At 62.3% G+C, this 54341-nt stretch carries 61 protein-coding genes, 1 tRNA gene and 2 pseudogenes (1 of these 64 only partly in view); 31 read left to right on the top strand and 33 right to left on the bottom strand.

The window, feature by feature from the left end; translation table 11 throughout:
* Positions 1–293: pseudogene (recG, locus tag X730_RS01000000164175) on the bottom strand (ATP-dependent DNA helicase RecG); it reaches 1823 nt to the left of the window's first position.
* Positions 294–607: 314 nt separating this feature from the next.
* Here recG and X730_RS159505 point away from each other — a divergent pair.
* The 3 genes from X730_RS159505 (at position 608) to X730_RS159515 (ending at position 5912) form a co-directional block, all read left to right on the top strand.
* Entirely contained in the window at positions 608–895 is a 288-nt protein-coding gene (locus tag X730_RS159505; protein WP_023681561.1) for a succinate dehydrogenase assembly factor 2, read from the top strand.
* A 10-nt stretch (positions 896–905) separates the two neighbouring features.
* Entirely contained in the window at positions 906–4403 is a 3498-nt protein-coding gene (gene mfd / locus X730_RS159510; RefSeq protein WP_023825644.1) for a transcription-repair coupling factor, read from the top strand.
* 135 nt (positions 4404–4538) lie between these two features.
* Positions 4539–5912, top strand: a complete 1374-nt coding sequence (locus X730_RS159515; protein WP_023825643.1) for a 3-deoxy-7-phosphoheptulonate synthase class II — start codon at positions 4539–4541, stop codon at positions 5910–5912.
* A gap of 60 nt (positions 5913–5972) precedes the next feature.
* Here X730_RS159515 and X730_RS159520 read toward each other — a convergent pair whose 3' ends face one another.
* From X730_RS159520 to X730_RS159530, 3 genes are all read right to left on the bottom strand, one after another.
* Positions 5973–6743: an RES family NAD+ phosphorylase gene (locus X730_RS159520; protein ID WP_023825642.1), complete on the bottom strand. Its 771-nt coding sequence runs from the start codon at positions 6741–6743 to the stop codon at positions 5973–5975.
* Entirely contained in the window at positions 6703–7101 is a 399-nt protein-coding gene (locus X730_RS159525; RefSeq protein WP_023681556.1) for an MbcA/ParS/Xre antitoxin family protein, read from the bottom strand. Before X730_RS159525 ends, X730_RS159520 begins: the two co-directional genes overlap by 41 nt.
* Positions 7102–7206: 105 nt before the next feature.
* Positions 7207–8277 carry a GGDEF domain-containing protein gene (locus tag X730_RS159530; protein WP_023681555.1) on the bottom strand — a complete coding sequence of 357 codons (1071 nt, stop codon included), beginning with the start codon at positions 8275–8277 and terminating at the stop codon, positions 7207–7209.
* A 338-nt stretch (positions 8278–8615) separates the two neighbouring features.
* On the opposite strand from X730_RS159530, the gene X730_RS159535 reads away from it, so the two are divergent.
* The 3 genes from X730_RS159535 (at position 8616) to X730_RS159545 (ending at position 10101) form a co-directional block, all read left to right on the top strand.
* Complete coding sequence (locus X730_RS159535) at positions 8616–9035, top strand: GFA family protein (RefSeq protein ID WP_023825641.1); 420 nt, start codon at positions 8616–8618, stop codon at positions 9033–9035.
* 75 nt (positions 9036–9110) lie between these two features.
* Positions 9111–9470 carry a diacylglycerol kinase gene (locus X730_RS159540; RefSeq protein ID WP_023667554.1) on the top strand — a complete coding sequence of 120 codons (360 nt, stop codon included), beginning with the start codon at positions 9111–9113 and terminating at the stop codon, positions 9468–9470.
* Between the two features lie 43 nt (positions 9471–9513).
* A complete protein-coding gene (locus X730_RS159545; protein WP_023825640.1) occupies positions 9514–10101 on the top strand; it encodes a hemerythrin domain-containing protein in 588 nt (195 codons plus the stop codon).
* A gap of 3 nt (positions 10102–10104) precedes the next feature.
* Here X730_RS159545 and X730_RS159550 read toward each other — a convergent pair whose 3' ends face one another.
* Together X730_RS159550 and X730_RS159555 are read right to left on the bottom strand one after the other, a co-directional pair.
* Positions 10105–10713, bottom strand: coding sequence for a DedA family protein (locus X730_RS159550; protein WP_023695416.1), 609 nt, complete (start codon positions 10711–10713; stop codon positions 10105–10107).
* Entirely contained in the window at positions 10710–11273 is a 564-nt protein-coding gene (locus tag X730_RS159555) for a DUF1003 domain-containing protein (RefSeq protein WP_023667551.1), read from the bottom strand. Before X730_RS159555 ends, X730_RS159550 begins: the two co-directional genes overlap by 4 nt.
* Positions 11274–11364: 91 nt before the next feature.
* On the opposite strand from X730_RS159555, the gene X730_RS159560 reads away from it, so the two are divergent.
* From X730_RS159560 to X730_RS159585, 6 genes are all read left to right on the top strand, one after another.
* A complete protein-coding gene (locus X730_RS159560) occupies positions 11365–12081 on the top strand; it encodes a DNA-3-methyladenine glycosylase I (protein WP_023825639.1) in 717 nt (238 codons plus the stop codon).
* Positions 12082–12143: 62 nt separating this feature from the next.
* Positions 12144–13859, top strand: a complete 1716-nt coding sequence (locus X730_RS159565) for an NAD+ synthase (protein WP_023825638.1) — start codon at positions 12144–12146, stop codon at positions 13857–13859.
* A gap of 34 nt (positions 13860–13893) precedes the next feature.
* Positions 13894–14778 carry an SPFH domain-containing protein gene (locus tag X730_RS159570; protein WP_023825637.1) on the top strand — a complete coding sequence of 295 codons (885 nt, stop codon included), beginning with the start codon at positions 13894–13896 and terminating at the stop codon, positions 14776–14778.
* Positions 14779–14791: 13 nt separating this feature from the next.
* Positions 14792–15742, top strand: coding sequence for a hypothetical protein (locus X730_RS159575; protein ID WP_027050400.1), 951 nt, complete (start codon positions 14792–14794; stop codon positions 15740–15742).
* Positions 15743–15810: 68 nt separating this feature from the next.
* The gene (locus X730_RS159580; protein ID WP_023825636.1) at positions 15811–16221 is read left to right on the top strand and encodes a GNAT family N-acetyltransferase; all 411 of its coding nucleotides are present in this window, start codon (positions 15811–15813) and stop codon (positions 16219–16221) included.
* A 388-nt stretch (positions 16222–16609) separates the two neighbouring features.
* A complete protein-coding gene (locus X730_RS159585) occupies positions 16610–18415 on the top strand; it encodes an ABC transporter ATP-binding protein (protein ID WP_023825635.1) in 1806 nt (601 codons plus the stop codon).
* A gap of 43 nt (positions 18416–18458) precedes the next feature.
* Here X730_RS159585 and X730_RS159590 read toward each other — a convergent pair whose 3' ends face one another.
* The 7 genes from X730_RS159590 to X730_RS159620 form a co-directional block, all read right to left on the bottom strand.
* Positions 18459–18872, bottom strand: coding sequence for a GFA family protein (locus X730_RS159590; protein WP_023725741.1), 414 nt, complete (start codon positions 18870–18872; stop codon positions 18459–18461).
* Positions 18873–18892: 20 nt separating this feature from the next.
* Entirely contained in the window at positions 18893–19357 is a 465-nt protein-coding gene (locus X730_RS159595) for an SRPBCC family protein (protein WP_023688339.1), read from the bottom strand.
* Positions 19354–19674, bottom strand: a complete 321-nt coding sequence (locus tag X730_RS159600) for a helix-turn-helix domain-containing protein (protein ID WP_023681541.1) — start codon at positions 19672–19674, stop codon at positions 19354–19356. The genes X730_RS159595 and X730_RS159600 overlap by 4 nt, the downstream gene beginning before the upstream one ends.
* Before the next feature lie 185 nt (positions 19675–19859).
* Entirely contained in the window at positions 19860–20357 is a 498-nt protein-coding gene (locus X730_RS159605; RefSeq protein ID WP_023667541.1) for an NUDIX hydrolase, read from the bottom strand.
* A 206-nt stretch (positions 20358–20563) separates the two neighbouring features.
* Complete coding sequence (gpt, locus tag X730_RS159610; RefSeq protein WP_023667540.1) at positions 20564–21064, bottom strand: xanthine phosphoribosyltransferase; 501 nt, start codon at positions 21062–21064, stop codon at positions 20564–20566.
* 86 nt (positions 21065–21150) lie between these two features.
* Entirely contained in the window at positions 21151–21984 is an 834-nt protein-coding gene (locus X730_RS159615) for a universal stress protein (RefSeq protein ID WP_023681540.1), read from the bottom strand.
* 98 nt (positions 21985–22082) lie between these two features.
* Positions 22083–22823 carry a competence/damage-inducible protein A gene (locus X730_RS159620; RefSeq protein WP_023825634.1) on the bottom strand — a complete coding sequence of 247 codons (741 nt, stop codon included), beginning with the start codon at positions 22821–22823 and terminating at the stop codon, positions 22083–22085.
* Positions 22824–22998: 175 nt separating this feature from the next.
* Here X730_RS159620 and X730_RS24485 point away from each other — a divergent pair, with 175 nt between their 5' ends.
* Together X730_RS24485 and X730_RS159625 are read left to right on the top strand one after the other, a co-directional pair.
* Complete coding sequence (locus X730_RS24485) at positions 22999–24060, top strand: alpha/beta hydrolase (protein WP_023825633.1); 1062 nt, start codon at positions 22999–23001, stop codon at positions 24058–24060.
* A 4-nt stretch (positions 24061–24064) separates the two neighbouring features.
* The gene (locus X730_RS159625; RefSeq protein ID WP_023825632.1) at positions 24065–24337 is read left to right on the top strand and encodes a hypothetical protein; all 273 of its coding nucleotides are present in this window, start codon (positions 24065–24067) and stop codon (positions 24335–24337) included.
* Positions 24338–24454: 117 nt separating this feature from the next.
* Here the strand turns inward: X730_RS159625 and X730_RS159630 are convergent, their stop codons facing one another.
* The 4 genes and pseudogenes from X730_RS159630 to X730_RS159640 all read right to left on the bottom strand — a co-directional run bounded on the left by X730_RS159630 (position 24455) and on the right by X730_RS159640 (position 26652).
* Positions 24455–24694, bottom strand: coding sequence for a DUF2188 domain-containing protein (locus X730_RS159630; protein ID WP_023667535.1), 240 nt, complete (start codon positions 24692–24694; stop codon positions 24455–24457).
* Positions 24695–24753: 59 nt separating this feature from the next.
* Positions 24754–25031 (bottom strand): annotated as a pseudogene (locus X730_RS01000000164170) (DUF982 domain-containing protein).
* Positions 25032–25124: 93 nt separating this feature from the next.
* Positions 25125–25430, bottom strand: coding sequence for an SH3 domain-containing protein (locus X730_RS159635; protein WP_023825631.1), 306 nt, complete (start codon positions 25428–25430; stop codon positions 25125–25127).
* Positions 25431–25554: 124 nt separating this feature from the next.
* Positions 25555–26652 (bottom strand): NADH:flavin oxidoreductase/NADH oxidase, encoded by a 1098-nt coding sequence (locus X730_RS159640; RefSeq protein WP_023701165.1) that lies wholly within the window; start codon positions 26650–26652, stop codon positions 25555–25557.
* A 143-nt stretch (positions 26653–26795) separates the two neighbouring features.
* Between X730_RS159640 and X730_RS159645 the strand changes: the two genes are divergently transcribed.
* Entirely contained in the window at positions 26796–27374 is a 579-nt protein-coding gene (locus X730_RS159645; protein WP_023753305.1) for an NUDIX domain-containing protein, read from the top strand.
* A gap of 88 nt (positions 27375–27462) precedes the next feature.
* Positions 27463–28434: an ATP-grasp fold amidoligase family protein gene (locus X730_RS159650; RefSeq protein ID WP_023753304.1), complete on the top strand. Its 972-nt coding sequence runs from the start codon at positions 27463–27465 to the stop codon at positions 28432–28434.
* Positions 28435–28804: 370 nt separating this feature from the next.
* Here X730_RS159650 and X730_RS159655 read toward each other — a convergent pair whose 3' ends face one another.
* Complete coding sequence (locus X730_RS159655; protein ID WP_023688348.1) at positions 28805–28993, bottom strand: hypothetical protein; 189 nt, start codon at positions 28991–28993, stop codon at positions 28805–28807.
* Between the two features lie 724 nt (positions 28994–29717).
* Positions 29718–29939, bottom strand: a complete 222-nt coding sequence (locus X730_RS159660) for a hypothetical protein (protein ID WP_023681532.1) — start codon at positions 29937–29939, stop codon at positions 29718–29720.
* Between the two features lie 86 nt (positions 29940–30025).
* Between X730_RS159660 and X730_RS159665 the strand changes: the two genes are divergently transcribed.
* A complete protein-coding gene (locus X730_RS159665; RefSeq protein ID WP_023667527.1) occupies positions 30026–30889 on the top strand; it encodes an ATP-dependent DNA ligase in 864 nt (287 codons plus the stop codon).
* On the opposite strand, the gene X730_RS159670 is transcribed toward X730_RS159665, so the two are convergent.
* From X730_RS159670 to X730_RS159690, 5 genes are all read right to left on the bottom strand, one after another.
* Positions 30886–31134 carry a hypothetical protein gene (locus X730_RS159670; protein WP_023695401.1) on the bottom strand — a complete coding sequence of 83 codons (249 nt, stop codon included), beginning with the start codon at positions 31132–31134 and terminating at the stop codon, positions 30886–30888. The two genes, X730_RS159665 and X730_RS159670, sit on opposite strands and share 4 nt — an antisense overlap.
* Before the next feature lie 898 nt (positions 31135–32032).
* On the bottom strand, positions 32033–32224 hold the full coding sequence (locus X730_RS159675; RefSeq protein ID WP_023667524.1) for a hypothetical protein: 192 nt from the start codon (positions 32222–32224) through the stop codon (positions 32033–32035).
* A gap of 1243 nt (positions 32225–33467) precedes the next feature.
* Positions 33468–33553 (bottom strand) — tRNA-Leu (locus tag X730_RS159680).
* A gap of 128 nt (positions 33554–33681) precedes the next feature.
* Positions 33682–34344, bottom strand: a complete 663-nt coding sequence (locus tag X730_RS159685) for an outer membrane protein (protein ID WP_023753303.1) — start codon at positions 34342–34344, stop codon at positions 33682–33684.
* A 129-nt stretch (positions 34345–34473) separates the two neighbouring features.
* On the bottom strand, positions 34474–35325 hold the full coding sequence (locus X730_RS159690; protein ID WP_023753302.1) for an alpha/beta hydrolase: 852 nt from the start codon (positions 35323–35325) through the stop codon (positions 34474–34476).
* A 261-nt stretch (positions 35326–35586) separates the two neighbouring features.
* Here X730_RS159690 and ade point away from each other — a divergent pair, with 261 nt between their 5' ends.
* Positions 35587–37398, top strand: coding sequence for an adenine deaminase (ade, locus tag X730_RS159695; RefSeq protein ID WP_023825630.1), 1812 nt, complete (start codon positions 35587–35589; stop codon positions 37396–37398).
* 22 nt (positions 37399–37420) lie between these two features.
* Here the strand turns inward: ade and X730_RS159700 are convergent, their stop codons facing one another.
* The 3 genes from X730_RS159700 to X730_RS159710 all read right to left on the bottom strand — a co-directional run bounded on the left by X730_RS159700 (position 37421) and on the right by X730_RS159710 (position 41295).
* The gene (locus X730_RS159700) at positions 37421–38584 is read right to left on the bottom strand and encodes an alpha/beta hydrolase (RefSeq protein ID WP_023744838.1); all 1164 of its coding nucleotides are present in this window, start codon (positions 38582–38584) and stop codon (positions 37421–37423) included.
* A 133-nt stretch (positions 38585–38717) separates the two neighbouring features.
* On the bottom strand, positions 38718–39791 hold the full coding sequence (locus tag X730_RS159705; RefSeq protein WP_023825629.1) for an alpha/beta hydrolase: 1074 nt from the start codon (positions 39789–39791) through the stop codon (positions 38718–38720).
* A gap of 100 nt (positions 39792–39891) precedes the next feature.
* Positions 39892–41295, bottom strand: coding sequence for an aminopeptidase P family N-terminal domain-containing protein (locus X730_RS159710; RefSeq protein WP_023825628.1), 1404 nt, complete (start codon positions 41293–41295; stop codon positions 39892–39894).
* Between the two features lie 123 nt (positions 41296–41418).
* On the opposite strand from X730_RS159710, the gene ilvA reads away from it, so the two are divergent.
* Genes ilvA through X730_RS159725 form a run of 3 tightly spaced genes read left to right on the top strand, consistent with a single transcriptional unit; the run spans position 41419 to position 43586 of the window.
* Positions 41419–42675 (top strand): threonine ammonia-lyase IlvA, encoded by a 1257-nt coding sequence (gene ilvA / locus X730_RS159715; protein ID WP_023825626.1) that lies wholly within the window; start codon positions 41419–41421, stop codon positions 42673–42675.
* Positions 42672–43250, top strand: a complete 579-nt coding sequence (locus X730_RS159720; protein WP_023825625.1) for a DUF1697 domain-containing protein — start codon at positions 42672–42674, stop codon at positions 43248–43250. The genes ilvA and X730_RS159720 overlap by 4 nt, the downstream gene beginning before the upstream one ends.
* A gap of 27 nt (positions 43251–43277) precedes the next feature.
* Positions 43278–43586: an outer membrane beta-barrel protein gene (locus tag X730_RS159725; RefSeq protein ID WP_081731510.1), complete on the top strand. Its 309-nt coding sequence runs from the start codon at positions 43278–43280 to the stop codon at positions 43584–43586.
* A 112-nt stretch (positions 43587–43698) separates the two neighbouring features.
* Here X730_RS159725 and X730_RS159730 read toward each other — a convergent pair whose 3' ends face one another.
* Entirely contained in the window at positions 43699–43992 is a 294-nt protein-coding gene (locus X730_RS159730) for a DUF2218 domain-containing protein (protein WP_023744840.1), read from the bottom strand.
* A 133-nt stretch (positions 43993–44125) separates the two neighbouring features.
* On the bottom strand, positions 44126–44566 hold the full coding sequence (locus X730_RS159735) for a VOC family protein (protein WP_023681520.1): 441 nt from the start codon (positions 44564–44566) through the stop codon (positions 44126–44128).
* A gap of 359 nt (positions 44567–44925) precedes the next feature.
* On the opposite strand from X730_RS159735, the gene X730_RS0133190 reads away from it, so the two are divergent.
* From X730_RS0133190 to X730_RS159760, 6 genes are all read left to right on the top strand, one after another.
* Entirely contained in the window at positions 44926–45522 is a 597-nt protein-coding gene (locus tag X730_RS0133190) for a cold-shock protein (protein ID WP_027050415.1), read from the top strand.
* A 113-nt stretch (positions 45523–45635) separates the two neighbouring features.
* Positions 45636–46208 carry a DUF192 domain-containing protein gene (locus X730_RS159740; RefSeq protein ID WP_023691205.1) on the top strand — a complete coding sequence of 191 codons (573 nt, stop codon included), beginning with the start codon at positions 45636–45638 and terminating at the stop codon, positions 46206–46208.
* A gap of 10 nt (positions 46209–46218) precedes the next feature.
* Positions 46219–46986, top strand: coding sequence for an alpha/beta hydrolase (locus tag X730_RS159745; RefSeq protein ID WP_023702484.1), 768 nt, complete (start codon positions 46219–46221; stop codon positions 46984–46986).
* Positions 46987–47043: 57 nt separating this feature from the next.
* Complete coding sequence (locus X730_RS159750; RefSeq protein WP_023751498.1) at positions 47044–47415, top strand: hypothetical protein; 372 nt, start codon at positions 47044–47046, stop codon at positions 47413–47415.
* Between the two features lie 70 nt (positions 47416–47485).
* Positions 47486–47800 carry a hypothetical protein gene (locus X730_RS159755; RefSeq protein ID WP_023667509.1) on the top strand — a complete coding sequence of 105 codons (315 nt, stop codon included), beginning with the start codon at positions 47486–47488 and terminating at the stop codon, positions 47798–47800.
* A 39-nt stretch (positions 47801–47839) separates the two neighbouring features.
* The gene (locus X730_RS159760) at positions 47840–48340 is read left to right on the top strand and encodes a GNAT family N-acetyltransferase (protein ID WP_023702482.1); all 501 of its coding nucleotides are present in this window, start codon (positions 47840–47842) and stop codon (positions 48338–48340) included.
* On the opposite strand, the gene X730_RS159765 is transcribed toward X730_RS159760, so the two are convergent.
* Entirely contained in the window at positions 48337–48951 is a 615-nt protein-coding gene (locus X730_RS159765; RefSeq protein WP_023825624.1) for a hypothetical protein, read from the bottom strand. The genes X730_RS159760 and X730_RS159765 overlap by 4 nt on opposite strands.
* 133 nt (positions 48952–49084) lie before the next feature.
* Here X730_RS159765 and cysE point away from each other — a divergent pair, with 133 nt between their 5' ends.
* Together cysE and X730_RS159775 are read left to right on the top strand one after the other, a co-directional pair.
* Positions 49085–49933, top strand: a complete 849-nt coding sequence (cysE, locus tag X730_RS159770; protein WP_023695384.1) for a serine O-acetyltransferase — start codon at positions 49085–49087, stop codon at positions 49931–49933.
* Between the two features lie 255 nt (positions 49934–50188).
* Positions 50189–50392 (top strand): DUF3126 family protein, encoded by a 204-nt coding sequence (locus tag X730_RS159775; protein WP_006200852.1) that lies wholly within the window; start codon positions 50189–50191, stop codon positions 50390–50392.
* A 363-nt stretch (positions 50393–50755) separates the two neighbouring features.
* Here X730_RS159775 and X730_RS159780 read toward each other — a convergent pair whose 3' ends face one another.
* Entirely contained in the window at positions 50756–51481 is a 726-nt protein-coding gene (locus tag X730_RS159780) for a hypothetical protein (protein ID WP_023825623.1), read from the bottom strand.
* A 110-nt stretch (positions 51482–51591) separates the two neighbouring features.
* Between X730_RS159780 and X730_RS159785 the strand changes: the two genes are divergently transcribed.
* Together X730_RS159785 and X730_RS159790 are read left to right on the top strand one after the other, a co-directional pair.
* Complete coding sequence (locus X730_RS159785) at positions 51592–51960, top strand: hypothetical protein (protein ID WP_023741423.1); 369 nt, start codon at positions 51592–51594, stop codon at positions 51958–51960.
* Between the two features lie 85 nt (positions 51961–52045).
* Positions 52046–52573, top strand: a complete 528-nt coding sequence (locus X730_RS159790; protein WP_023825622.1) for a gamma carbonic anhydrase family protein — start codon at positions 52046–52048, stop codon at positions 52571–52573.
* A gap of 244 nt (positions 52574–52817) precedes the next feature.
* Here X730_RS159790 and X730_RS159795 read toward each other — a convergent pair whose 3' ends face one another.
* On the bottom strand, positions 52818–53426 hold the full coding sequence (locus X730_RS159795; protein ID WP_023681509.1) for a transglutaminase-like cysteine peptidase: 609 nt from the start codon (positions 53424–53426) through the stop codon (positions 52818–52820).
* 288 nt (positions 53427–53714) lie between these two features.
* A complete protein-coding gene (locus X730_RS159800; RefSeq protein WP_023667501.1) occupies positions 53715–54332 on the bottom strand; it encodes a PilZ domain-containing protein in 618 nt (205 codons plus the stop codon).
* Between the last annotated feature and the right edge of the window lie 9 nt (positions 54333–54341).

Here is a 54341-nt window from a genome sequence, read left to right as displayed (position 1 = left end):
TCATGGGCATAGACGCGGTAAGGCACCGACCGGTTGCCGCGCGGCGGCGGCTGGTGGCGGTCGATGCGCACGTCGAGCGTGACGATGGCGCCGGCCGGCGCAAGCGCGATGCCGGGACGATTGCGGCGGTCTATGACGGTGTGCGGCAGAACGAACAACAGGTCGCCGGCGCGCGCCGGCCGTTCGCCGAGATCGGCCGCCACCACCTTCTCGATCAGAGCGCCAACCTTGGGGCCGACGCCGGCAAGCGAAGTGATCGGGACGAAGAGAGGGTCGAGGAGGGAGGGGCGCAAGGCTTCACTCTCCCCCCTGTGGGGAGGGTCGATCCGCGAAGCGGAGCGGGATGGGGGTAGGTGCGCGGCTAACTTTCGAGGAAGTCGGTAGGTCAGCGCCGCACCCCCACCCCGTCTCACTCGCTTCGCTTTGCGAAGCGTGCTCGCCGACCCTCCCCACAAGGGGGAGGGTGAAGTGCGGGCGGTGTCCGGCACCAGCGTTGTCAGGAGTGTTCTTCACACCCGGGATGTTTAGCCGCCCACCCGTGCGTTGCAAGGCTGACACCGCCCTCTATCCACGCTATATGCGCCGCACCAAGCAAGGATGCGGCACGATGACCGGGACGAAACGATCAAGCGAGGGGCTGGATATCAGGCGCCGCAAGCTGTTGTTCCGCTCCTGGCATCGCGGGATGCGCGAGATGGACCTTATCCTCGGTACGTTTGCCGACAACGAGATCGGCGCCTTGACCGGCGATGAAATCGACCAATATGAAAGGCTCCTCGACATCCCCGACACCGAATTCCTGCCCATGGTCACCGGCGAACGCCCGGTTCCCAGGAATATCGACTGTGCCGTCCTGCAAAAGATCTTGGCATCGCGCCGGACCATGACATTTTAAACGTGCAACCATGAGCCTCATTCCCAAAATCGGTCTGCCGAAAGGCCGTGCCGGCCAGTTCATCGTCGACGGCGTTGCCGATGGCTACGAAGCCTTTGCGCTGGTGCAGGCGATCCATGAGATTGCGCCTGACAAACCGGTGCTGTTCGTGGCGCGCGACGGCCAGCGCCTGCCGTTGATCATCGAGGCGCTGACCTTTGCCGCCCCCGGCCTGCCGGTGCTGGAGTTGCCGGCCTGGGATTGCCTGCCCTATGACCGCGTTTCGCCAGGCTCCGATGCCGCCGCCAAGCGGCTCGACGCCCTGACGGCGATGATCGCGCTGGCAAAAAAGCCGCATCGCGCGGTCATCCTGACCACTGCCAATGCACTGCTGCAGCGCATTCCGCCGGCCGATCTGGTCGAAGCGCAGACTTTCCACGCAAAGCCCGGCAACCAGATCGACATGAACGCGCTGGTGTCCCGGCTGGAGATTTCCGGCTTCGAGCGAGTGCCGACGGTGCGCGGTATCGGCGAATTCGCCGTGCGCGGCGGCATCCTCGACCTCTACGCGCCCGGCTGGACGGAAGCACTGCGGCTCGATTTCTTCGGCGACACGCTGGAATCGATCCGCGTCTTCGACGCCGCCACGCAGCGCACAACCGGCCAGCGCAAGTCGATGGCGCTGCAGGCGATGAGCGAAGTGGCGCTGACGCCCGAAACCATCAGCCGCTTCCGGCGCTCCTATATCGAAGCCTTTGGCGCGCCGCAGCGCGACGACGGCCTTTATGCGGCGGTGAGCGAAGGGCGGCGCTTTGCCGGCATGGAGCACTGGCTGCCGCTGTTCTACGAGCGGCTGGAGACAGTGTTTGATTATCTGCCGGATGCGCCTGTCATCTTCGACCATCTGGCGCACGAAGCGCTGGCTGAGCGTCACACGCTGATCCTCGACCACTACGAAGCGCGCCGCAAACAGGCCGACGCCGCCTTGAAGGACGCCGTGCCCTACAAGCCGGTGGCGCCGGACCTGCTCTATCTCTCACCGGAAAACCTCGTGGCGTCGCTCGGACCGCGCGAAGCCATCGACTTCACCGCCTTCGACGCGCCCGATGTCGGGGCCAAAAAGGTGTTCCATGGCGGTTCGCGCCACGGTCGCAGCTTCGCCGAAGAACGTGCCGACCCCAACGCCAACGTCTTCGACGTCGTCGTAAAACACATCGCCGACGAGCGCGCGGCGCGCCGGCGGGTCATCGTCGCCGGTTGGACCGAAGGATCGCTCGATCGGCTCGGCCAGATCCTGGCCGAGCATCATCTCGGCAATCTCGTGCCGGTGGCGACGTTGGCCGAAGCCGAAAAGCTCGAGCCGGGGCAGGCCGCCCTTGCGGTGCTGCCACTGGAATCCGGCTTCGAGACCGAACAGCTGGTTGTCGTCGCCGAGCAGGACATTCTGGGCGACCGGCTGATCCGCCGCTCGAAGCGCAAGAAGCGCGCTTCGGATTTCATTGCCGAGGCCTCGTCTCTGTCGGCCGGCGACATCGTCGTCCACGCCGATCACGGCGTTGGCCGCTTCATCGGCCTGCGCACCATCGAGGCGGTCGGCGCGCCGCATGACTGCCTGGAAATCCACTATGCCGGCGACGACCGGCTGTTCCTGCCGGTGGAAAACATCGAGCTTCTGTCGCGCTACGGCTCTGACACAGCCGAGGCGACGCTGGACAAGCTCGGCGGCGGCGCCTGGCAGTCGCGCAAGGCGCGGCTAAAGAAGCGCCTGCTCGACATGGCCGGACAGCTGATCCGCATTGCCGCCGAGCGCCAGATGCGTACCGCGCCGCCCATGGTGCCGGCGGAAGGGCTTTACGGCGAGTTCTCGGCCCGCTTTCCCTATGAGGAGACCGACGACCAGCAGGGCGCGATCGATGCCGTCGTGGACGATCTCGGCGCCGGCAAGCCGATGGACCGGCTGATCTGCGGCGATGTCGGCTTCGGCAAGACCGAAGTGGCGTTGCGCGCCGCCTTCATCGCGGCGATGGAAGGGTTCCAGGTCGCGGTCGTGGTGCCGACGACGCTGTTGTCGCGCCAGCATTTCAAGACCTTTTCGCAGCGCTTCTCCGGCCTGCCGATCCGCGTCGGCCAGGCCTCGCGGCTGGTCGGCGCCAAGGAACTGGCGGAAACCAAGAAAGCCATCGCCGAGGGGCAGGTCGACATCGTCATCGGCACCCATGCACTGCTCGGGTCGGCGATCTCGTTCAAGAATCTCGGCCTGCTGATCATCGACGAGGAGCAGCATTTTGGCGTCAAGCACAAGGAGCGGCTGAAGGACCTCAAGACCGATGTCCACGTGCTGACGCTGTCGGCGACGCCGATCCCGCGCACGCTGCAGCTTGCCTTGACCGGCGTGCGCGAACTGTCGCTGATCGCCACGCCGCCGGTCGACCGCATGGCGGTGCGCACCTTCATCTCGCCTTTCGACCCGCTGGTCATCCGCGAGACGCTTCTGCGCGAACGCTACCGCGGCGGCCATTCCTTCTATGTCGTTCCGCGCATCAGCGATCTCGCCGAAATCCATGATTTCCTGCGCGAATCCGTCCCCGAGCTGAAGGTGGCGGTGGCCCATGGCCAGATGCCGCCGGGCGAACTCGACGACATCATGAACGCCTTCTATGACGGCCAGTACGACGTGCTGTTGTCGACCACCATCGTCGAATCCGGGCTCGACATTCCGACCGCTAACACGCTGATCATCCATCGCGCCGATATGTTCGGCCTGTCGCAGCTCTACCAGCTGCGCGGCCGCGTCGGCCGTTCCAAGGTGCGGGCATATGCGTTGTTCACGCTGCCGGCCAACCGCAAGCTCACCGACACGGCCGAGCGCCGGCTGAAGGTGCTGCAGTCGCTGGACACGCTTGGCGCGGGCTTCCAGCTCGCCAGCCACGACCTCGACATCCGTGGCGCCGGCAACCTTCTGGGCGAAGAGCAATCCGGTCATATCAAGGAGGTCGGATTCGAGCTCTACCAGCAGATGCTGGAGGAGGCGGTGGCCGAGGTGAAGGATTCCGGCGAGGTGCAGGATGGCGGCTGGTCGCCGCAGATCGCCGTCGGTACGGCGGTCATGATCCCGGAAAGCTACGTGCCGGACCTGCAGCTCAGGCTGGCGCTTTACCGCCGCCTTGGCGATCTCGAAAACACGGAGGAAATCGACGCCTTTGGCGCCGAGCTGATCGATCGTTTCGGTCCGCTGCCGGAGGAAGTGAAACATCTTCTCAAGATCGTCTTCCTCAAGGCGCTCTGCCGCAGGGCCAATGTCGAAAAGCTCGATGCCGGCCCCAAGGGCGTCGTCATCCATTTCCGCAAGCGCGAGTTTTCCAACCCGGTCGGGCTGGTCAAATACATCGGCGAACAGGGCTCGCTGGCCAAGATCAGGGCCGACCACAGCGTGGTCTTCATCCGCGACTGGCCGACGGCGGAAAAGCGCCTGGCGGGCTCGGCTGTCGTCATGACGCAGTTGGCGCGGCTGGTGGAGAAGGCCGCATAGCCCGCCGGCTACCATTCGCCAGCGCTTGAATTCCGGTCTAGAATAGGAAATCGGCTTCGTGTATGGAGCCGCGATCCCCATGTGGGGCAGGAATGGCGGGCAAAAGCCTGCTGGAAAAGGCGTTTGGGTGCAGCGATGACGAAATGGTCGCCGAATTCTTGGAGAGCGAAGCCGATCAAGCAGGTTCCTGGCTATCCGGACCTTGCCGCGCTGAAGAGCACGGAAGCCCAGCTCGCCACCTTTCCGCCGCTGGTTTTTGCCGGTGAGGCGCGCAAGCTGAAGAAGCAGCTTGCGGCTGTCGCTGCCGGTGATGCATTCCTTCTCCAGGGCGGCGATTGCGCCGAGAGTTTCGCCGAACATGGCGCGGACAACATCCGCGACTTCTTCCGCGTCTTCCTGCAGATGTCGGTGGTGCTGACCTTCGCCGGCGCGCAGCCGGTGGTGAAGGTCGGCCGTGTCGCCGGCCAGTTCGCCAAGCCGCGCTCCTCCGACAACGAGACCAAGGGCGAGGTGACGCTGCCGAGCTATCGCGGCGACATCATCAACGGCATCGAGTTCGACCCGAAGTCGCGTATTCCCGACCCGGCCCGCCAGGAGATGGCCTACCGGCAATCGGCGGCGACGCTCAACCTTTTGCGCGCTTTCGCCCAGGGCGGCTATGCTAGCCTGGAGAACGTGCACCGCTGGATGCTCGGTTTCGTCTCTGACAGCCCGCAGGGCGAGAAGTATGGCATGCTCGCCAACCGCATCACCGAGACGATGGACTTCATGAAGGCCGTCGGCATCACTTCCGAGACCAATTACGCGCTGCGCGAGACCGACTTCTACACCAGCCACGAAGCGCTGCTGCTTGGCTATGAAGAAGCACTGACCCGCGTCGATTCGACCTCTGGCGACTGGTACGCTACCTCCGGCCATATGATTTGGATCGGCGACCGCACCCGCCAGCCCGACCATGCCCATGTCGAATATTGCCGCGGCATCAAGAACCCGCTTGGCCTCAAATGCGGCCCGTCGCTGACGGCTGACGGTCTGCTGGAGCTGATCGACCTGCTCAATCCGGAGAACGAGCCGGGCCGGCTGACGCTGATCGCCCGCTTCGGCTCCGACAAGGTCGCCGACCATTTGCCGAAGCTGGTGCGCGCGGTGCAGAAGGAAGGCAGAAGCGTCGTGTGGTCGTCCGATCCGATGCACGGCAACACCATCGAGGCAGCCGGCTACAAGACGCGGCCGTTCGACCGCATCCTCAAGGAAGTGCAGACCTTCTTCGAGGTGCATCGCGCTGAGGGCACGCACCCCGGCGGCATCCATGTCGAGATGACCGGCAAGAACGTCACCGAATGCACCGGCGGCGCCCGCGCCATCACCGCCGAGGAGCTGCAGGACCGCTACCACACCCATTGCGACCCGCGCCTCAACGCCGACCAGGCGATCGAGCTGGCCTTCCTGGTGTCGGATCTCTTGAAGAAGAGCCATCCGGTGCAGCACAAGCAGGCGGTGAACGGCTAAGAGCCTGTTTTCAGAATTGAAATGATAAGCGCCAGAGAAATCCGGCGCTTTTTCGTTTGATCAACGCCCGCGTTCCCAGCGCAATCCGTTGAGCCGGGGATCATTGGCGAAGGCGGTTCTGGAAAACTCGATCCGCTTCTCCGGAAATTCTGAGATGGCCTGGACGCCGAACGCGCCGAGCCGGATGCGCCAGGTATGCGGCTCCAGCGGCTTGGCCTTGGCAAAACCGCGGCATGTCAGCAGCGCCACATTGACGCCCTTCGGGTCGCGCGCCGAACGGTAACGGATCGCCTCCAGCCCAGCCTCACGCGCGACATCGGCAATCGCCTGGCTGGCGGCATAGTCGGTCGGATGCGTCCAATGGGCCCGATCGCGGTTGAGCGGCGGCCGCGTCAGGTCGATGGCATTGTCGGTACGGATCGCGGCGGCGAAGGCGGTGTATTCGGCGGCGTCGTGCGGCCATGGCGTCTCGGGCGAATCGGCGAAGAACAGCAGGCGGTAGAAGGCCATTTCGGCGACCGCCGTCATGATCGTCTTCGCCGCGTAGTAGACCCCCAGAGTGCGGCCGGCGCGGCGGAAGCGCGAGCCGTAGGGATAGATCGAGCCGTAGCGGAAGGGCGTCGCCAGCAGATAGTGGAGATGCCTGCATTCCATGGGGATCTGCGGCTTGGTCTCCTCGATCAGATCCTCGAGCAGCGCCTGTTCGTCCAGCGTGTCAACGATCTTCAGGGTCGAGACGCGGTGCTGCGCCTCGACCATGCGCCAGTATTTGCCGTCGAGCCGGACGGCTTCAGACGAGAGCGCGTCGGGAGTCCAGATAGGCAATGACATCGACAAGCCCGGTAATGGTGAGGATCTTTTCAAGCGGGCTGCCATCGAACGCGGTATTGGCGTTCTTCAGCCATGCCCGGGCTATCGTCTCGTCACCGCCGACAATGGCGTCGAGCGAACGGAACAGCCGCACGAACAGCACCGCGAGTTCGAACGGCTTGGTGCCGCGCTCCAGCAGGAATTCCTGCCTGCGCATGCGTGAAACCGTGGCTTCCGAGACGCCGATGATCGACGCAAGCACCCTGGCGGTTATATCCAGGAGTTCGGCGGCGCGCAGCGTGGCCTTGGTCAGAACCGCATTTTCGGCCGCCTTCGCGGTCAGATCAGGGGCGGCAGCATTGGGTTGTGTAACAGACATGGCCTCTCTCTTTCCATGGAAAATATAGTCCACGAAAATTCATATGGAAAGAGGCGGGATCCGATAAATTTGCCCGTGCCCGGGAATTGGCTGCACGCCGAAGCGTCAGTCTTTCTTGTATAGCAGCCAGTTCTTGCCGGTGCGGCCGGCCATTGTCGAGTGCCGGGTGACGCGGTTGCGCCCGCCAACCTTGGAGCGGTAGAGCGCCCGGTCCGCCTTGGTGTAGAGATCCTCCGGGCTTTCCGCTTCGGAAGCCATGCAGATGCCCATGGAAACGGTCACCGTGCCGTAATTGGCGCCGGTCTGGCTGCTGGTGAACGGCGTCTGTTCGATCAGCACGCGGATGCGTTCGGCGATCTCGTAAGTGGTATCCTCGCTGGCGCCCTCGACGATCAGCGCGAATTCCTCGCCGCCGGTGCGGGCTACGAACATGTCTTCACGGATGCTGGTCTGGAAGATTTCAGCGACGATCTGGATGATCTTGTCGCCGACCGGGTGGCCGTAGCGATCGTTGACACCCTTGAAATGGTCGATGTCGGCAAGGATCAGGGCGTTGAACAGGATCCCCTTGTTGGAGGTGTAAATCGCCGTGATTTGCTTGTCGAAGGCGCGGCGGTTCCAGATATGGGTCAAGGGGTCGGTGTCGGCGAGCCGCTTGTACTCCTCAAGCTTCGACTTGACGCTCTCCAGTTCCGCCGTCTTGTCGCTCAGCGTGGTTGCAACCTGCTTGCCGTGGTCGAGGGTCGAGTTGGTGGCCGCCGCCATGGCGCTGGCGACCTTCTGCAGCAGATCCTGCGAAAGCAGGCTGCGGTTGGCGAGGCCACTCGATGTCTCATCGAGGATCTTGCCGTATTTCTCGATATGGCTACGTTCGCTGCGCAGCAGCAAGGCGATGTCCTCGAGTTCCCTGGCCAACACGTCGCGCGCCTGCTCGACAATGCCGGGACCGTGATGCTGGGCAAAGAAAGCGCGGCCGATGCGGTCGAGATCGTCCTGCGTCGGCTGGTTGCCCAGCGCGACGACGGCCAGGCCGAGTTCGCGATTGGTGCCTTTCAGTGCTTCGTAGAAGATTTCGTAATTGCGCGGCAGGCCAAGCACGCCGAGCTGACGCATGGTCGCCACAACGGCTGTTGCAATGTCGCTGTTTCGGTCGGTCTGGACGGCTGCCGGCTGCATGTTCTGTTCACTCTGCCTCTGGGACCCATCGCAGACCGTGCGAGATGCCGCCGACCGGAGAGTGCCAGCCGTATTTCGGATCATCCTGCGAAAGACACGTCCCCAATCGCGACATTCGCTTGGCAACGACCATAGATGCGCCGGCGCTAAAGTTTCCTTAATGTGCCGCCAGGTAACGCGTCCGTTCTACCGCAGGCTGCAGAAATGGTTTGCAAAGATCCTGAGGTCAGGTCCGAACACGGCCACCCCATGTCGCATTTGCCGGTGCCCGGCTGCGGCAAAACTGAAATCCTCTCGGCCAGCGGCGAAGCCCTGGACGATGGCTGGTGGAGGTAGGGATGAGCAACAACCACAGCGGATCTTGCCTGTGTGGAGCCGTGCGTTTCCAGACGCGAGGGCCGTTGCGCGGCGTCATTTATTGCCACTGTTCGCAGTGCCGCAAGCAGAGCGGGCATTTTTACGCCGCGACCAACGTCGCCGACGGCGACATCACGATAACCGGCGCCGACAACATCAGCTGGTACGAATCGTCTTCCTTTGCCAAGCGCGGCTTTTGCAAGATCTGCGGCTCGGTGCTGTTCTGGAAGCCGGGTCAGGATGCCTATGTCTCAGTTCTGGCCGGATCGTTCGACAACCCGACCGGGCTCGAAGGCCAATGCCACATCTTTGTCGGCGACAAGGGCGATTACTATACGATCGACGATGGACTGCCGCAGTTCGAGAAGTCGACGCCGACGATCAAGGTTGCGGAGCAGTGATTTTGCGGCGGCTGCCTTATTCCCTTGATCCAGCCATTGCGATATCCCCTGCCGGTGATTCGAAGGGGATGCGGCATGCAGCGGCTGATCGGTGCTTACTTCAATTCTGTGCGAGCCTTTCGCAAGCTCGCCGCCAGCGAAAGGGCATTTCAGCAGGAACTGATGCTGCTGGTGCTGGCGCTGCCGCTCGGCTGGTTCGTCTCGGTCTCGTGGCGCGGCTACGCGCTGTTGATCGGCGCGGTGCTGCTGCTCATCATGGTCGAAGTGCTGAACACCGGCATCGAGGCAGCCTGCGATGCCTTCAGTCGCGAGTTCAACGTCGACATCCAGCTCGCCAAGGACTGCGGCTCGCTGGCGGTGCTGATTTCGGTTGTTATCGTCGCCGGCGTCTGGGGAATCGCCCTCATCGAGCGCATCACAGGACTACCGATCTGATCTGAACGCTCCCATATGTTAGTCACCAAAGGAGACTGACGTCGTGGAAGCCAATTTTCTGCTGCTTGAAAGAGCCGGCCTGCCGGAAGACCTGCGCTGGCTGGCGGAAAAATATCCGCGCGAGACATGGCAGGGCCACGCCAACATCCACGGCATGGCAAACATGTGGCTGCAGCGGCACGACATGTTCCGAGAGCTGGGCGGCATGCTCACCAACTGCATTGGCGACTATCGCGAAGGCAGGCTGACGGCGCCGGATTTCGCGCGCTGGTTCGCGCCGCGGCTGAACCACTTTCTCGGCAATCTCGACGGCCACCACAATGTCGAGGACTACCAATATTTCCCGGCTTTCGCCAAGGCGGAGCCGCGCCTGAAGCGCGGCTTCGAAATCCTCGATGCCGACCATCACACCATTCATGAGGGGCTGGAGCGCAACGCCGAGACGGCGAACGCCTTCATCCGCACGCTCGAGGAGAGCGAGGACAGGCAGCGCTTCGCCGCCGACGCCTATGCGGACGAGAACAGCCGGCTGATCGCCATGCTGAAGCGGCATCTGGCCGACGAGGAAGATCTCATCATCCCGCTGATCCTCGATCGCGGCGACCGGGCTCTGGTCGAGGACGACGACTGAACCTTACGATGTGGTTTCGCTGTCGCGGGCGTCCTTGGCGCGCTCCTTGCCGGCGACGGTGCGGGCGATGAGCCAGGCAAGGATGGCGACACCCAGACCTATGGCAAGCGCGATCAGCAGCCGTTCGTGATGGAGCAGTGCCTTGCCTATCATCTGCTCGGCGCCGAGACCGAAGACGTAGCCGATGCCGCAGAACAAAGCCGCCCAGACCAGCGACGACACCGCGTTGAGGATAACGAAGCGCGCTACCGAAATGCTGGCGAAACCGGCCGCGATGCCGCCGACCAGGCGCAGGCCATAGATGTAGCGGTTGGACAGGACGAATATGTTGGGATGGGACGAGACGAGACGGTAGGCGTGGTTGAAGCCGGGCCTCGCCTTCAGTTTCAGCACCCTGGGATGGTCGGCAAAGCTGCGGCCGAGGACGAAGAAAAACGTGTCGCCGACGAAGGCGCCAATGGCGGCCGCGAGGAAAGCTTTCCAGAGGATGAAGACATGCTGATGGGCGAAGAAGCCGCCGAGGATGGCCGCACTTTCGCCTTCGGCGACACAGCCCAGGAAAACCGCGATCAACCCGTATTGCTCGATGAGGTGATGGACGATCCCGGTCATTGAGAGGTTTGCCGGCCCGACAGTTTTTCGTCTATGCGGTTCACCTGTTCGGCCAGGCGCGCAATGTCCTCGCGCACGCCGATGATCTGGCTGTGGCGCAGTTCGTCCAGCTTTTCATGCAGAGCCATGATCTCGATCTCGGCCTTGAGGTTGACCTCATAGTCATGCGCGGCGTCGATGCGGTCGCGCGCGGCCTGGCGGTTCTGCGACATCATGATCACCGGCGCCTGCAGGGCGGCGATCATCGACAGCACGAGATTGAGGAAGATGAAGGGGTAGGGATCGAATGAGTCTCGTCCCAGCAGCCACCAATTGGCGCCGATCCACAGCACCAGGAAAGCAATGAAGGACAGGATGAACGTCCACGAGCCGCCGATGCGGGCAATGGCATCGGCGATCCGGTCGCCGGCGCCCTGAAGGCCGGTGAGGCTGTCGTTGATATCCTGCGAGATGGGCTTGCGGTCGACAGTGCTCTGCAACACCCGCCGCTCGAGCTCGCTTAGGGTTTCAGGCGTTCGCCTCAACCAGCGGTTGGCAAGTTCTGGCACGGTCTTGTGCATGGATGTCTCCATAGGAAAAGCGTCGGCTTGGCAGCCTTGTTTGCATATAGGAAGATGGCGTTTCGTCAAAAGCGCGGCGCGAGGATGCAGGATGCCCGATTTCGCGAAGATTCGCGCCCGTGCTGCAAAACGCAAAGGCGGCGACGCGGTGCTGACCTCGCTGCTCGGGCCGGCGTCTGACAATGCTGCTGTTTCCGACATTACGGACGATCGCATCCTGTCGACGATGGCCGAGCGGGTGTTTGCCGCCGGCTTCGTCTGGCGCGTCATCGAACAGAAATGGCCCGGGTTCGAGGAAGCCTTTCTCCATTTCGAGCCGAAACGGCTGTTGTTTCAACCTGATGACTTCTGGCACGACCTGACGGCTGATCAACGCATTGTGCGCAACCCGCAGAAGATCAAATCCGTCCGCGACAACGCCGCCTTCGTTGAGCGTGTGTCGAAGGAACATGGCGGTTTCGGCAAATTCCTCGCGGAGTGGCCTGACGACGACCAGGTCGGGCTGATGGCGTATCTCGGCAAGCATGGCAGCCGGCTTGGCGGCAACACCGGCCAGTATTTCCTGCGCTGGCTGGGCTGGGACGCATTTGTCATCTCAGCCGATATGGGGGCGGCACTGCGCGACGCCGGCCTCGACATCGCCGAAAGTCCGACGTCGAAGAGGGATCTCGACAAGATTCAGGCGCAGATCAACAAATGGGCGAAGGAAACCGGCCTGCCGCGCCGGCACATTTCGCGCATTCTGGCGATGTCGATCGGAGAGAACCATTCGCCGCAATCGCTGCGCGAATATATGGGCGACGACTGATCACCGAATTGGTCCAAACGAACGCCATTGCCCGGGCAAATTTGCCGCGCTAAACCGCACAGATGACCCAGAAGACCGCACCCGATATTCTGCGCATCGCCGTTGCCCAGCTCGACCCGACGGTCGGCGATGTCGCCGGCAACCTTGCCAAGGCGCGCGAGGCGAGGGCGGATGCCGCCCGCCAGGGCGCCGACATCGTGCTCTACACCGAGCTTTTCCTTGCCGGTTATCCGCCGGAGGACCTGGTGCTGAAGCCGGCCTTCCTCAAGGTTTGCGAGAAGGCCGCTCAGGATTTCGCCGCGGATACCTCCGATGGCGGGCCGGGCGTCATCATCGGCACGCCGCTGAAGCGCAAGAGCGGCACCCACAATTCGATCATCGTCGCCGATGGCGGCAAGATCCTCGCCGAGCGCTACAAGCTCGATTTGCCAAACTATGGCGAGTTCGACGAGAAGCGCGTCTTTCAGGCCGGCCCCGAGGCTCAGGGACCCGTCAATTTCCGCGGTGTGCGCATCGGAATTCCGATCTGCGAGGACATCTGGGGCGACGTCGGCATCTGTGAAACCCTGGCCGAGAGCGGCGCGGAAATCCTGCTGGTGCCGAACGGCTCGCCCTACTACCGCGCCAAGATGGACGTGCGCCATCAGGTCGTTATCCGCCAGGTCATTGAGACCGGTTTGCCGATGATCTATGCCAATCAGATCGGCGGCCAGGATGAGCTGATCTTCGACGGCGCCTCTTTTGCCATCGGCGCCGACAAGACGCTCGCCTTCCAGATGAGCCAGTTCGAGGAAACTGTCGACGTCACCACCTGGAAGCGCAACCGCGTCGCCGCAGGCGCGCAAAACGCAGAAGAGTTCGACGGCTGGGTCTGCTCGGAAGGGCCGATGTCGAAAATCCCCGAGCGCGAGGAGGCGGACTACCGCGCCTGCATGCTCGGCCTGCGCGACTACGTCAACAAGAACGGCTTCAAGAACGTCGTGCTGGGTCTCTCCGGCGGCATCGATTCGGCGATCTGCGCCGCATTGGCCGTCGATGCGCTCGGCGAGGAGCGGCTGCGGGCGGTGATGATGCCCTACCGCTATACCTCGGAGGATTCGCTGAAGGATGCCGAGGATTGCGCCCGCGCGCTTGGCTGCCGCTATGACATCGTGCCGATCTTCGAACCGGTCGAGGGTTTCCTACACACGCTGGCGCAGCTTTTTGAAGGCACCAAGGAAGGCATCACCGAAGAGAATCTACAGAGCCGCGCGCGCGGCACGATCCTGATGGCGATTTCCAACAAGTTCGGCTCGATGGTCGTCACCACGGGCAACAAGAGCGAGATGTCTGTGGGCTACGCCACGCTTTATGGCGACATGAATGGCGGCTTCAACCCGATAAAAGACCTCTACAAGATGCAGGTCTATGCGCTGTCGCGCTGGCGCAACAGCCATGTGCCGCCGGGCGCGCTCGGCCCCTCAGGCGAGGTGATCCCCAGGAATATCATCGACAAGGCGCCGTCGGCGGAATTGCGCGAGAACCAGACCGACCAGGATTCGCTGCCGCCCTATCCGGTGCTGGACGACATTCTGGAATGCCTGGTCGAGAACGAAATGGGCGTCGACGACATCGTCGCGCGCGGCCACGACCGGGCGACGGTGACGCGCGTCGAACATTTGCTCTACATTGCCGAGTACAAACGCCGGCAAGCGGCGCCGGGTGTGAAGATCACCCGTAAGAATTTTGGCCGCGACCGCCGCTATCCCATCACCAACCGTTTCAGGGATCGCGGCTAAACATCTGATTAAATCAATGAACCTTGGGGGGCGCATGTTTATCAGCTATTTCAAGGGAACGCCTGAGTATCACATCCTGCGCTTCAAGAACGGCAAGATCAGGGAGCAGGGGCGCGGCATCTCCTTCTGGTACGGCACGTTCGGCACCACGATAGCGATGGTGCCGGTGACGTCGCTCGATAACCCCTTCATCTTCACCGAGACGACGGCGAATTTCCAGGATCTGGCAATCCAGGGGTCGGTCAGCTACCGCATCATCGATCCACTCAAGGCAGCCGAAGGTTTTGATTTCGGCGCCAAGCTCAGCCGTGCCGACGTCGTCGGCGACGGCCGGGAGAAGATCGCCGAGCGCCTGGTGCTTGCGATACAGAGCCGCGCCCGCGCGGTGGTTTCGAGCATGACGCTGGAACAGGCGCTGGCCGAGGTGACCAAGCTCGGTGGCAATCTCGCCGCACTCCTGCGCAACGATCCGATTGCCGCGACCGCCGGCCTGTCGATCGAGGAGGTTCACATCACCTCGGTCCAGCCGACGCCGGAGATCCGCAAGGCGCTCCAGACCGAATATCGCGAGGCGCTGCAGCGCCAGGCCGATGCCGCGATCTATGGGCGCCGTGCCTGGGGCGTGGAGAAGGAGCGCGAGATCAAGCAGAGCGAGCTGGCGACCGAAATCGAGCTTGCCGAACGCAACAAGCTGCTGGTCGATACCGAGGCGCGCAACAAGCTGACGCTTGCCGAGGCGGAAGCCAAGGCGCAGCAGCTGGAACTGACCGTCTATTCGTCGGCGCCGGCGCACGTGCTGACGGCGATGGCCTTCAAGGCCTGGGCGGAAAAGGGCGGTTCGGTCGGCAATCTGTCGATCACGCCTGACATGCTCACCAGCGCGCTCAGCCAGCTTTCCACTCCGAAAGCCGGGTCCTGAAAGGCAAGCTCGGGTGGCAAGCGACCAGAGCGGCAGGCCGATCGACCGGGTGATCGTCGTCACCCGCAAGACCGAGCTGGAGGAGCTGACGACGCGCTTCAACACGCAGGGACAGGCGCGCTTTTATCTCCGGCAGGCCGGCATGAATTTCGACCCGGTCAAGGCGGCGCATGACGTCTATCACCAGGCGCTCGACCGGGTGATGGGTTCGCTTCCCCAAGGCCTCAAACAGTTGCGGCTCGACCGCGAACTGGTCCCGCAGTTCGAATTCGGCTCCGACGCGGTGATCGCGCTCGGTCAGGACGGGCTGGTGTCCAACACCGCGAAGTACCTCCCGTACCAGCCGCTGATCGGCATCAACCCGAACCCGGCGCTTTTCGACGGCGTGTTGCTGCCGTGGAATGCCGACGATACCGAAAAGGTCCTCGGCCTGACGATCGCCGGCAAGGCGAAGCGCCAGGCGGTGGTGATGGCCGAAGCGCGCTCCAATGACGGACGCCGGCTGATCGCCTTCAACGATCTGTTCGTTGGCGCCTCGACGCATGTCTCGGCGCGTTACGAGTTGACCTATGGCGGCAGGACCGAGCGCCAGTCGTCGAGCGGCATTATCATCTCCACGGGCGCCGGCTCTACCGGCTGGCTGCGCTCGGTTATGGCGGGCGCCGCGGGACTGGCCGCGGCCTATGGTGACAACTCCGTGCCGACCGTGCCGCCGCAAGGCTATGACCGCGAAGGCGAACAGCTGTTCTTTTCGGTGCGCGAACCGTTTCCGAGCAACACGACCGGCGTGTCGCTTGTGCATGGCGTCATCACCCGCGACCGGCCGCTGGTGGTTTCTTCGCGGCAGAGCAGGGGCGGCGTCATCTTCAGCGACGGGATGGAGCTCGATTTCGTCGAGTTCAATTCCGGCACCGACGTGACCATCGCGATCGCCGACCAGAAGGCCTATCTCGTGGTGCCATAAGCGCGCCACGTGGGCAGCCAAATCACCGGCCGGACTGAATTCGGCCGCCCTCTTCTTTGCGAGGCACCATGCCCGACTGTGAGATCAGCTTCGACATGTCACGGATCAATTTCCGGGCGACCTCCGACCTGTTGATGGCAAGTTATTGGGGCGCCGGCCGCAGCGATGAGTTTCATCGCCGCGCCTTTGCCAACTCGTTCTGCACCGCGGCCTATATCGACGGGAACCAAGTCGGTTTTGGCCGGGCCATCACCGACCGTACGGTGTTTGCCTATCTCGCCGACATCATCATCTGGCCGCAGCATCGCGGCCAAGGCATTGGCTTGCAACTGGTGCAGGCGCTCATCGACCACCCTGAACTCAGCACGGTCTCGCACTGGAGCCTGTCGACCAGTGACGCGCATGGCCTTTATGAGAAGCTGGGCTTCAAGGCATCGACCGACGGCCGCTACATGCGCCTCGATCGCAACCCGGAATGAGGCATAGCGAGGGGGGTTGACCGGCTGTTGTTGCAAAATAACCTCACTGGTTGGACCAGTTACGCTTTGCCACGTGCCCGGCCTTGGCGATCCTTCATGGCGTCTCTATAAGGACCTCTCCGCAAGTGTCTTGCGGGAGGTCCGAATGGCAGTATTTCACATGGTAATGCGAGGCCGCGAAGCCTAGGTCTCACCTGGCGTCCGGCGAAGGTTTGCCCTTCGCACCGATGCCGGGTCGAGTACAGGCTTCTGCCGATGCCGGTCGCCACCCGACAACCCGGGGCGCGCCGCCACCCATGCCGAACCTCCGCAGCCGGGCGAATGCCCAGCGCGGTTTTCAATTTTCAGACCTTACCGGGACCGGGCAGATTTGCGCCCGGATGACATCATGACTCGTTTTCGAATCGATCTGCGTGCAAGCGCCTTTCGCAGCGTTCTTGGCTTCACGCTCAGCCACTGGCGGCGCCAGCCGTGGCGGCTTTCGCTGATCATGGGCAGCTTCCTGCTGTCGACCCTGGCCGACGTCTTGACGCCGCTCTATTCCGGCCGGCTGGTCGATGCCGTCGCCAGCAGTGCGTTGGCTGACGATGTCGCGTGGAATGCGGCAATGGCGGCGTTCTTCGCGCTCATCGCTTTGGCGCTGACCGGCGTGGTGCTGCGCAACCTGGCTTTCATGGGCATTGTCGAGCTGACGCTGAAGATGATGGCCGACATCGCCGCCGACGCGTTCCATCGCGTGCAGCGCTTCTCAACCGACTGGCACGCCAACAGCTTTGCCGGATCGACGGTGCGCAAGGTCACGCGCGGCATGTGGGCTCTCGACCTGCTCAATGACACCATCCTGATTGCGTTGTTGCCGTCGGTCGCCATGCTGGTCGGCTCGACGTTGCTGCTCGGCTGGTTCTGGCCGCTGATGGGGCTGGTCGTGGCAGTCGGCTCGGTGCTGTTCATCACGGTGACGGCGCTGCTGTCGCTCGGCTATGTCGCGCCCGCGGCACGGCTCGCCAACAGCTGGGATACGCGGCTTGGCGGCTCGCTTGCCGATGCGGTGAGCTGCAATGCCGTGGTCAAGGGTTTCGGCGCCGAGACGCGCGAGGAAACGCGTCTTGCCAAGGTCGTCGCCAAATGGCGCGCGCGGACCAGCCGCACTTGGGTGCGCGGCACCATCAACGGCACGACGCAAGGCGCCATGCTGCTGGTGCTGCGGACGGCAGTAATCGGCCTGTCGCTGATGCTGTGGGCCTGGGGCCAGGCAAGTGCGGGCGATGTCGCCTTCGTGCTGACCTCGTTCTTCGTGCTGCAGGGCTACCTCAGGGACATCGGCACGCATATCCGCAATTTGCAGCGTTCGGTCAACGACATGGAGGAACTGGTCGATTTCCAGTCGCAACCGCTCGGCATCGAGGACCGGCCCGGCGCCAAGCCGATCCGGATCACGCATGGCCACATCGCCTTCGATAACGTCACCTTCCACTATGGCAGCCATCGCCTGCCGCTCTACCGCGATTTTTCGGTGGAGATAGCGGCGGGCGAGCGGGTCGGACTGGTCGGCCATTCCGGCTCGGGCAAGACGACCTTCGTGAAGCTGATCCAGCGTCTCTATAATGTCAGCGGCGGCAGGATCCTGGTCGATGGCCAAGACATCTCCCAGGTTGCACAGGCGTCGCTGCGCGCGCAGATTGCCATCGTCCAGCAGGAGCCCATCCTGTTCCACCGCTCGCTGGCGGAAAACATCGCCTATGCCCGTCCGGACGCCACGCAGGCCGAGATCGAGCATGCCGCCAAGCTCGCCAGCGCGCACGACTTCATCACCAGCCTGCCGAAGGGCTACGGCACGCTGGTCGGTGAACGCGGCGTGAAACTGTCGGGCGGCGAGCGCCAGCGGGTGGCGATCGCACGCGCCTTCCTGGCGGATGCGCGCATCCTGATCCTGGACGAGGCGACATCGAGCCTCGATTCGGAATCGGAAGTACTGATCCAGCAGGCGATGGAGCGGCTGATGGTTGGCCGCACGACGCTGGTCATCGCGCACCGTCTGTCGACGGTGCGGGCGCTGGACAGGCTGCTCGTGTTCGACCGTGGCAAGATCGTCGAGGAAGGCTCGCATGACGAGCTGATCCGGCTGAAGGGCGGCATCTACCGCCGCCTGTTCGAGCGGCAGGCGCTGGAACTGACCAAGGGCCTGGTGATCTGAGCTGAACGCAGAGCCCTATCCGAGGGATAGGGCTCTGCCTGGTTCATCCAGGCATTCGCTCGAATGGCTGAAGCGCTGGGTCGATCGTGTCCCAGGCGTGGCCGCGCACGGTGTAGGTGACCGCCTGCGGGTCGAACTGGCCGGGATCATCGAGGCTCGTGGCCTGGATAGCCGTCACCTCCGGCATGGCGACGAACGTTACGTAGACCGGCGTGCCGCAGGTCGGGCAAAAGGCCTGGGCTTTTTCATTGCCGCTGTCGGCGATCATCCGCCACGTGCTCGGCTCGCCGGTGATCTTTACGTCAGCGCGCCGGCCGAAGGTCACATAGGAACAATGGCCAGTACCGCTGCGCTTTTGGCAATCGAGGCATTGGCAGTGGTTCTGAAAGATCGGCTCGCCGCTGGCCTCATAGCGGATCGCGCCGCAGGCGCAGCCGCCGGTAAAGTGCTTGGTCATCATCGTTCTCCGCGGTTGCTTCAGGCCGATTTCGGCTTGGCGAACAGGTCGATGCCCGTGCCGGTTTCGAGGAAGGATTTCATGCTGGACAGCACGGCCGGCCAACCCTGGCTGATGCCCTTGGCCATGCCGCTGCCGGCTTCGAGCTCGTCATGGCTGACGGTCAGCTTGACCATGGTGTCGTATTCCTCGATGGCGAACGTCACCTGGCTGTGCTTGGTCGGATCGTCGGCCTGCGAGGCGTTGGCCCAGCTCATGACCAGCCGGGTTGGCGGCGAGATTTCGACGACCTTGCCAACGAGTTCGACGGTCCGTTCGTCATTGGCGCGGATGTGTTCCCATTTCGAGCCGGGCTTCCAGTCGGAGACGTTTTCGTGGCCCCAGTAGCGCTTGGCGATATCGGGCCTGGTGATGGCTTCGAACACCTTTTGTGGCGTCGATCTGATGTAGGTCACGTAGACAAAACTGGTGGTTTCCCGGGTCATTGGTCGTCTCCTTCGAGTTCTTGTTTCAGGTCGTGCAGCAGGCTCAGCCGCTGCCGTTCGAATTTTCGCACCCACCGCTCGTAGACTTCGTGCAGCGGCACGGGGTTGATGAAATGCAGCTTCTCGCGGCCACGCTTGACCGTGCTGATCAGATTGGCCGCTTCCAGCAGATCGATGTGCTGCGTGGCGGATTGCCTCGCCATGTCGAGATTTTCGCAAAGCTCGCCGAGCGTCTGGCCGTTCTTCTCACACAGAAGATCGAGCAGCATTCTGCGGGTCGGGTCGCCCAGCGCTTTGAAAACCTTGTCGGCGTCCATCGGTCTCACTCATCTTGAAGACACAATATGCAGGTAAATGCCTGCATGTCAAGCTGTGGCTAAGCTTGGCCTGAAGGGGAGGGATTTATAGTGTCGGATTGCTGGCGCGCGGAGCGAAGCACCGAGCCCGGAATCGGGGCAAGAACCGGTGCGGGCGCGCAGGACTATGCAGCGGTGGCTGTGAGCTAGGCTCTAACGACGAACTTGTCGGGATCGGCGCAGAAATGGGCGATGATCTGGCAGAGGTCCGGCTCGTTGACCATGCGTACGGCCTCGGCCCCATTGACCCATTTGCGGGTGCGCGCGCGCTTTTCCTTCCAGCGGTCGGCAACGTGCTCGACCTGCAGCGGAAACACCAGCACTTCGCAAGGGACTTCCTCGCCGGACGCGAGGGCCTTGGCGTAGAAGTAACGACCGGCCTCGAAAAGCGAAATCTTGCCACGCAATCCGGCTTCCTCGCCCGCCTCGCGCGCCGCTGCCTCGCAGAGCGGCTCCCTGGCCTCGGGCCAGCCCTTCGGCAGCACCCAACGCCCGGTGTCTCGGCTGGTGATCAGCATGATCTCGACGCCGTCTTCGTTATTGCGCCATGGCAAAGCGGCAACCTGCAGGCGACAAGGCGAAGTGCCGAAGAGCTTGCGGACCCTTTCAGCCAGATGGTCGTGTGTCGCCGGTGTCGTCAGCATCAGTGAAAGCTACCCCAGCCCTCAGAATCGTTAGCCGCCGTATGAATCTTACCGACAAGTGTAAGTCTTAAAAGTAAAAAACATCACACCAACCGTCCAATCCGCCAACAGGCGTCGATTCGACAGAATAATGTGCCTTCCAGTGTCTGTTTTCATAGCAGACGGGGCGGGTTTGGCCGTCTGGGCAGAAATGGGGCTGGCGCGAATCAGCCGGCGTGATCGTCGGCGATCGGCTTCTGGTAGGTGAAACCCATGTCCCAGGGAAAGTAGATCCAGGTGTCCTGGCTGACTTCGGTGATGAAGGTGTCGACCAGCGGCCGGCCTTTCGGCTTGGCGTAGACGGTGGCGAAATGCGCCTTGGGCATCATGGCGCGCACGATGCCTGCCGTCTTGCCGGTGTCTGTGAGGTCGTCGATGATCAGCACGCCCGCGCCATCATCGGCGAGCAGCGCCGGCGTGATCTCCTTCAGCACCTGCAATTGCCCCTGGCTGGTGTAGTCGTGATAGGAGGCGACGCAGACCGTCTCGATGACGCGTATGCCGAGTTCGCGTGAGATGATGGCAGCGGGAACCAGGCCCCCACGGGTGATGCAGACGATGGCCTTCCACTGACCCTTGTTGGCGCCGGCAAGCCGCCAGGCGAGCGCCCGGGCATCGCGGTGGAACTGGTCCCAGGAGACCGGAAAGGCTTTTTCGGGAAGGGACATTCTGCACTCCGCGCGCAACATTGTGGAATGCGCGCGGAATTAACTGGAAAGTCAGGGCATTGGCAAGGGCGGGGCCAGCTGTGGAGTTACCGCGACAAAAAGGCCGCAACCGGCACGCTGCGCAACACGGTGCGCGTGACGCCGCCGAACAAAAGCTGACGCAGCCAGGAATGGCTGTAGGCGCCGAGCACCAGAAGGTCGGCTCCGGTCTCGGCGATCCGGGTCTGGATGACGTCATCGACCGAAGCATTACCCGATTTCTGCACCGACACGCTGACCGTTGCGCCATGCCTGGAGAGTGCCGCGGCGATCTCGGCGCCGGCGGCTTCCGGGTTGTCATCCAGCGTATCCGGCGGATCGATGACCAGAATGTCGGTCTTTTCGGCCTCGATGATGAAGGGCAGCGCGTCGAAGGCGGCACGCGCCGCCTCCTTGCTGCCGTTCCAGGCCAGCAGCACATGTTTGAATGTGGTGACCAACGGCCCCTCATGCGGCACCACCAGCACTGGCCGGCCGGCATCGTAAACCAGCGTGTCGACATCGGCGCTCGTGTCGCCCCCGGTCTCGCGCTGCGCGGCAATAATCAGATCGGCGGCGCGCACGCTGGAAATACCCGTCAGCGCGCTGTCGCCGGAAAAGCTCTCGAGGCTGCGCCATTCGAAGGAAAGGCCGGAATTCTCGATCCGCCCAACGAAAAGCGCCTGCAATTTCTCGGCGCGCTCGCGGTTCATGTCGGCGGAGACCTGCAGGAACTCAGTGTCGGGGAAGCCGGTTGCCGAGGTGTAGGGAACGGGCAGCGCTTCGGCATGGATGCCGATGAGATGGCTCTCGAACCGGTCGGCAAGCGGGATGGCGCAGTCGAGCACGCGTTCGGCGTCCTGTTCGTTCTGCAATATGGCGACGATGGTCTTGAAGCGCATGCGAAATCCCTCAAATCTGCCAGCGCGTGCTGCGCCCGAGGGAAAACGTGGGAGTGCGGTGCTTGGTTCCGGCCCGGCGATGGTCCGCGAACCCAGGGTCAATTGGCGGCGGTGAAGCCGGCCACCATCGCCTCGACGTCCTTGCGTGCCGAATCCAGCGCCTCCTGGCTGCGGGCGCGGACCACCAGCTCCGTCCAGAATTTGCCGTCGCCATATTTCGGATAGGAGCCGATGATGGTGTCGGGATGCGCCTTCTGGATGTCGCCCAGGGGACCGCCGATCAGGCCTTCGCCGAACGGGCAATGGACGGTGGCCGACAGCATCTTGGTGCCGGCCTTCAGCGTCGGCACGACATTGTCGAGCATGGCCTGGAAAATCGCCGGCACGCCGGCCATGACATGGACGTTGCCGATGCGAAAGCCGGGCGCGACGGAGACCGGATTGTCGATATGGTCGGCGCCGCGCGGCATGCGCGCCATGCGCTTGCGGGCCTCGGTGTATTCGATGCCGCGCGCGGCATAGCTCTCGCCCAGCATGGCATAGGCCTTGGCGTCGTATTCGCACGGCACCCCAAAAGCCATGGAAACGGAATCGGCGGTGATGTCGTCATGCGTCGGGCCGATGCCACCGGTGGTAAAGACATAGGTGTAGCGGGCGCGTACGGCATTCACCGCAGCGACAATCTCGTCCTCCTCGTCGGGAACGATGCGCACTTCCTTCAGGTCGATGCCGATGGCCGTCATGATGTCGGCGAGGTGGCCGATATTTTTATCCTTGGTGCGGCCGGACAGAATCTCGTCGCCGATGACAAGCATGGCGGCAGTGACGATTTCAGGCATGGAAGGCTCCGGCAAACAGGCCCGTTGGCAGACAAGGTCGCCTGAGGCAGAAAGAAGGTCGCCTGAGATAGCGCGCCATCGAACTGGCGGCAATGCCGACACAAGCCGCCATCTGCCTTGCCGAGCGTTCGTCAGTGGGTGATGGTGCGCGCCGGTCCGCTTCCCGGGTGAAAACATGCTGGTATCGATTCTGCTTTGGCTTGTCGCCGGCCTGTCCGTGCTGGCTCTCGTCATCGTGGCCTGTCTGGTGGCCGCTACGCTCTGGATTGCCGCCAAGGCCGAAAGGCTGGTGCCGGCCAGCGGAAACTTCGTCGAGATCGACGGCAGCCGCATCCATTATGTCGAAACGGGCGAGGGACGGCCGATCCTGTTCGTGCACGGACTTGGCGCGCAGCTCCACCAGTTTCGCCACACGCTGTTTGAGCGCTTTGGCCCTGGCTACCGCCTCATTGCACTCGACCGGCCGGGATCGGGCTATTCTGTTCGCGCGCGAGGAGCCACCGGCCGTCTGCCTGAACAGGTCGAGATCATCAGGCGCTTCATCGAAACACTCGGGCTGGAAAGGCCGCTCGTGGTCGGGCACTCGCTGGGGGGCGCCGTCGCGCTGACCCTGGCCTTGGAGCATCCCGGCGCGATTTCCGGCATCGCTTTGCTGGCGCCGCTGACGCATCTGGAAGCCGGCGCCCGCGAGAAAGCGGGCCTGCTCTATATCCGTTCGCGGCTTTGGCGCTGGATCATGGCCTACACCGTCGCGATACCGACAAGCCTCAGATATGCGCGGCAGACACTGGAGTTCATCTTCGCGCCGCAGGCCGTTCCCGCCGACTACATGATCGATGGCGGCGGATGGCTCGGGCTGAGGCCAAGCCATTTCCATGCAACCTCCACCGATTTCGTAGCGGTCGAACAGGATCTTGGCCGCATCGAAGAGCGCTATGAAGAGATCGCCATGCCGGCCGGCATTTTCTTCGGGACAGCCGATCGCGTCATCGCCATGCGCATACATGGGGAGCCGATGAAGGACAGGATCGAAGGGCTCGATTTCGAGACGGTCGAAGGCCTCGGCCACATGCCGCAATTCGTCGAGCCGGACCGCGTCATCGCCTTCATCAAGCGCATTGCCGAGCGGGCATTCGCCGGCCAAGACCTCACCACAGCCTCACAACAATTTCACCGAACCATTCGGCTGATATCCGGTTTACCCCGTGTCGCACCCAAGGCGGCAGATACGGAGTAATTCAATGTACAGGAAAGTTTTTGCAGCATCCGTGCTGACGATCGGTCTTGCCACATCGGCGATGGCGCAGTCATCGCACGGCACGTATTCCAACCATTACAACTGGTGGCCGTTCGGGAACGAGCAGTCATCGACGGTCGACCAGAGCACCACTGGCAGCATCAATGTCGACGATAGCCAAGGCTATGGCGGCGCTACCGGGCCGTGCGCCTCCGACCCGTCAGGAACCTACGGAAATGTGAGGCCCAACGTGAACGATCAATATTGCGGCAAGTGATCAAGCCGCGGCTTCGACTGACCGGCAGGATGTCCCGCCTGTTTGTTTTGACGCAATTCCCTAGGGAATTGCTTAGGCGAGCATCCACGGCCGGCAGCGAAAGCTGAGGGGCAAGGATCAGTCGGAAACTTCGGTCTGCGGCCGGTCGCGGCCGTCGGCCAGTTCGTCGTGCCACTTGCCTTCGGCATCCTCATACTGGATGCCGTCCGTGGCGCCGGCGATCTGCTGTTCGGCCGAGGCGATCTCGGCGGCGCGCAGCGCATCCTGGTGGGTCGGGAATGTCTCCGAGAATGTCGAACCGACCTTGTAGGCCCAGCCCCCGTCATGCTCGACGATCTTGTAAGTCAGCTTCGCCATGAAATCCTCCGGTTCGTCCGTCCGCTCAATGCGGCCCGTTATTCAATGCTATCTGGGCTTCAATGCAGTTTGGCGTCTGGCAGCCGGTCTTCGGGAACCAGCACTTCCGATTCCTTGGCCGCTTCGATCAAGGCCCTGCGTGCATCGGCCGTCGAACGATAACCTTCCAGCACTTTGAGGCAAGTGTCGAGAGCATCACGATGGCGCGGCCGCGATTGAGAGGCCACACCGTCATCAGGCACTCCGCCGCTTCCTGGGTGCTGCGGATCTGGCGATATTTGCCGACATGGCCGAGTTCGACCACGACCGGGGTTTCAAAAGGTTTGTTATCCATGATGGCCGCAACGCAAAGCAGCCAATATGGTTGCAAAAATGGCCGTCAGCCTGCGCCCAAACGTCTCACCAACCGCAATCGTTGGTCTCAGTAACCTCAGTCGTTGCGCAGCCAGTGGGCGTTGGCCCAGCCGGTCCGTCCGCCGATTTCGACCTGGTACCAGTTGCCCCGGCGGTCGAAAATCTCCGTGTGGTCGCCGTTGAACAATTGCCCGATCATGCGCGACGACGAGTTCGGCCGTGCGCGCACGGCGAGAAACCCGCTGCCGGTATCCAGATCGTAGTGCCTGGACAGGCCGTGCACCGTGCCTTCGCAATATTGCGCGCCGACCGGAGACGACGCGGCGAACGACAGTGCGACCACCAGAGCGGCTGCCGCCGGATAGATTGCCCTTGATGCCATGGACTTTGCTCCCAATCCGGCCGCCAAGGCGGCCTGCCCCCAGGGACTATAGCGGGCGGATTAACGCGAAGCTGCGGCAATCTGTCCAGCAGATGCGTTTGGCGCATCCGTCGGCGCTGCCTTTTCAGCCCTTCGTCCAATGCTGCATCGTCGTCACCGAGCGGGCGAGCTGTGGCGCGGGATGGATTTTCTCGCTGAAGGTGGCGGCGGCGCGCCAGCCCCAGCGCGGATCGGCGAGGAAGGCGCGGGCCAGCGCGACTATGTCGGCGCGGCCGTCGGCGACGATCGCCTCTGCCTGCGAGGGATCGTCGATCAGGCCGACAGCCCGTGTCGGGATGCCGGCGCCCTTGCGCACCGCTTCGGCCAGATGCACCTGATAGCCGGCGCCGGTCGGCAGCTTCTGCAACGGCGAATTGCCGCCGCTCGAACAGCAGATATAGGCAACATCAAGCGCCTTCAAAGCTTTGGCCACCTCGATCGCCTCTTCGACCTCGAAGCCGCCATCGACCCAGTCCTTCACCGACAGGCGGGCGCCAAGCATCAGGTTTGGAACTGCCTTCCTCACCGATTTGGCGATCTCGATGAGGAAGCGCATGCGGTTTTCCAGCGAGCCGCCCCAGCGGTCGGTGCGCTGGTTGGAAAGCGGCGACAGGAACTGGAAGATCAGATAGCCGTGCGCGGCGTGCAACTCGAGGAAGTCGAAGCCGGCGCGCTCGGCCCGCTTCGCGGCTTGAGTGAAGCGCTCGATAAGCTGCAGGATTTCATCCTCCTCCAGCGCATGCGGCACATTCCAGCCGGTGTCATAGGCGATGGCCGAGGCCGAGACGGTCTGCCAGGGATCCTCGCCCGGCTGCAATGGGCCGCCGCCTTCCCAGGGCTTTCGGTTGGAGGCCTTGCGGCCGGCATGGGCAAGCTGAATGCCGAATTTCGTTTCCGGCGCGGCGACGCGCCTTGCTGCATCCAGCGTGCGCCGGGCGGCCGCCTCGTTGTCGTCGGAATAGAGGCCGAGGCAGCCATGGGTGATGCGGCCGCGCCGTTCGACGTCGGTCATCTCGACGGTGACCATGCCGGCGCCCGACATCGCCAGGTTCATCCAGTGATAGAGATGCCAGTCGCTGGCCGAGCCATCTTCGGCGGAATACTGGCACATCGGCGCCACCGCGATACGGTTCGGAAAGGTCAGGCCGTCGAGAGCGATCGGCTGGAAAAGCGCTGCGGTCATCAAAAAACTCCGGAGAGGGACTGCAGCTATTTAGGCGATGGCAGTTGCCGGCACCAGACACGAGGCGGTGAAAGCGTCGCCGTTTCGGTTGCGCGCAAAACCGTTCGCGGTTACGCCATGGCGCCGACAGCTTGGAGCTCATCATGGAAGATCGTATCCGCATCCGCTCGGAGGAAGTCCTGTCCGACGACTGGGCGGTCCTGAAGAAGACTATTCTCGATTACCGTCGGCGCGACGGGCAGTGGGAGACGCAGATTCGCCAGACCTACGATCGTGGCGACGGCGCGGTGATCCTGCCTTTCGATCCCGAGCGTCAGACGGTGCTTCTGGTGCGGCAGTTCCGCTACCCCGCCTACGTCACCGGCCACCGCGAACCGCTGATCGAGGCCTGCGCCGGCCTGCTCGACAAAAACGATCCCGAAACCGCCATCCTCAAGGAGGCCGAGGAAGAGCTCGGCTATCGCCTACAGAACATCGAGCGGCTGTTTTCCCCCTATATGAGCCCGGGCAGCGTCACCGAACGGCTGTGGTTCTTCGTGGCGCGCTATTCACCCGCCGACCGCATCTCGGCCGGCGGCGGCGCGGCCGACGAGGGCGAGGACATCGAGGTTCTGGAAATGCGGCTTGATGAAGCGCTGGCCGGCATTTCAGACGGCCGCATCATCGATGCCAAGACGATCATCCTGATCCAGCATTTGAAACTGTACCCGATGAAGGGCTAGCTCGGCGAAGCTCGACGTGCCTCACTGCTGCGGGCAGGGTGGCCGTCCACTTCGCGGATGAAGTTGCGCAAGTTGCAAGGACACCGGAATGGCGCGTGGCGCAAAGGCATGGCTGAAGCGAAACAGCGCGCGGGCATCTCTCCTGTTGCTGAACGCCGCGCTGCTTGTCCGCTATCGCCGGTTGACCCAGCGTTTCCTTGAGCGAATGCGGCATCTGCCGAATTTTGCAGCCCCGGTGACGTTCACGGAAAAGGTCCACTGGCGCAAGATTTTCGATGACGATCCTCGCTTTATCGGCCTTCTCGACAAGCTCAAGTCCAAGGAAATCGTCAGGGAGCGGCTTCCCGGGCTCGCCATCCCGGAGGTGCTGTGGCAGGGCGACGATCCGCGCCAGATCCCCTTCGATGACCTGAAAATCCCATACGCCGTCAAATGCAACCACGGTTGCGCCATGAATGTCATCGTTCGCGATCCGGCCAACGCCGACCGGGAGGCGATCATTGCCGAGATGACGGAATACCTTGGCCAAACCTATGGCGCCCGCAAGCTGGAGCGCAGCTATGCGCACATAGAGCGGCGGGTTTTCGTCGAAGCGCTTGTCGGCAAGGACCAGGATTATGACCCGGTCGACTACAAATTCTGTGTGCTGGCTGGCCACGTCGCCTACATTGTCGTCGTCGCCTTCCGTTCCACGGTCAAGAATACCGCCCACCTGGATCGCGATTGGCGCCCGCTGAACATCGTCCAGGGCGCGATCGACTCGAGCCTGGAAATTCCCCCTCCCAAGAGCCTGGCGCGGATGATCGAGGCAGCCGAGGCGCTCGGCAGCGAGTTCGACATGGTGCGTGTCGATTTCTACGAGGAGGAGGGGGAGCCGATCTTCGGAGAATTCACGGTCTACCCACGCAGCGGCTTGCTGCAATTCGACCCGGCTGCCTTCGACCGCGAACTGGGCGCGCATTGGGATATTGGCGCGTCAGGTTACCTCAGTCGTTTGCCCAGCCGATTTGCCCAACGATACAAGGCGATGCTCGTCGCCGCCGGCTATCTCGACGTTTGAGATGGCTGCCTTGGGTGGCGTGCCACCCGAAGCTCGAAGAGCGAAGGGTGGTGCGGAGAACCCATACGATTAGAGATCGAGGCAAACTGATAGCTCAGCAGGTCAATAGCCGTGATTTCGAAGTGCTGCCTCAACTGAGCCGTAGCGGTCAATTTGCCCTGCTGGGATCAATCTTCGTGAGCCGCTGCCTGGTCTCGACCACGCGCCTTTGCGCAGATCGGATTCGGCAAGGCGAGATTCATAGCGACGCCGCAGTCTTCATCGAGCAAGTTTTCAGCGCGCTTCCTGCTGCGACTCGGCCGATTACCGCTAAGGTTACCGGCAAGCTCTCCCACGTCCGGACTGGGTCGAGATCATTTGAAGAACTCTTTCAGCTTGTTGAGTCGACTGTCGCCAGAGGCCTTCCGGCCTTCAGGACACGCCGCCTCGCCGATCGTATCCTGCTGGATAAAGCGAGGTTCTCAGCCACCATTTTCTCGCTGAGTACCAGCGCGAACTCGGTCTGTTTGATGCGCTGCTGAGCATCAGCGAGTTGCATCGTGAAAAGATCGGTTGCCATTGTTGATCCGGGATCCGCGAGATTCATGATTGCGTAACACATGGCGGCCGAAATCGTTCCTAGTTGTCGGGCGAAGCCGGTGCCGCAAAGGGCGGCTGAGTTTGAACTTCCGACCCGACCAGACGTCCGCGAGCGCCAAGGCATCGAGAGCCCAGTGATCGGAGGGCCACGACGAGCGGGCGCAACCCGACCACTTAAGTGATCAGCCTCGCTACAGCCTTGACAGGTACAGTCGCGGCCTCATCAAGGGGAGGTATCAATGGTCTCGGCGATTGGAAACCAACATCGGCAGGCAGCTGAAACTCGACCGAAACCCGCAAAGACAGAACCGGGCGAAGGATTTGCGCCAGGCAAAAGCGCAGACAGCGTAGGACATCGCGCCAAGGCAATGGCGGCAGAAAGTGGCGACACGGATTCTGGCGCCCAGGGGCGCGCCGCATCGACAATCGCCAGGATGGATATCACCGTTTTGGCTCCACAGAGCGAAGAGCCGCCTTTGGAGTAGCCCGGGCGGCCGTGCCGCTGCCTCAGTCCTTGTGCAGCACAACGCGCGCTGGCTACGCTCGGTGGCCATCGTCGTCTCGAAACACTTCGGGCGTTGCACTGCCGCGAGCCGCCTTCGCTGCTGGTCGAGGGGCTGTAACCCTTGGTGAGGCCGGCATCGCCTCGCCGGTCGTTGCGAGCCCACGATCGGGCGGCCAAGCGACCTTCCCTGTGTCGGTCTCTATTTGATACTAGGGGACGGCGGTTTCATCACGGGCAGTTGCAGCTGGTCAATGGTTGCGACGATGCCGGCGGCAATGGCTTCCGCCTCATGGATCAGTTCCGGACCATAGAGCCCATTGACCATCTCTTCGCTCGGCAGCACGCCAGGAGGACAGTGCTCTTCCATTGTGCGCCGGATGAGCGTCAGCGCTGCCCGGCATTGGTCGGCTTCGATCTTCATAGCTCTTCAAACATCCAATTCGTCTAAAATGTTCCGGAACTAATTTAGCGATAGCTAATTGAAGTCGTGGTTCTGCGAGTCAGTGCATGCGTCTGAAATTCATCAAGCCTATGGAACCCGAACTGGTCGACACGCCGCCGATGGGCGATGATTGGATTCATGAGATCAAATTCGATGGCTACCGCACCCAGGTCATCAAGGATGATGACGGGATTCGGCTGATCACCAAGAACGGTTATGATTGGACGGGCCGCTACATCCAACTTGCCGGTGAGGCGGAAGCGATCGAGGCGAAAGACTTCATCATCGACGGCGAGACCATTACGATCAATGAGGCTGGCCTATCCGACTTCCATGCGCATCAATCAGCCGCGACCAGCCGCAAGCCGTCGCGCGATCTGTATCTGCTAGCATTCGACCTCTTGCACCTGAACGGGCATGACTTGCGGAACACGCCGGTGGAAGACCGTCGCGAGATCCTCCGGGCGTTGATCCCGGACGGCGGCCGAATCCAGTTCAGCGAAGCGATGCCGGGCACTGGCGACGCCGTCTTTCATCTGGTCGACCAGGCTGGGCTTGAAGGTATCGTTTCAAAGCGGAAGGGCAGCAAGTATCGGTCGGGTCCGACGACGAACTGGCGCAAGATCAAGTGCTATGCCGAAAAGGAGATGGACATCATCGGCGTGCAGCGCGAGGCCGGCAAGCCTGCCATGGTGCTGATGGCCGACAAAGGCCACTATGCCGGCGGCGCCTTCGTCACCTTCAAGGCGGACAAGCGCCAGCGCCTATGGGACCGCGTGCAAGGCAAGATTGGCGGGCCGGCGCCGAAAGGGCTCAAGAGTGACAAGGCCGAATGGCTAAAGCCGGGCCTGGTCGGCCGCGTGCGGTTCCTAAAGGGCGAGGAGAAGCTTCGCCATGCCAAGCTGCTGGATTTCCGGGAGGAGACTTAGCCCGGAGGCTTGTCCCGGGGCTGTGCCGGTCCTGTCCCGTTCCACTGGATGAACTTCGCCCTCTGGCCGGTGATGGTCTCGATCGACTTCAACAGGGGTCCATGGACCTTACGTAGAGCTTGGTAGTGCTCGCCGTGGTACGCCAGGAGCGGCCCGACGATGCTCTTGTGCAGCGCTTCGGCTGCCGCCAGGAAGCGCTCGATTTCAGCCCGGGAAAGTTGTTCCGAAGGTTTGGTTCTGGCCATTGGCGCTCTCCATTGAGGGGTCGCCGCAACGAGGACTATAATCCTACATGCCGGACTGCCTGACAAGAGGGCTCGCCGGCCTTACCCCGCAGGTAGCAGTAGGGCGACGGCGCCAAGCGCAGCATCAGGAGCAACCACCAGCAAAGATGAGCAACGGCAGGCCCGGCGACCTCCTTTGGCACACGGGACAAACAAGAAGGTCGCCGAGCCTTACCGGCGCTGCTTTGTGAGGGAGACGACGCCGGATGAGATGAGAGTATGCGATCGTGCTAATCTCTGCGAACCATGCGAACGAAGGAAAGCCTTGTGGCACCGACGTTGAGATCAAGGTCGGCGGGGCGCTGATCGCTGCGGCAGGATTCTTCCAAAGCGGTAGTGAGTCCAGAGCGGAACATTAGCGTCGGCTAACGGTTAATTCGGCAGTGTTCCGAACCGTGATTGGTAGAGCGATGGTGACGTTTCATCTTGTCTATTTTTCCGGCCTGACGGCAGACCAGCTGCTAGGCAGCGCCGTTTCTATCCTGGCGTGTTTGCTGCTTTATAACGCTCTGGCTACGGACGCCTAACTGATAGGTCGGCCAGCGGCCCGGCATCCTTGGCAGCCGGCGATTGCCATCCCGATGCCAACTTCAAGACCTATCACGAGGCCAAAGACAAGCTTGCCGACGAAATCAATGGCGAGGGCCGGACAGGACGCCACACGTCCAGGCAGGGCTCTCTGAGGGCATTGGCGATGCCCGTTGCCTCAAGGTGGCGAGCTTTTTTAGTTAATAGGCCTCCGCGCTGGGCAATCTGTTCCGAGAGCTTCTGTGATGCCTCTATGACGTGGCAAACCTTGGAAAAGGTTTCCGTGGCAGGACCGGGGTACGATTCTAACCAACTAGGGCTGTATAGGCCACTAGCGCCCGACGATCCGGCTAATCATGTCGTCGTCAGGTGCGCTGTCGGTGAATTCCCGTAGGAGCGCCTTCGCGTGGTCTACCCAATGCTCTTCAGCCAGGTTCAGCTCCCGAACGGATCTCCTGAAGGTCTCGCACACCACATCGAAATCGAAGGCGTCAATGCTGTAGCCTTCCTCGTCATGGTCCATCGGCCGCCTCCCCCAATGGGGGAAACTGTACGGAATCGTACGAAGCAAGTGCAAGGGCATTCAAAAGCAATTGGCTGATGCCGCCCGATCGTTCCACAATGTGTTGCTAATATGCAGCACCGACTGAATCTCCGATCAGCGGCACTTGTGGTTGGTTCCAACAGCTGCGCGTTGACGGCAAGATGCCAAAGCCAACGACATGCGGGCGACGAAGATGGACAAGCGACAAAACACAAGAAATGTTGAGTTGGTCGGTCTTCTGGCCGTGCCGTTGTCAGTTCTAATCACGCTGCTGATAGCTGGAATGATCCTTTGCTGAAATGTTTGAGTGGCAAAAGGCTGGGGCGGGTTTTTCCCCTTTGAAAGAAGTCACGATGTCCCTATCCGTCGAACCCCCGATATTGCCAGAGGATAGCCCAGACCGTGAGGTGAACTGTGAAGTCGCATTAGAAGCCGCGTTTGCGGCCTTGGTGACTGCGTCAGAAGCGCAAGGTTGGACGCCACAGGAAACGGCTGCAACTCTTCTTAAAATCGCGACGGAGCATGCCCACCGGGTTGAGGCCGCTGCGGCCCCAGCCGGCTCCCAAGGGAGTGCTTGACCTGGCCCGCGCGGTCGGTCGCTACCGACAGGAGTGTTGCAGCAGGTATTCCAGCAAGAGTGTTAAACCTCTTCAGTTTTGTCCCTCTCCTCTGCCAATGCGCTTTTATCAAAGCCAAGCCCCAGTGGCATCGGCATGATAAGGTCTGTGAGTTGCGGCTTACACTCGAAGAGGATTGCCCTGGCCAATAGGTGGCCGGCTCGCAAAGGTCTTTGAGACGTTCTGCAGCCACATCCTCTATGCCGACATGCTCCATAGCGTATGAAGAGCTACCAGCACGCTTGTAATATAGCTTTTGATCGCTGCGGTGTGGTCGACGTTCCGACCGTGGCACGTCAATGACTATGAAACCGGCGTTTTGGTCGGCATTCGATGCAAGTCCGGCGACACGGATACCGTCGTTTTTCGGCTGCATTAGATCCCCAACTGCCGAGCTTACGACCGAAAGGGCTACAGGTTCGGGATTTGGCTCAAGCGCAGTTGCGCCGTCAGCCCCGTCACTGTTCTTACGGCAGCCAATACCGAACACCAAAACTCCAGCATGGCAGTTCCTGGCTTTGTATCCCGGCTCTACGGCTACCCGCGTCAGCCTTTTCTATGGTAGCCAGTGAGTTCTTACAGAACGAATCCTAAGCATTTCAATTTGGTGCGGACGACGGGAATCGAACCCGTACGATCAGAGATCGAGGGATTTTAAGTCCCTTGCGTCTACCAATTCCGCCACGTCCGCAGGCCAGCCCTTTTCAGACGCCAGCGAAAACCCGTCAAGCCATCTTTTGCCGAGTGTCGGACTCATGAAAGGTGGTTAGTGATGGCAAAACAGTTGGTTGTTGCCAAAATCTCAGTCGCCGAGAAGGCTCAGAATTTGTAGCTGAGATTGATACCGACCGCGTTCATCTTCACATCCTGATCGCGATCGTTGAAGGGTTCCGCCACGTCATAGTGCTCGGAGCCGAAATCGTAATAGCGATATTGCGCGCCGACGATGAATTTGTCGGTCAGCGCATAGTCAACGCCGGCGCCCAAGGTCCAGCCGACATTCGTGCGTGTGCCGGCGAACGACGCGCCCGCGACTTGCGAAGTTTCGATGCCGGCAAAGGCGACGCCGCCGACGCCGTAGACCAGCACGCGGTCCATGGCGAAGCCCGCTTTGGCGTTTACAGATCCGAACCACTTGATGTCCGTGCGGAATGTGCTTCCAAGGCCTGATACCGCCGTACCGTCGACGGCGGAATAATTGAGCTCCGCCTCGGCGCCGAGCACCGCCTGATCGAACTGCCACAGGCCGGCGACATGGCCGCCGACGAAACCGCCGTCAATGTCGGGCGAGATGGAAAACGGCGCGCCTTCTGTCACTGATATGTCGGACTGGCCCCAGCCGTAGCCGGCCTGCAGGCCGGCATAGTAGCCGGTCCAGTCGAAGCCTGGTTCGGTCATCGGCACCGCCATCGGGTCGGCGGCGAACGCCGGCGCGGCCAGAGCAATCAGAAATCCGGCACTGGCAATGGTCAGACAGCGCATCGAGTTCTCCGAAAAGGCGGTTAAGAAGGCGCCTTGCCGGAAGGTAATCCTATTCGTCGCAAAACGGAACCCATTGTTCAACAATCGGAAGCACCCGTTGCTGTGCTGGGGTGCTCTATTTTGGGGGCGCTATTTGGCGTCGATGAAGTCCAGCGCCGCCTGACTATATTCGTCCGGCGCCTGCAGCATGGCGAAATGACTGGCGTTGGGCAGGATGATGAGCTTGGCGCCCGGAATGACGGAGGCCATGTATTCGGTGTGTTCGCGCTTGATCGCCTCGTCATGGTCGCCGGCAACGATCGCGGTCGGCGTGGTTATCTTGCCGAGCTGTTCCTTGGTCCAGGCCGGCTCCGACTCCCACATGTGGCTGATCTGCGCCACGAAGGCATCGTACTGGTCGGGAGTCTTCGACAGTTTCTTGTAGTCGCGGCCCGAGCGGTCGATATAGGCGGCAAAGGTCTTGTTGGTCAGCACACCCGGATCGACGCCATCGGTGGTGACGTTGGCGGCCTGCGCAAAGAGCCGTGTCAGCCGCTCCGGATGATGCAGCGCGATGTCGATGCCGATAATGCCGCCGTCGCTCCAGCCGACAAGAGCGGTCTTGTCGATCTTGAGATAGTCGAGCAGCGCAAGATAGTCCGACGCCATGAGGTCATAGCCGTAAGCTTGCTCGGTGCGGGTAGAACGGCCATGGCCGCGGCTGTCGGCGATGATAACCATGTGCGTCTTGGACATCGTCGCCACCTGGCTTGCCCAGATGTCGCCATGGCCAAGGCCGCCATGGATCAGGAGAATCGGATCACCGGCGCCGAAAACGGCATAGTACATCTGAATGCCGTTGACCGGCGCATATCCGCTCTGATCCGGTTTGGGCATCGCCGCCGGCTCCGGCAAGGTCTGCCAACGCTCCTCGGCGGATGCAAAGCCGGACGAGATCAGGAACAGGGTGACGAAGGCGAATGCTTTCAGGAACCGGATCATGACTTCACCTCAGGAGGTTTCGGGCTCATCACAACAAAAACCCGCCTCGCGGCGGGTCGTCGGCGCAAATCAGCACGATCGCCAGAATAGTAGCATAAGTGCCGGCACAAGCCAAACTGAATGACTGCACCGTTGATGCTGTCGTCGGGGTGAACAGGTGCAGCGCATCCGCCCGGGCGAGTTCTCATCGACCGGATTTCGTCCGCAATCGCTGGTCAAAACGTTGCCGGCTTGGCACAGTCGGGCAAACAGGAGTCTTTCATGGCCAAGCAGCCGTCGGCGACGAAACCCAAGCCCTGGACCGAGATGGCGACGCATCTGGTCGATGTCGCGACGGGGCGCAAGCCGGCCGACCTCGTCATCCGAAACGGCCGCTGGGTGAACGTGCATTCGGGCGAAATCATCGCCGGCACCGACATCGCCATATCAGGCGGCCGCTTCGCCTATTGCGGGCCGAATGCCAGCCATGCCATCGGCCAGGGCACCAAGGTGGTCGATGCCGGCGGCCGCTATCTCGTGCCCGGCCTGTGCGACGCGCACATGCATGTCGAGAGCGGCATGGTGACGGTGACCGAGTTCTGCCGCGCCGTCATCCCGCACGGCACCACCTCGATGTTCATCGATCCGCACGAGATCGCCAATGTGCTGGGTCTGCCCGGCGTGCGGCTGATGCATGACGAGGCCGTCGCCATGCCGATCAACGTGCACGTCCAGATGCCGTCATGCGTGCCGTCGGCGCCGGGTCTGGAGCATGCCGGGGCCGAACTGACGGTCGCCGATGTCACCGAGGCGATGACCTGGGAAAACATAATCGGGCTCGGCGAAGTGATGAATTTTCCCGGTGTCGTGGCCAACGATCCGGTGATGTCGGGCGAGATCGCCGCAACGATCAAGGCCGGCAAGACGGTCGGCGGCCACTATGCGTCGCGCGATCTCGGCCTGCCGTTCCATGGCTATGTCGCCGGCGGGCCGGAGGACGACCATGAAGGCACGCGCGCCGAGGACGCGATCGCCCGTGTGCGCCAGGGTATGAAGGCAATGCTGCGGCTGGGCTCGGCCTGGTACGATGTTGCCTCGCAGATCAAGGCGGTGACCGAGAGCGGTCTCGACCCGCGCAACTTCATCCTGTGCACCGACGACAGCCATTCCGGCACGCTGGTGCATGAAGGCCATATGGACCGGGTGGTGCGCCACGCCATCCAACAGGGATTGAAGCCGGTGACGGCGATCCAGATGGCGACGCTGAATACCGCCCAGCATTTCAAGCTGGAGCGCGAACTGGGCTCGATCGCGCCGGGACGGCTGGCCGATCTGCTGATCGTCTCCGATCTTGCCGCCATGACCATCGACGAGGTCTATGGCCGCGGTATCAGGCTGGCCAAGGGCGGCAAGCTCGAGATCGACATTCCGGCCTATGATTACCCCAAATCGGCGAAGAACACCGTCAAGCTCGGCAAGAAGCTGAAGCCAGGCGACTTCGACATTGCGGCGCCCAAGGGCGCCAACGAGGTGCGGGTGCGGGTCATCGGCGTGATCGAAAACCAGGCGCCGACGCGGGCGCTGGAGGCCGACCTGCCGGTCGAGGACGGGCTGGTCGCCATGGATCGCCGCAACGACATCTGCCAGATCGCGCTGGTCGAGCGCCACCGCGGCACCGGAGGCGTCACCAATGCCTTCGTCTCCGGCTTCGGCTATATGGGCGACTGCGCCATGGCGTCGAGCGTCGCGCATGATGCCCACCACATCATCTGCGTCGGCACCAACAAGGAAGACATGGCGCTGGCCGTCAACCGGCTGGGCGAGGTCGGCGGGGGCGTGGTGCTGTTTTCGAAGGGCAAGGAGCTTGCGCTGGTCGAAATGCCGATCGCCGGGCTGATGTCGGACGAGCGGGCGGAAATCGTGGCGGCCAAGGCGGAGAAACTGACCGAGGCGATGCGCAAGATGGGCTGCTCGCTCAACAACGCCTACATGCAGCACTCGCTGCTGGCGCTGGTCGTCATTCCGGAGCTCAGGATTTCCGATGTCGGCCTGATCGACGTGACGACGTTCCGGAACGTCGGTTTGTTTATCTGAGATCAGCCCCGGTGCTTGGCTCTCATCCGCCGGTGGCGATGGTCAGCACCTTGAATGGCGTGGTGATGATGATCTCGGCGACGGATCCGACTGCCTTGCCGAGGCCTCGGCCGAGATTGTCGATCTGGCCCTGCGTGGGTTCGTCCGATGCAAGGCCGGCTGGAGCGCGCAGACGGTCGCCGAGCAATTGCACCAGGAACGGGTTGTCGGCGAATTTGGCGTGGTTCAGGCGGTCGCCGCCCTTGATCTGGCTGAGGTCGGCCACAACGACGCCGTAACTGGCAATGTCGGCGGCGTTGCCGTAGTCGCCGACGCGCGGCTTGTCGCCGGATAGCAGGCTGGACAGTCTCAGAGCACGGTCGTCGGCGGAAAGCAGGATGACGAACGGCCTGTCGGGCTTGCCGTAGCGGATCATCTGCTTCTTGAAGACGTCGACATCGATATCGGGCGATGCCAGGACGACACGGCCGAGCTTGCCGTCGAGATCGCGGTCGCCGGTGATGGCGAGCTGGCGCAGCGCTTCCATCGTCACCCAGGTTCCCATCGAATGCGCGATGATGTCGATGCTCTTGACCTTTGTCTTGGCGAGCATCCTGAGCGTCGCCTCGAGGTCGTCGCGCGCGGCGTTGGCGCTGTCCTTGTCGTAGATATAGCCCGTGGTCTTGCCGCTCGAAGCCCACGAAAACAAGATCGGCGTACCCGGATATTCGGTGTCGTGGGCGATCTGCGTCAGCCGGTAGACCCCATCGTCGAAGCCGTTGTTGAAGCCGTGGACGAAGACCAGCGCGCGGTCGCCATTCATGGTGATGTTGGCGCCGACGGCCTTGGCGAATTGCGAGGCGTCGCCATAGTGGACGACGTCGGTGGCGGTGAATTGCTTGGCCGGGTTCGAATTTGCCGAGCCCTTGGCGCGCTCGATGGCGCCGACCTGGTGGACCTTCGGCACGGTGACGTCGACGCGGGCGTAGCTGGTGGTCAGCGAGCGATCGCCATCGAACACCTGGCGTGGGTCCTTGGTCGCCTGCTTGCGGGTGGTGGCGACGAAGATTTCGTGGGTGGCCGCGATGTCGGAGGCAGGCACCGAAACCGTCGTCTCGTTCAACAGGTCATGGGTGTTCGGGCCGGCGCAGCCGGCGGCAGCGAGCGCGAACGCAAGGACCAGGACAGTCTTCCAACGCTCGTTCACGCGGGCTCCCGCTGGCGCATTGGCGCCGATATCAATGTCGTAGAGGCAGAGACCGGCCCGGTCCAGTTGAAAGTGATCGGGCCGAGCGGCATTCGCGACCTCACGCGGCGACGGTCGCCGCAAGGCGACAGCCTTATTGTCCGAGCGCGCTGATACGGTCGGTCACCGTCTGGTCGCTGGCAAAGCCGTCATCCTCGCGCAGCCGCTGGCCGATCATCTTCACCAGTTCGGGATTGTCGGCGAATTTGGTGTGGTTGAAGCTGTCGCCTCCCTTGACCTTGGAGAGGTCGACCACGGTGATGCCATAAGCGGCGAGGTCGGCGGCATCCTTGTAGTCGCCGACGCGTGGCCGCGAGCCGGCGATCAGGCCTGAGAGCCGCAGCGCCCGGTCGTCGTCGGAGAGCAGCAGGATGAACGGCTTGTCCGGCTTGCCGTAGCGGCGCATCTGGCTCTTGAAGACGTCGACGTCGATGTCGGGAGAGGCCAGCACGACATCGCCGAGCTTGCCGCCGAGATCGCGGTCGCCGGTGATGGCCATCTGGCGCAGCGTTTCCATGGTCACCCAGGTTCCGAGCGAGTGGGCGACGATGTCGATGCGCCGCGCGCCGGACTGCTGCAGCATGCGCAATGTCACCTCCAGCTGATCGCGGGCGGCGCTGGCGCTTTCCTTGTCATAGACATAGTCGGTGGTTCTGGCGCCGGATGCCCAGGAAAACAGCACCGGCGTGCCGGGATAGCCGGAATCGTGGACGATCTGGGTCAGGCGGTAGACCGCGTCGTCGAAGCCGGTGTTGTAGCCATGCACGAAGACCATGACGCGGCCGCCGCGCGCGGCAATGTCGGCATTGAGCGCGCTTGAGAATTGAGGCTGCGCATCGTAGCCGACGACCTCGGAAGCCATGAAGTATTTCGCCGGGTCGTTCGACTTGCCGCGCGAGCGGCGCTCGATCTGGCCGGTCTGGTGGGTGCCGGGAACGGTGACGGTGACGCGGGCGTAGTTCAGCGTCGCCGAGCGTTCGCCGTCGAAAACTTTGTTGGGATCGTCGGATTTCTTGCGTGTGGTGGCAATGAAGATCGAGTGATTGCCCGAGATTTCGGTCACCGGCGTGGACATGACGGCGCTGCCGAGCAGTTCCTCGGTTTTGCGGCCGCCGCAGCCGGCGATCAACAGGGCAAGTGCAAGAATGCAAATCGTCTTCAAACGCACGTCAAAAATTCCACTCCGGCCAAAAGGCCCATATACCCCCGCGGCACCTCCCGGACAGTGAGAGTGCGGCAGAAGTAAGTCGTGTCCAGCCGAAATGTGGTTAGCGTCGAGCCACGGTCATCGCACTGTTGCGCGAAAGCCAGAATGGCGGCAGGAACGCAGGGATGTTGGAGAAGGGCAATACCTCGGGCTTGAGCCTGATGCCGAGCACATCGCCCATGAAGGCGCGGCGCGCCTCGATGCGGCGCCATGCCTCGGGATAACGGGCCGCGATCTCCTCGCGCAACGCCTCATCGGCAAGCGCGATACCGTCTTCGATGTTGGTGGTGAAATAGCTGGTTCCGGTCGCCGGAATGATGTCGACCTGCAGCGCCATGCCCGATTGCAGCTTGATGTCCGAGCCCGAAAACACCGGCGAATGCATCCATTCGTCGATGTGAACGAGATGGCCGGGGTTGAGCGAGACGCCGAAGAACGGGTCGCCTATGCGGTCGTGCACGGCTTTCCACAGCACGCCGCCGGCAACGCCGATGCCGATGGTCTCGTACCAGTCGACGACGGCGGCGAAATAGGGCGCGACCAGCTTGTCGACATAATCGTCTATCTCGCGCGGCAGTTCCGCGGCGCTCTCGACCAGGAAGCCAGCGCGGGCGTTGAGCGAGCCCTGGATGCCATAGGCCATGGTGACGGGATCGCCGCGCTTGATGATGTCGAGGCGCGGGCTAGGCAAGCCGTAGGGCGCACGCCTGCCGGCGGACAGCATCGGGTGGCAGCACAGGGGCAGGCCGTTGATCCCCATCAGCCGCGTGGACTGCAATTCGCTCATGCCGGGCTCGATACTCCCAAGCACGTTGCGCAGGCCCTGCGAGGAGAAGGCGGCGGCGAATTCGAAGGCCGCCAACTGGTCGGCCTCGTTGATGGCGCGTAAGCCGTCGGATGGGTTCATCAGAAGATTGGCGGCGTTCACCAACTCGCCTCTATCGGCGGCCAGTGTGCGCAGCGTATCGGCGATGAAGGACGGCAGGTCGAGCGTCGTCTCGCCAAAACCGCCATCGCCGGGGCCGAACGGCTTCCAGCCGATGGCGCCGATCTTCTGGCCGGCCTTCAGGCCGCAGGCGGCAAGCGTGTCGGATAGAGAGGCCGAGCGGTCGCGTGGCTGCGCCGGCAGCGAGAAGGTCTGGTAGAGGACGCGCTCGTAAGGCCCGTCGCAGATTTCGGCATAGCCCCAACCCTCATTGCCGACGAGAAGTTTTGGCTGGCTGCCGGGAACGATGACCAGCAGCGTCTCCTCGAAACGCGGATCGTAACCACTGAGATAGGCGACATTGGCCGCGTGCTCGCGGTCGCCATAGACGGCAAAGGCGTCGAGCCCGGCCTCGGCGCCGCGCGCCAGCAGAGCCTCGATGCGCGCTTCGTAGGTCCGCCGCTGAACTAGCGGCATCACTGTTGGTTCGCCGAATTCAGGAAGGTCTACGGTCTTCAGGGCGACAGCCGAAACAGGCATGAAGATGGCTCCAATGGATTTCCTGCTGGCGCGTGAAAGCGGCCGGCCGCATCGGTGGCTGCAAACGGCGAATTGTGCAATAGGCTTCGCCTTCGAACCATTCGATCCAGAGGTGACGGCGCCATGAACAGTTTCTCCTCCCGTGTCGCCACCGCCGCAACCGCGATCCGCGAGATCTTTCCCGAAACGCCGCTGCAGGAAAACGACTATCTGTCGAAGAAGACGGGGGCTCGGGTGCTGTTGAAGCGCGAGGACCTTTCACCGGTGCGCTCCTACAAGATCCGCGGCGCCTTCAACTTTTTCCGCAAGGCGCTTGCCGCCGGCAACGAGGCCGAGCTGTTCGTCTGCGCCTCGGCCGGCAACCATGCGCAGGGCTTTGCCTTCGTCTGCCGCCATTTCGGCAAGAAGGGCGTGGTCTTCATGCCGGTGACGACGCCGCAGCAAAAGATCGACAAGACGCGGCTGTTCGGCGGCGATTTCGTCGAGATCAGGCTGGTCGGCGACTTCTTCGACGACTGCTACCGCGCCGCCTTCGAATTCACCGAAAGTTCCGGCGCGCATATGGTGCCGCCCTTCGACCACAAGGATATTATCGAGGGGCAGGCGACGGTCGCCTATGAGATCGCCGACCAGATGCCAGGCGCGCGCATGCCCGACATCATCATGCTGCCGGTCGGCGGCGGTGGCCTGGCCGCGGGGGTGACGCACTATTTCGCCGATCAGCAACGTGACGCGCGCTACGTCTTTTGCGAACCGGCCGGTGCGCCGAGCCTGCATCAGAGCCTCGCCAGCGGCAAGCGCGTCCGGCTCGCCAATGTCGACAATTTCGTCGACGGCGCGGCGGTGGCCGAGATCGGCCGCGAGCCGTTGCGCCACCTCAAGGAGTTCGCCGCTCAGGCGGTGCGGCTGATCCCTGAGAACCGGCTCTGCGCCACCATGATCGAGATGCTCAACATCGAAGGTGTGGTGCTGGAGCCGGCCGGTGCCTTGGCGATCGACGCGTTGAAGGATTTTTCGCGCAAGGAAATCCGCGGCAAGACCATCGTCGCGGTGGTGTCGGGCGGCAATTTCGATTTCGAGCGGCTGCCCGACGTGAAGGAGCGGGCGCTGCGCTTCGAGGGGCTGAAGAAATATTTTATCATCCGCTTTCCGCAGCGGCCGGGCGCGCTGCGCGACTTCCTCGAACTGCTCGGTCCCGACGACGACATCGCGCGCTTCGAATATCTGAAGAAATCGGCGCGCAATTTCGGCTCTGTGCTTATTGGCATCGAAACCAAAGACCGGCGAAACTTCGATTTGCTGAGGGCGAATTTCGAGGCCGAGGGCGTGCACTATCAGGACATCACCGACAACGAGACCCTGGCCGGGTTCATCATATGAGCGGTACAGCCTGCCACCCGAAGCTCGAAGAGCGAAGGGTGGTCTTCGTCGCACTGTTTTCCGGCATCAATGTCGGCGGCAACCGCATCGTCCAGATGGCGGAGTTGCGGGCGTTATTCGAGGCGCTAGGCTTCACCGATGTCGCCAGTTATGTGCAGAGCGGCGATGTCGTGTTCCGGACCAAGAAGGGCGACGCCGCCACGCTGGCGAAACAGATCGAAATGGCGTTCGAGAAAAAATGGGGCTTTCACTCGCGCATCATGGTGCGCGATCTCTCCTGGTTCGAACGGTTGGTGAAGGAGAATCCTTATCCGGAAGTCGCCGGCGATCCGACCAAGCTTCACGCCTACACGCTGGAGCGCCAGCCGACGGCGGACGAGATCGCCAGGCTTGCCGAAAAATGCACCGGCCCGGAAAGCTTTGAGGTCAAGGGTGACGTGCTCTACCTCAAGGCGCCGGACGGGCTCGGCAAATCGATGTTCGCCAATCTCATCCCGCGCACGTTGAAAGTGCCCGGCACCGCGCGCAACTGGCGGTCGGTGCTGGCGCTGCTGCAGATGGCGCGTTCGCTTTGAATCGCTTAGATCTGCGTTGCGGTTGCGATGCTAATTAAGTCTCGGCTAAACAACAAGGGCGGCGCGGCGGCGACTCACTACAAATTGAGTTATGGCGATACTTTCGATTTTGACGGGGTGCCCGACCCGGACAGCAGCGCATCGAGGAGCGGAGGCCGCTTCGGCTATACGATCGGTGGCGGTGTCGAATGGGCCTTCGCCGACAAATGGACCACGAAGCTGGAATACCAGTACTTCGACTTCGGCAAGGTCCGTTTGACAGATATCGAGGGCAACGACGCAAGGGTGAAGATCGACGCCCATACGATCAAGATCGGCCTAAATTACAAGTTCTGATCGATCGGCCGCTCCGAAAGTTCTGATGGCGTCGCTACCATGCGACGCCATAGCTTTATTTGGATCTGGGGGCTGCTAGCTTCCGGTGTTCGCCGTCGCGCCTGATCTGAGGTCAGGTCGCCGGAGCCTGCTTCCACTCGAAAGTCAGTTCCTCGCGGAAGGCAAAGCGCTTGATGTGATCGGCAACAACGCTCTCCATGCGCTCCAGCGATCCGCTTTCCTCCGTCGACACCGTGATATGCAGCGCTGCCGCATCGGCATCGAGAACCGTGCGGCCGAGCGACAGATCGATGGTGCCGTGGTTTGGATCGAACACGACGGGAAATTTGTGCGCCCAGTGCTTGCACAGCTGCTGCAAATAGCGGCTGGCATATGCGGTGGTGACATCGGCACGGCTGGTCGGCATAAATGAATTCTCCTGGATGAGGCACTGGCTTTGCTTGGCTGGCGCGACAGGCAGGTAAATAGGTGCCGTTGGTCGAAATGGCAAAGGCGGCCGGCTTGTCGGCGCGGCCGCCTCGCTCAAGATGGCGTGATCGCTACCAGGTGCCGGTGTTCGGCATCGATGCCCACGGCTCGGCCTTGGGTTTGGCCGGGCCCTTCTGCAGCAGTTCGAAGGAGATGCCGTCCGGCGACTTGACGAAGGCCATGTTGCCGTCGCGCGGCGGCCGGTTGATGACGACGCCATTGTCCATCAGATGCTGGCAGGTGGCGTAGATGTCGTCGACCTCATAGGCGAGATGGCCGAAATTGCGGCCGCCCTTGTACTCCTCCGGATCCCAATTGTAGGTCAGTTCGATCAGCGGCGCCTTCTCAGTGATGCCGCTTTCTACATCCTCGGAGGCGGCGAGGAAGATCAGCGTGAAGCGGCCCTGCTCGTTTTCGTAGCGGCGCACTTCCTTCAGGCCGAGCTTGTTGCAGTAGAAATCGAGCGAGACATCGACGTCGGCGACACGGACCATTGTATGGAGGTAGCGCATGGGATTTCCTCGGGGATGTTTGGGTTGCGAGGCAACATAAGGTCCACCCCGTCGGAGGGCAACGAGCATCGGACTGGAAAAGTGATCACCGGTTTTTGGAAAATCAGGTTGCTCTGACAAAAGCGTCCGACCACAAGTGGTTGCCGATTTCGGCAAAATCCGATGCAAATTGCCGACCGGTTGACGGCCTTGACGGATCGCCATTGCAGCCGGCAGCGACTCCGGCAAACAACAAGTCAGCTATTCCTGTATTCAACCGTGAAAAAAGGCACGGCAGGTCTTGCACACCCCGGAAGCGGCGGTGTTAATCTAATGTCAAGAATCACTTGCGGTTTTCTTGAAAAAAAGGGGGCGTTCTTATGGGGGATAAGGCCTCTTTCACGAGGCGGGATGAGAACCTTGACGACGCCCTGAAGCGCGACAGTGGCGGCGATAGCGCCGACCTTGTCGAAATCGCCGGCGCCATCAAATGGTTCGACGTGGCCAAGGGCTACGGTTTCATACTACCCGATGACGGTTCCTCGGGCGACATCCTCCTCCATGTCACCTGCCTTCGAAAGGACGGTTTTCAGACGGCATTGGAGGGCGCGCGTGTCGTGTGCCTTGTCAAGCATGGCGACCGTGGTTTGCAGGCTTTCCGGGTGCTGTCCATGGACACCGCCACCGCGGTCCATCCGGCCGAGATGCAGGAACAGCGCACCCATGTGGCGGTGACGCCGGAAAGCGGGCTCGAGCGGGCGCTGGTTAAGTGGTTCAACCGCACCAAGGGCTTCGGCTTTCTGACGCGCGGCGAGGGCACCGAGGATATCTTCGTCCATATGGAGACGCTGCGCCGCTATGGCATCACCGAGCTCAGGCCCGGACAGGTCGTGCTGGTGCGTTTCGGACGCGGTGACAAGGGCCTCATGGCTGCCGAGATTCACCCTGATATGGGCACCTTGCCGGTCGCGCATTAGGACGCGAGCCTTCCTGAGGAAGTCAGGACGGCGTTTTTCTTGGTTTCACCACGATCTTATCCGAATACCTGAGACCACTTTTAGGGATCATGGTCTTTGGTCGAGGATTTCCAATGGCGTACAGGAACTGGCTGACAGCGGGCGCGCTCTGCGTCATCGTTGCGGTAGCCGCAGGCGCTTACTTCTATTCCGGGCAGCCGACCGCATCCCAGCAGACGATCGCGGGCGGTCAGGCGATGATCCTTCCCGTCGATCCGACACCCTTGGTCGTGGCGACGAAAGGCGGCGATAAATCCTTTTCGATCGAAGTCGCCGACACCGACTCGGAACGCGAGGCCGGCCTGATGTATCGCCAGGATATGGCCGACAATCATGGCATGCTGTTCGTCTTCGAGATGCAGAAGCAGGTCGGCTTCTGGATGCACAACACGCCGATGCCGCTCGACCTGATCTTTGTTGGACAGGACGGCAAGGTCCGGGCCGTCAAGCACGGCACTCCATTGTCCGATGCAGTTATCTCGCCGGGTGTGCCAGTGCGCTTCGTGCTGGAGCTCAAGGCCGGCACTGCCGCCAAAAACGGCATCGACCATGGCGATCTGCTGCGCCATCCGGCCGTCGGCACGGTGTCCGGCCCCGGCATGCCGCCATCGGACAAGGGCAACGCGCCCACGCCCGGCGCCGGCTGAGCGGCTCCCGATGCAATTCTTCTCCCATGACGGGTTCGACTTCGCCTTCCTCGACCGCCAGCCGGCGTCGGGGGCGGGCGATCCGGTGCTGATGATCCACGGCTTTGCCTCCAGCCACTATGTTAACTGGGTCTCGCCCGGCTGGTTCAAGACGCTGAACGACGCCGGCTACCGCGCCATCGCCTTCGACAATCGCGGCCACGGCTCGTCGTCGAAGAGCTATGACGAGGCCGACTACACACCAGCCAAAATGGCCTCGGATGCGGCGGCCCTGCTTAACCATCTCGGTGTCAGGCGCGCGCATGTCATGGGCTACTCGATGGGCGCGCGCATTTCCGCGTTTCTGGCGCTGTCCGATCCCGACAAGGTGGCGACGCTGGTCTTCGGCGGCCTCGGCATCGGCATGGTCGACGGCGTCGGCGACTGGGATCCGATCGCCGAGGCGCTGCTGGCCGACGATCCGGCCGCCACCAGCCATCCGCGCGGCCGCTCGTTTCGCGCCTTTGCCGATCAGACGCGCAGCGACCGCCGCGCGCTGGCCGCCTGCATCGCCACGTCGCGCGAACTGCTCAGCGAACACGACATGACGCGCATCGCCCAACCGACGCTGATTGCGGTCGGGACGACAGACGATATCGGCGGCTCGCCCGACGAGCTCGCCGCGCTGATGCCGAACGCCAAGGTGTTTCACATAGACGGCCGCGACCATATGCTGGCTGTGGGCGACAAGACCTTCAAGCAGCGGGTTTTGGAGTTTTATGCCGAAAATCCGCTTTAACCGGTAAGCGATTTTTCGGGCGAAATGGATTGGGCGGCCGGCGAGGGGTGGCAAACAATGGCTCAATGGGGAAGAAGCGCCGACGCTCTGCCGGGCGCCGTCGTGACAAGCATGTTCGGCAAGCGTTCCGTCATCCTGGCGCTGCTCGCCTTCGGTGCCGGTGTGATAGCGCTGACCACAATGGTGGCGCTGCCGGCCCACGCATCCGAGCGTGCCCAGAACATCGCCACGGCTTTCTTCATGGCGGTTTTCCTGCTGGCAGGGCCGTTGGCGCATATTGCCGGATTGATTTTCGGGCTGATCGCGCTGGTGCGTTCGAACGATAGCCGCGTGCTTGGGGTCGTCGGCATCCTGCTCAACGGCGGCTCCCTGGCGGTTGGCTTCCTGCTGCTTGTGGCAATGGCATCGACGATCGGCGCTTTCACCTGATCGGGGACGAGTAATGGCCGGATGGGGAAGAAGCACGATAGCAATGCCCGGCTTGGCGGGGCGGAGCAGCTTGGGCAAACGCTCGGTGATCCTGGCCCTGCTGGCGTTCGCAATGGATTTTGCGGCGGTGGTCACGCTCGCGTTGATGCCAGGCGAGGCGTCGCTGGCCGCTCAAAACGTCCTCGGCGGGGTTTTTCTGCTGGTGTTTCTCGTTGCGGCGCCGCTGGCGCACATCACCGGCGTGGTTTTTGGCTTGATGGCACTGGGACGTTCAAACGACAATCGTGTCCTCGGCATCGTCGGTATCATCCTCAACGGGCTGTCGTTGGTGATCGGCCTGTTCTTTGTTTGGGCGGCCACCAAGTCCGTTGGCGCCTTCAGGTGATCGATCTTCGTCTGGCTTGCAGCCGGAGGCGGTGCCGCTTTGGTTGACCTTCTCGTCACCTATATGGACATGCGCGAACCGAATTCGGCGCCGGCTTTCGACTGCCCGCTATCGGGCGCCACGGTGGCGCGTGAAACACTTGATGTGGCCGACTATATCAGCCTCTACCACGCGGTCGGCGAGCCCGTGCAATGGGACCAGCGGCTGCGCATGCCGGCGGAAGACCTCAAGCGCCTGCTGGCGCTGCCCTCGACACATATCCACGTGCTGCGCGTCGAGGGCGTGGCCGCTGGCCTGTGCGAATTCAACGGCGTCGGCCAGCCTGAGGTCGAGCTGGTTCATTTCGGGCTGGCTCCCGCCTTCCAGGGTCGCAGGCTTGGCCCGTTCCTGCTCGACCAGGCGCTTCGCGCCATCTGGTCGCGGGCGCCGCAAAGGATCTGGCTTCATACCGACACCTTCGATCACCCTGGCGCGCAAGCGGTTTACCGGCGCGCCGGTTTCAAAGCCTATGCCCAGCGCATGGAGACCTTTCCGGATTAGGGTTTGAGCGTTTCGAGCGACCGCGCCAGGTTTTGCCTGGCCTGGGGCTCGAACCTCTGGCGGAATTCCTGCGAGTGAAAAATATGCTGGCGCGCAAGGAAAGTCTTGAGAATCGCGCCGCGGCCGGCGCGCCACATCGGCTCCTCGACCCAGCCATATTCGCGTCGGACCGCTTGTTCATAGGCGTCGAAAGCGTCGGCTGACGCACCCAGGATCGCCAAGTCCATGTCGAGGAAAAGCGCTGCGTCGCGGAGGGCGTTCTCATCGGCAAGGCCCCCTGGGTGAAGGCTGGGCAGTTCATGCGTGGCGGTGGCGACGATCATCGCCGCGATGCGGCCGAGGCGCTCCGGATCGGTGCGGGTGGCAAGTTTGTCCTGCGCAAGTGCCGCACTCCTGGCCTCGTTGTCCTTGGCGCGGCTGTCATAGATGGCGTCATGGAACCAGATCGCGGCTTCGACGGCGCCGGAATCATGCAGGGATGCTCGATATTCGTCCGCCAGCGCCAGCAACGCCTCTATATGGGCGAGGTTGTGATAGTGGCGATCCGGAGCTTGATAGAGCCGGCAAAGCGCGCGTTTCAGCTGAGCGTCGATCAAGGGTTCGTTTTCCATGGCGGCTTGAATTTCCGTGAACCAAATCCATTTCACCGAGCACTAAGGAAAATTGAGTTCAATCGTGCTATGATCTGGCTTATATGTGCCGCCGGAGAATAGGCAAGCGGCCAGGACGCAGGACAAGACGTCGATGAACAGCATCAGCATTTCCCGCCCCACAAAGGTGCAGCCGGTCGATCCGATCTGGCGTTCGGTCCGCGACGAGGCGATGGAAGCGGTCAACCGCGACCCGCTTCTGGCGGCGTTCCTCTATTCGACCATCCTCAACCAGGAGAGCCTGGAGGAAGCTGTCATCCATCGGCTCGCCGAGCGGCTCGCGCATCAGGACATCGGCTCCGACCTCATCCGCCAGACGTTCAAGTCGATGCTGGCCGACGACAAGGAATGGTCGTCGATCGTTCGTGTCGACATCCAGGCCTATTACGACCGCGATCCGGCCTGCGACCGCTTCATCATGCCAGTGCTCTATTTCAAGGGTTTCCATGCCATCCAGACGCACAGGCTGGCCCATTGGCTGTGGAATCAGGGCCGCAAGGATTTCGCGCTCTATCTGCAGAGCCGCTCGTCCTCGGTGTTCCAGACCGACATCAACCCGGCCGCCCGCATCGGCAAGGGCATCTTCATCGACCACGCCACCGGCCTAGTCGTCGGCGAGACGGCGGTGATCGAGGACGATGTGTCGATCCTGCACGGCGTGACGCTGGGCGGCACCGGCAAAGCCGGCGGCGACCGTCACCCCAAGATCCGTTACGGCGTGCTGATCGGCGCCGGCGCCAAGATTCTCGGCAATATCGAGATCGGCCATTGCTCGAAGATCGCGGCAGGCTCGGTCGTGCTGTCGCCGGTGCCGCACAACAAGACGGTTGCCGGCGTACCGGCCCGCGTCGTCGGCGAGACCGGCTGCGACCAGCCTTCGCGGCAGATGGACCAGCTTTTGCCGTCGCAGTCGATGGACCAGGTCGTCAGCTTCGACATCTGATTTGCAACACCCGGCGTGCCGGACTGAGTCCGGTTGCCGGCGCCGTTGCCTCTGAAGCATGATGCCGAAAAGTGTGAGGCGGTTTTCGGACGACATCATGCTCTACCTCCTTGATTTAGAGGCGGATTTGGATTCGACCTGAAATCATCCGGCCCCAGGGTTCGCGTTCTATCCAGCCGGCTTGCCTTTACATCGCCATTGTCGACGTGCCAGAAGCGCGTTCCAACGAGCAAGCCCGACGATCGGAGAAGACTTTTGAAGCCGGACGAAATCAGAAAGCTGGACGCCTATTTCAAGCGCGTCTTCCAGAATCCCAAACTCGAGGTGAAGGCGCGGCCGCGCAAGGAAGATTCGGCCGAGGTCTATGTCGGCGACGAGTTCCTCGGCATCGTCTTCAAGGACGAGGACGACGGCGACTATAATTTCTCGATGGCGATCCTCGACATCGATCTGGCCTGATCGCGGAACTGGGGATCGGAGTTGCCTATCTCCAACGAAGTGGGGAGATGAAGAGCAAGCCTCGGCGATCCTTCCCACCCCCCTCTGTCCTGCCGGACATCTCCCCCGCAAGGGGGGAGATCGGCAGTTCCTCGGCTCTTCTTCTGCAACCTCGATAATTGGCGAAAGCAGTGATGGGGGCGTAATCTCCCCCCTTGCGGGGGAGATGTCCGGCAGGACAGAGGGGGGTGCTGTCCCGCCAACGTTCGTAAACTTCTGCGCCGCTTCGCTTCGCCCGAACAGAGGCAGGCTAGCGCCCCGTCTTCAGGACNGCCAACGTTCGTAAACTTCTGCGCCGCTTCGCTTCGCCCGAACAGAGGCAGGCTAGCGCCCCGTCTTCAGGACGCGCGTGGCCTCGGCGACGATAGCGGCGTCAAGCGCCGGCCAGTTGCCCAGCAACTCCCGGGGAAAGCGGTAGGTCAGGCTGAGGCTGTCGCCGACCTGGATGTCGCGCTCGCAGGGCGCCAGCGATTCCTCAGCGCTCGGTCCGCTCAGGCAGCGGGCGACGAACGGGTCCTTGCCGGGCCGGCCGGCGACCGCGAGCACCTCGTTGAGATAGCCTGATTTTTCCGTAAAACCGTAAATCGTCGTGCCGCCGGGGCCGGGCGCGCCGGGCTGGCTGATGAGCGCGCTGTAGATCGGTGCGAAACGGCCGCTCATGTCGCGCGACATCATCTGCGGCTCGAACGACAGGAAGATGATGTTTTTGGCGGCCCCCGTGTGGTTGAAATCGTCGCGGGCGGCTTCGCTGTAGCCGTCCATTTCGGGATAGCGCAGATAGAGGTCGAGCCGCGAAGCGATGCCGTCGCGGCGCGCCTGCAGGAAGCGGATGGCGTTGGCCGGTACGGCAATGACATTGTTGCCGATCACTACCCTGTGGACCGTGATGTCGTCGGTGTAGCCGGCCATGGCGATCGAGCGGCCGAACCATTTTCCGCCAAGGCTGATCGCCAGCGACAGCAGCGCCAGTGCGGCAAAAGCATAGAACACCCGCTTCATCAGCACGGAATCGACGACGTTGAACTCTTCTGCGGTCGCTGCCTGCTTCATCGCAATCCCCATAGTCGCCGCCCTCTGTCCCTGGGCGGCACACATGCCGCGGCATGGCTCTTGCTGCGCTGGACGCGACTGTGCGATTTCATGGTAAACGGAAGGTAAAGATGAGCCTGCTGCTACCCGTTCTCTTCGCTTTTGCCGTCGGGCTCACCGCCTGCGGGCTCGCTGGGTCCGTGATGGAACTGGCGGCGGGCCGCCGGCTTGCCTTTGCCGAGCCTTATGTGTCGCCGGCGTACATCCTGCGCTCGCTGGCCACGACCGCTTGCGCCGGGCCGTTCATGCTCGCCAACGATGCGCTCGATGCGCGGCGCGAAGGCCGCATTTCCACGCTCATGCTGATGTCCTGCGGCTGCACGGTGATCGCCTGGGCGCTGGTGCTGGGCATCGTGCTGATCGCCATTGCCTCCTGGGGCATCAGCTCTCCTGGTGCGCTTCAGCTTTTGGTGGAATCGCTGGCGCGGTATTTGCCTTGAGGCAATTGCGGGAGAAAACCGGCACGCGGTTTTCCTCGGATTGTTCTAGGGTTTGTCCCGGCCTGCGACGAATCGGAGACTGCAAATGCCGACCTACGCAATCGACGGAAAAGCGCCCCGTTTCGAGGATGCCGACAGCAACTGGATCGCGCCGGACGCTACGTTGATCGGCGACATCAGCGTCGGCCGCAATGCCGGCTTCTGGTTTGGCGTGGTCATCCGCGGCGACAACGAGGCGATCGTCATCGGCGCCGACAGCAATGTCCAGGAACACACGGTGATGCACACCGATCCCGGTTTTTCCCTGACGATCGGGCAGGGCTGCACGATCGGCCACCGCGCCTTGCTGCATGGCTGCACGATCGGCGACAACAGCCTGATCGGCATGGGCGTCATAGTCCTCAACGGCGCCAGGATCGGCAAGAATTGCCTGGTCGGCGCCGGCGCACTGGTCACCGAAGGCAAGGAGTTCCCCGACAATTGCCTGATCGTCGGCTCCCCCGCGCGGGTGATCAGGACGCTGGACGATGCCGCGGTCGCCAAGCTGCGCGGCTCGGCCGCGCACTATGTCGCCAACGGCAAGCGCTTCAAGGCCGGGCTGAAGAAGGCCTGAACTCTATTCCTGTTTGACGATGATCTTTTCCGAACGGCAGGTCAGCGCAGCAAAAACCGGTTCTCACTTTTCGCTGCCGCGGTCCTTCGGTTCGGGATCATGGTCTGAAATGGTGGAGCCGGCCCGGGGACGGGGCCGGCTCCTTAAAACCCGGTCGTTGGGGACGGGGAGGGTGGGGACTCGACCGGGCTTTCTCGTTAGGCACGTCGCATTATTCGATGTGCTTGACCTCTGTGATGGCGTCCTAGCGGACGCTGGCAACCGCGTCGGCGCGACCGTCATTGATCGTCACCCACACGCCGGAATTCTGGTCGGACTGGCGCTTCAGGTATGTATAGTCGGTGTCGGTCCAGGACAGCACCTTGGACTCCAGATTGTCGAGGATGAACTCGCCGAGGCTGGTGCGCACGGTCAGCACCGCGTGGCCGTCGCCATTTTGTTGGCGCGCCACGGTCATCAAGAGATTGCCGGCGGGAACGCCGAGCGCCATCAATTCGCGGCGCTTCTCCAGCGCATAGTCCTCGCAGTCGCCGAAGCCGCTGTCGGGATAGGACCAGACCTCTTCCTTACCCCACATTTCCATATCGGTGCGCGGCACGATCCGGGTGTTGACCGAATTGTTGACGTCGACGATCGCCGCCCACAGCTTGCGGGTCAGTTCGACCGGTGCCTGCTTCGGCGTGCGCTGAGCGCACTCCTGCGGCAGCTTCTGGCAGAATTCGTAGTGACCGACCGGCTGTGTCGTGCGGCCGCCAGTGTGCATGTAGGCCGGTCCTGCTGCTTGCGCAGTTCCCCAAGCGGAAAGCTGCATCGCCATTGCCAAGAGCAACAGCTTGCCCCAAATCTTCGCCATTGGTCTGTCTCCCCGTTTGAGGAGACAATGACAGCGCTGGATTTATTTGACGCAAAAACCCGAAGTAGACATTGAGTAAAAGCTCAATAGAATACGCGTAAAATTTGACCTATTTTAATATAAAATCGTTCAGGTCTCGGCGTAAAACCGCGGTGTCGGGGCGCGGATTTCCGGGTGGAGCCGTGGATTTGCTGCGTGCCGCTACAAGCTGGAGAGGCAGGCGGAACGCCGGCAACAAAAAACCGGCCGCGCAGGGCCGGTTCGTTTTTGCTGCCTGTTGCCGATCGTTCAGGCGCGCGGGGCGTTGAACTCGGAATCGAGCGTTTCCGGGCGCTGGATGACGGCGAATTCGATGGCGACGCCATCCTCGAAATGACGCACCACCTGGCCACGCATGGTGCCCAGCATCACCTGGATGCCGAGCGCCGGCTTGACGTCGATCTCGACCGCCGCGCCCGACAGCGACAGGTCGATGATGCGGCACTGATACTGGCGCCCGTCGGTGAGCTGCAGCACGCTTGTCGGATTGCGCGGCGCCACGCGTTCGTGGCGGCGGTCTTCCGGCAGGTCGAGTTCATGCTTGTTGGCGAGCCAGGTCAACTGCGCGGCAAGCTTGTCCTTCTTGCGATCCGAAGCAATGACGGTCATGGCGAAGCCGTCCTGCGAGGTGCGCGTCACCACGCCCTCGATGCGGCCGATATGATCGATATAGGCAATGATTTTTTCGCCCGGCATGCCGACGCGCTCGGTGCGCAACGCGACATTGCCCGGCGACATATCGACGACCTGGCAAGGGTGCTCGGTGCGGTCCTCCAGCATGAAGCGCCCGTAGATCTTGACCCGGACGCGCTGAAAATTACGCCTTTCGGCGCGGGACGGTGCGTATTCGACCGCCGCTGACCTCATGACTGCCTA

The sequence above is a fragment of the Mesorhizobium sp. L103C131B0 genome (assembly GCF_000502275.1).
GTDB lineage: Bacteria > Pseudomonadota > Alphaproteobacteria > Rhizobiales > Rhizobiaceae > Mesorhizobium.
Note: the sequence above shows the minus strand (reverse complement) of the source record. Positions and strands in the feature narration are given on the sequence as shown.

What these genes read in the sequence shown, in the direction of transcription:
- X730_RS159505 (WP_023681561.1), top strand. Translation starts at nt 608, where the DNA reads ATGACCGGGACGAAACGATCAAGCGAGGGGCTGGATATCAGGCGCCGC.
- mfd (WP_023825644.1), top strand. Translation starts at nt 906, where the DNA reads ATGAGCCTCATTCCCAAAATCGGTCTGCCGAAAGGCCGTGCCGGCCAG.
- X730_RS159515 (WP_023825643.1), top strand. Translation starts at nt 4,539, where the DNA reads ATGACGAAATGGTCGCCGAATTCTTGGAGAGCGAAGCCGATCAAGCAG.
- X730_RS159520 (WP_023825642.1), bottom strand. Translation starts at nt 6,743, where the DNA reads ATGTCATTGCCTATCTGGACTCCCGACGCGCTCTCGTCTGAAGCCGTC.
- X730_RS159525 (WP_023681556.1), bottom strand. Translation starts at nt 7,101, where the DNA reads ATGTCTGTTACACAACCCAATGCTGCCGCCCCTGATCTGACCGCGAAG.
- X730_RS159530 (WP_023681555.1), bottom strand. Translation starts at nt 8,277, where the DNA reads ATGCAGCCGGCAGCCGTCCAGACCGACCGAAACAGCGACATTGCAACA.
- X730_RS159535 (WP_023825641.1), top strand. Translation starts at nt 8,616, where the DNA reads ATGAGCAACAACCACAGCGGATCTTGCCTGTGTGGAGCCGTGCGTTTC.
- X730_RS159540 (WP_023667554.1), top strand. Translation starts at nt 9,111, where the DNA reads ATGCAGCGGCTGATCGGTGCTTACTTCAATTCTGTGCGAGCCTTTCGC.
- X730_RS159550 (WP_023695416.1), bottom strand. Translation starts at nt 10,713, where the DNA reads ATGACCGGGATCGTCCATCACCTCATCGAGCAATACGGGTTGATCGCG.
- X730_RS159555 (WP_023667551.1), bottom strand. Translation starts at nt 11,273, where the DNA reads ATGCACAAGACCGTGCCAGAACTTGCCAACCGCTGGTTGAGGCGAACG.
- X730_RS159560 (WP_023825639.1), top strand. Translation starts at nt 11,365, where the DNA reads ATGCCCGATTTCGCGAAGATTCGCGCCCGTGCTGCAAAACGCAAAGGC.
- X730_RS159565 (WP_023825638.1), top strand. Translation starts at nt 12,144, where the DNA reads ATGACCCAGAAGACCGCACCCGATATTCTGCGCATCGCCGTTGCCCAG.
- X730_RS159570 (WP_023825637.1), top strand. Translation starts at nt 13,894, where the DNA reads ATGTTTATCAGCTATTTCAAGGGAACGCCTGAGTATCACATCCTGCGC.
- X730_RS159580 (WP_023825636.1), top strand. Translation starts at nt 15,811, where the DNA reads ATGCCCGACTGTGAGATCAGCTTCGACATGTCACGGATCAATTTCCGG.
- X730_RS159585 (WP_023825635.1), top strand. Translation starts at nt 16,610, where the DNA reads ATGACTCGTTTTCGAATCGATCTGCGTGCAAGCGCCTTTCGCAGCGTT.
- X730_RS159590 (WP_023725741.1), bottom strand. Translation starts at nt 18,872, where the DNA reads ATGACCAAGCACTTTACCGGCGGCTGCGCCTGCGGCGCGATCCGCTAT.
- X730_RS159595 (WP_023688339.1), bottom strand. Translation starts at nt 19,357, where the DNA reads ATGACCCGGGAAACCACCAGTTTTGTCTACGTGACCTACATCAGATCG.
- X730_RS159600 (WP_023681541.1), bottom strand. Translation starts at nt 19,674, where the DNA reads ATGGACGCCGACAAGGTTTTCAAAGCGCTGGGCGACCCGACCCGCAGA.
- X730_RS159605 (WP_023667541.1), bottom strand. Translation starts at nt 20,357, where the DNA reads ATGCTGACGACACCGGCGACACACGACCATCTGGCTGAAAGGGTCCGC.
- gpt (WP_023667540.1), bottom strand. Translation starts at nt 21,064, where the DNA reads ATGTCCCTTCCCGAAAAAGCCTTTCCGGTCTCCTGGGACCAGTTCCAC.
- X730_RS159615 (WP_023681540.1), bottom strand. Translation starts at nt 21,984, where the DNA reads ATGCGCTTCAAGACCATCGTCGCCATATTGCAGAACGAACAGGACGCC.
- X730_RS159620 (WP_023825634.1), bottom strand. Translation starts at nt 22,823, where the DNA reads ATGCCTGAAATCGTCACTGCCGCCATGCTTGTCATCGGCGACGAGATT.
- X730_RS24485 (WP_023825633.1), top strand. Translation starts at nt 22,999, where the DNA reads ATGCTGGTATCGATTCTGCTTTGGCTTGTCGCCGGCCTGTCCGTGCTG.
- X730_RS159625 (WP_023825632.1), top strand. Translation starts at nt 24,065, where the DNA reads ATGTACAGGAAAGTTTTTGCAGCATCCGTGCTGACGATCGGTCTTGCC.
- X730_RS159630 (WP_023667535.1), bottom strand. Translation starts at nt 24,694, where the DNA reads ATGGCGAAGCTGACTTACAAGATCGTCGAGCATGACGGGGGCTGGGCC.
- X730_RS159635 (WP_023825631.1), bottom strand. Translation starts at nt 25,430, where the DNA reads ATGGCATCAAGGGCAATCTATCCGGCGGCAGCCGCTCTGGTGGTCGCA.
- X730_RS159640 (WP_023701165.1), bottom strand. Translation starts at nt 26,652, where the DNA reads ATGACCGCAGCGCTTTTCCAGCCGATCGCTCTCGACGGCCTGACCTTT.
- X730_RS159645 (WP_023753305.1), top strand. Translation starts at nt 26,796, where the DNA reads ATGGAAGATCGTATCCGCATCCGCTCGGAGGAAGTCCTGTCCGACGAC.
- X730_RS159650 (WP_023753304.1), top strand. Translation starts at nt 27,463, where the DNA reads ATGGCGCGTGGCGCAAAGGCATGGCTGAAGCGAAACAGCGCGCGGGCA.
- X730_RS159655 (WP_023688348.1), bottom strand. Translation starts at nt 28,993, where the DNA reads ATGGCAACCGATCTTTTCACGATGCAACTCGCTGATGCTCAGCAGCGC.
- X730_RS159660 (WP_023681532.1), bottom strand. Translation starts at nt 29,939, where the DNA reads ATGAAGATCGAAGCCGACCAATGCCGGGCAGCGCTGACGCTCATCCGG.
- X730_RS159665 (WP_023667527.1), top strand. Translation starts at nt 30,026, where the DNA reads ATGCGTCTGAAATTCATCAAGCCTATGGAACCCGAACTGGTCGACACG.
- X730_RS159670 (WP_023695401.1), bottom strand. Translation starts at nt 31,134, where the DNA reads ATGGCCAGAACCAAACCTTCGGAACAACTTTCCCGGGCTGAAATCGAG.
- X730_RS159675 (WP_023667524.1), bottom strand. Translation starts at nt 32,224, where the DNA reads ATGGACCATGACGAGGAAGGCTACAGCATTGACGCCTTCGATTTCGAT.
- X730_RS159685 (WP_023753303.1), bottom strand. Translation starts at nt 34,344, where the DNA reads ATGCGCTGTCTGACCATTGCCAGTGCCGGATTTCTGATTGCTCTGGCC.
- X730_RS159690 (WP_023753302.1), bottom strand. Translation starts at nt 35,325, where the DNA reads ATGATCCGGTTCCTGAAAGCATTCGCCTTCGTCACCCTGTTCCTGATC.
- ade (WP_023825630.1), top strand. Translation starts at nt 35,587, where the DNA reads ATGGCCAAGCAGCCGTCGGCGACGAAACCCAAGCCCTGGACCGAGATG.
- X730_RS159710 (WP_023825628.1), bottom strand. Translation starts at nt 41,295, where the DNA reads ATGCCTGTTTCGGCTGTCGCCCTGAAGACCGTAGACCTTCCTGAATTC.
- ilvA (WP_023825626.1), top strand. Translation starts at nt 41,419, where the DNA reads ATGAACAGTTTCTCCTCCCGTGTCGCCACCGCCGCAACCGCGATCCGC.
- X730_RS159720 (WP_023825625.1), top strand. Translation starts at nt 42,672, where the DNA reads ATGAGCGGTACAGCCTGCCACCCGAAGCTCGAAGAGCGAAGGGTGGTC.
- X730_RS159725 (WP_081731510.1), top strand. Translation starts at nt 43,278, where the DNA reads ATGCTAATTAAGTCTCGGCTAAACAACAAGGGCGGCGCGGCGGCGACT.
- X730_RS159730 (WP_023744840.1), bottom strand. Translation starts at nt 43,992, where the DNA reads ATGCCGACCAGCCGTGCCGATGTCACCACCGCATATGCCAGCCGCTAT.
- X730_RS159735 (WP_023681520.1), bottom strand. Translation starts at nt 44,566, where the DNA reads ATGCGCTACCTCCATACAATGGTCCGTGTCGCCGACGTCGATGTCTCG.
- X730_RS0133190 (WP_027050415.1), top strand. Translation starts at nt 44,926, where the DNA reads ATGGGGGATAAGGCCTCTTTCACGAGGCGGGATGAGAACCTTGACGAC.
- X730_RS159740 (WP_023691205.1), top strand. Translation starts at nt 45,636, where the DNA reads ATGGCGTACAGGAACTGGCTGACAGCGGGCGCGCTCTGCGTCATCGTT.
- X730_RS159745 (WP_023702484.1), top strand. Translation starts at nt 46,219, where the DNA reads ATGCAATTCTTCTCCCATGACGGGTTCGACTTCGCCTTCCTCGACCGC.
- X730_RS159750 (WP_023751498.1), top strand. Translation starts at nt 47,044, where the DNA reads ATGGCTCAATGGGGAAGAAGCGCCGACGCTCTGCCGGGCGCCGTCGTG.
- X730_RS159765 (WP_023825624.1), bottom strand. Translation starts at nt 48,951, where the DNA reads ATGGAAAACGAACCCTTGATCGACGCTCAGCTGAAACGCGCGCTTTGC.
- cysE (WP_023695384.1), top strand. Translation starts at nt 49,085, where the DNA reads ATGAACAGCATCAGCATTTCCCGCCCCACAAAGGTGCAGCCGGTCGAT.
- X730_RS159780 (WP_023825623.1), bottom strand. Translation starts at nt 51,481, where the DNA reads ATGAAGCAGGCAGCGACCGCAGAAGAGTTCAACGTCGTCGATTCCGTG.
- X730_RS159785 (WP_023741423.1), top strand. Translation starts at nt 51,592, where the DNA reads ATGAGCCTGCTGCTACCCGTTCTCTTCGCTTTTGCCGTCGGGCTCACC.
- X730_RS159790 (WP_023825622.1), top strand. Translation starts at nt 52,046, where the DNA reads ATGCCGACCTACGCAATCGACGGAAAAGCGCCCCGTTTCGAGGATGCC.
- X730_RS159795 (WP_023681509.1), bottom strand. Translation starts at nt 53,426, where the DNA reads ATGGCGAAGATTTGGGGCAAGCTGTTGCTCTTGGCAATGGCGATGCAG.
- X730_RS159800 (WP_023667501.1), bottom strand. Translation starts at nt 54,332, where the DNA reads ATGAGGTCAGCGGCGGTCGAATACGCACCGTCCCGCGCCGAAAGGCGT.